At 53.0% G+C, this 56,054-nt stretch carries 58 protein-coding genes (2 of these 58 only partly in view); 24 read left to right on the forward strand and 34 right to left on the reverse strand.

The annotated features are described in order from the left end of the window. The 4 genes from frr to rpsB all read right to left on the reverse strand — a co-directional run. A protein-coding gene (frr, locus tag ACFQ1Z_RS05675; RefSeq protein WP_379056275.1) for a ribosome recycling factor crosses the window boundary here: on the reverse strand, positions 1 to 239 show its start. Its footprint begins 319 nt before the window's first position; only the first 239 of its 558 coding nucleotides appear in the window; the start codon lies at positions 237 to 239; the stop codon falls past the left edge of the window. Between the two features lie 42 nt (positions 240 to 281). Beyond that, on the reverse strand, positions 282 to 998 hold the full coding sequence (gene pyrH / locus ACFQ1Z_RS05680; protein WP_379056276.1) for a UMP kinase: 717 nt from the start codon (positions 996 to 998) through the stop codon (positions 282 to 284). Between the two features lie 133 nt (positions 999 to 1,131). Next, positions 1,132 to 2,007 carry a translation elongation factor Ts gene (gene tsf, locus ACFQ1Z_RS05685; RefSeq protein ID WP_379056278.1) on the reverse strand — a complete coding sequence of 292 codons (876 nt, stop codon included), beginning with the start codon at positions 2,005 to 2,007 and terminating at the stop codon, positions 1,132 to 1,134. A gap of 141 nt (positions 2,008 to 2,148) precedes the next feature. Continuing rightward, entirely contained in the window at positions 2,149 to 2,904 is a 756-nt protein-coding gene (gene rpsB / locus ACFQ1Z_RS05690) for a 30S ribosomal protein S2 (RefSeq protein WP_379056279.1), read from the reverse strand. Between the two features lie 387 nt (positions 2,905 to 3,291). Between rpsB and dhaL the strand changes: the two genes are divergently transcribed. Then, a complete protein-coding gene (dhaL, locus tag ACFQ1Z_RS05695; RefSeq protein WP_379057181.1) occupies positions 3,292 to 3,927 on the forward strand; it encodes a dihydroxyacetone kinase subunit DhaL in 636 nt (211 codons plus the stop codon). Between the two features lie 51 nt (positions 3,928 to 3,978). After that, a complete protein-coding gene (gene dhaK / locus ACFQ1Z_RS05700) occupies positions 3,979 to 4,977 on the forward strand; it encodes a dihydroxyacetone kinase subunit DhaK (protein WP_379056281.1) in 999 nt (332 codons plus the stop codon). 10 nt (positions 4,978 to 4,987) lie between these two features. Here dhaK and glnE read toward each other — a convergent pair whose 3' ends face one another. Then, the gene (gene glnE, locus ACFQ1Z_RS05705; RefSeq protein ID WP_379056282.1) at positions 4,988 to 7,708 is read right to left on the reverse strand and encodes a bifunctional [glutamate--ammonia ligase]-adenylyl-L-tyrosine phosphorylase/[glutamate--ammonia-ligase] adenylyltransferase; all 2,721 of its coding nucleotides are present in this window, start codon (positions 7,706 to 7,708) and stop codon (positions 4,988 to 4,990) included. A gap of 134 nt (positions 7,709 to 7,842) precedes the next feature. Between glnE and acs the strand changes: the two genes are divergently transcribed. The 3 genes from acs to ACFQ1Z_RS05720 all read left to right on the forward strand — a co-directional run bounded on the left by acs (position 7,843) and on the right by ACFQ1Z_RS05720 (position 12,079). Next, positions 7,843 to 9,819 (forward strand): acetate--CoA ligase, encoded by a 1,977-nt coding sequence (acs, locus tag ACFQ1Z_RS05710; protein ID WP_379056284.1) that lies wholly within the window; start codon positions 7,843 to 7,845, stop codon positions 9,817 to 9,819. A 193-nt stretch (positions 9,820 to 10,012) separates the two neighbouring features. Further along, the gene (locus tag ACFQ1Z_RS05715; protein ID WP_379056285.1) at positions 10,013 to 11,587 is read left to right on the forward strand and encodes a peptide chain release factor 3; all 1,575 of its coding nucleotides are present in this window, start codon (positions 10,013 to 10,015) and stop codon (positions 11,585 to 11,587) included. Between the two features lie 27 nt (positions 11,588 to 11,614). Then, positions 11,615 to 12,079 (forward strand): hypothetical protein, encoded by a 465-nt coding sequence (locus tag ACFQ1Z_RS05720; protein WP_379056287.1) that lies wholly within the window; start codon positions 11,615 to 11,617, stop codon positions 12,077 to 12,079. A gap of 111 nt (positions 12,080 to 12,190) precedes the next feature. Here the strand turns inward: ACFQ1Z_RS05720 and ACFQ1Z_RS05725 are convergent, their stop codons facing one another. Further along, entirely contained in the window at positions 12,191 to 12,433 is a 243-nt protein-coding gene (locus ACFQ1Z_RS05725; protein ID WP_379056288.1) for a type II toxin-antitoxin system Phd/YefM family antitoxin, read from the reverse strand. A 147-nt stretch (positions 12,434 to 12,580) separates the two neighbouring features. On the opposite strand from ACFQ1Z_RS05725, the gene ACFQ1Z_RS05730 reads away from it, so the two are divergent. Then, the gene (locus ACFQ1Z_RS05730; protein WP_379056289.1) at positions 12,581 to 12,961 is read left to right on the forward strand and encodes a YchJ family protein; all 381 of its coding nucleotides are present in this window, start codon (positions 12,581 to 12,583) and stop codon (positions 12,959 to 12,961) included. Positions 12,962 to 13,035: 74 nt separating this feature from the next. Here ACFQ1Z_RS05730 and prfB read toward each other — a convergent pair. Then, a protein-coding gene (gene prfB, locus ACFQ1Z_RS05735; protein ID WP_379056290.1) for a peptide chain release factor 2 occupies positions 13,036 to 14,140 on the reverse strand; the annotation gives its coding sequence in 2 pieces (ribosomal slippage) (positions 13,036 to 14,058 and positions 14,060 to 14,140; 1,104 coding nt in all). A gap of 169 nt (positions 14,141 to 14,309) precedes the next feature. On the opposite strand from prfB, the gene ACFQ1Z_RS05740 reads away from it, so the two are divergent. The 7 genes from ACFQ1Z_RS05740 (at position 14,310) to ACFQ1Z_RS05770 (ending at position 21,454) form a co-directional block, all read left to right on the forward strand. Continuing rightward, positions 14,310 to 14,966: a DUF47 domain-containing protein gene (locus tag ACFQ1Z_RS05740; RefSeq protein WP_379056292.1), complete on the forward strand. Its 657-nt coding sequence runs from the start codon at positions 14,310 to 14,312 to the stop codon at positions 14,964 to 14,966. Between the two features lie 9 nt (positions 14,967 to 14,975). Then, positions 14,976 to 15,977 carry an inorganic phosphate transporter gene (locus ACFQ1Z_RS05745; protein ID WP_379056294.1) on the forward strand — a complete coding sequence of 334 codons (1,002 nt, stop codon included), beginning with the start codon at positions 14,976 to 14,978 and terminating at the stop codon, positions 15,975 to 15,977. 142 nt (positions 15,978 to 16,119) lie between these two features. Beyond that, complete coding sequence (locus ACFQ1Z_RS05750) at positions 16,120 to 17,115, forward strand: PstS family phosphate ABC transporter substrate-binding protein (protein ID WP_379056295.1); 996 nt, start codon at positions 16,120 to 16,122, stop codon at positions 17,113 to 17,115. A gap of 136 nt (positions 17,116 to 17,251) precedes the next feature. Beyond that, complete coding sequence (pstC, locus tag ACFQ1Z_RS05755) at positions 17,252 to 18,178, forward strand: phosphate ABC transporter permease subunit PstC (RefSeq protein WP_379056296.1); 927 nt, start codon at positions 17,252 to 17,254, stop codon at positions 18,176 to 18,178. A 90-nt stretch (positions 18,179 to 18,268) separates the two neighbouring features. Then, on the forward strand, positions 18,269 to 19,207 hold the full coding sequence (gene pstA / locus ACFQ1Z_RS05760; RefSeq protein WP_379056297.1) for a phosphate ABC transporter permease PstA: 939 nt from the start codon (positions 18,269 to 18,271) through the stop codon (positions 19,205 to 19,207). A 25-nt stretch (positions 19,208 to 19,232) separates the two neighbouring features. After that, on the forward strand, positions 19,233 to 20,012 hold the full coding sequence (gene pstB / locus ACFQ1Z_RS05765; protein ID WP_055825903.1) for a phosphate ABC transporter ATP-binding protein PstB: 780 nt from the start codon (positions 19,233 to 19,235) through the stop codon (positions 20,010 to 20,012). Between the two features lie 344 nt (positions 20,013 to 20,356). After that, positions 20,357 to 21,454: a porin gene (locus tag ACFQ1Z_RS05770; protein ID WP_379056298.1), complete on the forward strand. Its 1,098-nt coding sequence runs from the start codon at positions 20,357 to 20,359 to the stop codon at positions 21,452 to 21,454. Positions 21,455 to 21,540: 86 nt separating this feature from the next. On the opposite strand, the gene ACFQ1Z_RS05775 is transcribed toward ACFQ1Z_RS05770, so the two are convergent. From ACFQ1Z_RS05775 to msuE, 8 genes are all read right to left on the reverse strand, one after another. Continuing rightward, the gene (locus ACFQ1Z_RS05775) at positions 21,541 to 22,329 is read right to left on the reverse strand and encodes an ABC transporter ATP-binding protein (protein ID WP_379056299.1); all 789 of its coding nucleotides are present in this window, start codon (positions 22,327 to 22,329) and stop codon (positions 21,541 to 21,543) included. Positions 22,330 to 22,442: 113 nt separating this feature from the next. After that, a complete protein-coding gene (locus ACFQ1Z_RS05780) occupies positions 22,443 to 23,789 on the reverse strand; it encodes an ABC transporter substrate-binding protein (RefSeq protein WP_379056300.1) in 1,347 nt (448 codons plus the stop codon). A 113-nt stretch (positions 23,790 to 23,902) separates the two neighbouring features. Beyond that, the gene (locus ACFQ1Z_RS05785; RefSeq protein WP_379056301.1) at positions 23,903 to 24,970 is read right to left on the reverse strand and encodes a branched-chain amino acid ABC transporter permease; all 1,068 of its coding nucleotides are present in this window, start codon (positions 24,968 to 24,970) and stop codon (positions 23,903 to 23,905) included. Between the two features lie 10 nt (positions 24,971 to 24,980). Then, the gene (locus tag ACFQ1Z_RS05790) at positions 24,981 to 25,862 is read right to left on the reverse strand and encodes a branched-chain amino acid ABC transporter permease (protein WP_379056302.1); all 882 of its coding nucleotides are present in this window, start codon (positions 25,860 to 25,862) and stop codon (positions 24,981 to 24,983) included. Next, a complete protein-coding gene (locus tag ACFQ1Z_RS05795; RefSeq protein WP_379056303.1) occupies positions 25,859 to 26,680 on the reverse strand; it encodes an ABC transporter ATP-binding protein in 822 nt (273 codons plus the stop codon). The genes ACFQ1Z_RS05790 and ACFQ1Z_RS05795 overlap by 4 nt, the downstream gene beginning before the upstream one ends. Beyond that, positions 26,677 to 27,843 (reverse strand): AMP-binding protein, encoded by a 1,167-nt coding sequence (locus ACFQ1Z_RS05800; protein WP_379056304.1) that lies wholly within the window; start codon positions 27,841 to 27,843, stop codon positions 26,677 to 26,679. The genes ACFQ1Z_RS05795 and ACFQ1Z_RS05800 overlap by 4 nt, the downstream gene beginning before the upstream one ends. 23 nt (positions 27,844 to 27,866) lie before the next feature. Further along, complete coding sequence (sfnG, locus tag ACFQ1Z_RS05805) at positions 27,867 to 28,955, reverse strand: dimethylsulfone monooxygenase SfnG (RefSeq protein WP_379056306.1); 1,089 nt, start codon at positions 28,953 to 28,955, stop codon at positions 27,867 to 27,869. A gap of 26 nt (positions 28,956 to 28,981) precedes the next feature. Then, complete coding sequence (msuE, locus tag ACFQ1Z_RS05810) at positions 28,982 to 29,554, reverse strand: FMN reductase (RefSeq protein WP_379056308.1); 573 nt, start codon at positions 29,552 to 29,554, stop codon at positions 28,982 to 28,984. 452 nt (positions 29,555 to 30,006) lie between these two features. Between msuE and ACFQ1Z_RS05815 the strand changes: the two genes are divergently transcribed. Further along, the gene (locus ACFQ1Z_RS05815; protein ID WP_379056309.1) at positions 30,007 to 31,239 is read left to right on the forward strand and encodes an SfnB family sulfur acquisition oxidoreductase; all 1,233 of its coding nucleotides are present in this window, start codon (positions 30,007 to 30,009) and stop codon (positions 31,237 to 31,239) included. A gap of 122 nt (positions 31,240 to 31,361) precedes the next feature. On the opposite strand, the gene ribB is transcribed toward ACFQ1Z_RS05815, so the two are convergent. Genes ribB through ssuD form a run of 4 tightly spaced genes read right to left on the reverse strand, consistent with a single transcriptional unit; the run spans position 31,362 to position 35,321 of the window. Further along, positions 31,362 to 32,063, reverse strand: a complete 702-nt coding sequence (ribB, locus tag ACFQ1Z_RS05820; protein WP_379056310.1) for a 3,4-dihydroxy-2-butanone-4-phosphate synthase — start codon at positions 32,061 to 32,063, stop codon at positions 31,362 to 31,364. A gap of 22 nt (positions 32,064 to 32,085) precedes the next feature. Then, entirely contained in the window at positions 32,086 to 32,940 is an 855-nt protein-coding gene (locus ACFQ1Z_RS05825; protein WP_379056311.1) for an amidohydrolase family protein, read from the reverse strand. Positions 32,941 to 32,961: 21 nt separating this feature from the next. Continuing rightward, positions 32,962 to 34,179: an acyl-CoA dehydrogenase family protein gene (locus ACFQ1Z_RS05830; RefSeq protein ID WP_379056312.1), complete on the reverse strand. Its 1,218-nt coding sequence runs from the start codon at positions 34,177 to 34,179 to the stop codon at positions 32,962 to 32,964. An 8-nt stretch (positions 34,180 to 34,187) separates the two neighbouring features. Further along, a complete protein-coding gene (ssuD, locus tag ACFQ1Z_RS05835; RefSeq protein WP_379056313.1) occupies positions 34,188 to 35,321 on the reverse strand; it encodes an FMNH2-dependent alkanesulfonate monooxygenase in 1,134 nt (377 codons plus the stop codon). Positions 35,322 to 35,692: 371 nt separating this feature from the next. Between ssuD and ACFQ1Z_RS05840 the strand changes: the two genes are divergently transcribed. The 3 genes from ACFQ1Z_RS05840 to ribA are packed head-to-tail and all read left to right on the forward strand — an operon-like array spanning position 35,693 to position 38,638. After that, positions 35,693 to 36,901, forward strand: coding sequence for an acyl-CoA dehydrogenase family protein (locus tag ACFQ1Z_RS05840; protein ID WP_379056315.1), 1,209 nt, complete (start codon positions 35,693 to 35,695; stop codon positions 36,899 to 36,901). Between the two features lie 5 nt (positions 36,902 to 36,906). Further along, positions 36,907 to 38,019, forward strand: a complete 1,113-nt coding sequence (locus ACFQ1Z_RS05845) for a sigma-54 interaction domain-containing protein (RefSeq protein WP_379056317.1) — start codon at positions 36,907 to 36,909, stop codon at positions 38,017 to 38,019. Next, positions 38,006 to 38,638 carry a GTP cyclohydrolase II gene (gene ribA, locus ACFQ1Z_RS05850; protein ID WP_379056318.1) on the forward strand — a complete coding sequence of 211 codons (633 nt, stop codon included), beginning with the start codon at positions 38,006 to 38,008 and terminating at the stop codon, positions 38,636 to 38,638. Before ACFQ1Z_RS05845 ends, ribA begins: the two co-directional genes overlap by 14 nt. A 103-nt stretch (positions 38,639 to 38,741) precedes the next feature. Here ribA and ACFQ1Z_RS05855 read toward each other — a convergent pair whose 3' ends face one another. After that, positions 38,742 to 39,065, reverse strand: a complete 324-nt coding sequence (locus tag ACFQ1Z_RS05855; RefSeq protein WP_379056320.1) for a DUF1330 domain-containing protein — start codon at positions 39,063 to 39,065, stop codon at positions 38,742 to 38,744. 267 nt (positions 39,066 to 39,332) lie between these two features. After that, the gene (locus ACFQ1Z_RS05860; RefSeq protein WP_379056321.1) at positions 39,333 to 40,553 is read right to left on the reverse strand and encodes a glycosyltransferase; all 1,221 of its coding nucleotides are present in this window, start codon (positions 40,551 to 40,553) and stop codon (positions 39,333 to 39,335) included. A gap of 157 nt (positions 40,554 to 40,710) precedes the next feature. Here ACFQ1Z_RS05860 and ACFQ1Z_RS05865 point away from each other — a divergent pair, with 157 nt between their 5' ends. Beyond that, positions 40,711 to 41,574 carry a zinc dependent phospholipase C family protein gene (locus tag ACFQ1Z_RS05865; protein ID WP_379056323.1) on the forward strand — a complete coding sequence of 288 codons (864 nt, stop codon included), beginning with the start codon at positions 40,711 to 40,713 and terminating at the stop codon, positions 41,572 to 41,574. Positions 41,575 to 41,682: 108 nt separating this feature from the next. Then, complete coding sequence (locus tag ACFQ1Z_RS05870; protein WP_379056324.1) at positions 41,683 to 42,924, forward strand: metallophosphoesterase; 1,242 nt, start codon at positions 41,683 to 41,685, stop codon at positions 42,922 to 42,924. A 49-nt stretch (positions 42,925 to 42,973) separates the two neighbouring features. Here ACFQ1Z_RS05870 and ACFQ1Z_RS05875 read toward each other — a convergent pair whose 3' ends face one another. The 6 genes from ACFQ1Z_RS05875 to ACFQ1Z_RS05900 are packed head-to-tail and all read right to left on the reverse strand — an operon-like array spanning position 42,974 to position 48,262. Then, positions 42,974 to 43,927 (reverse strand): vWA domain-containing protein, encoded by a 954-nt coding sequence (locus tag ACFQ1Z_RS05875; protein WP_379056325.1) that lies wholly within the window; start codon positions 43,925 to 43,927, stop codon positions 42,974 to 42,976. Further along, positions 43,927 to 44,463: a hypothetical protein gene (locus ACFQ1Z_RS05880; protein WP_379056326.1), complete on the reverse strand. Its 537-nt coding sequence runs from the start codon at positions 44,461 to 44,463 to the stop codon at positions 43,927 to 43,929. Before ACFQ1Z_RS05880 ends, ACFQ1Z_RS05875 begins: the two co-directional genes overlap by 1 nt. Next, positions 44,464 to 45,429 (reverse strand): vWA domain-containing protein, encoded by a 966-nt coding sequence (locus ACFQ1Z_RS05885; RefSeq protein WP_379056328.1) that lies wholly within the window; start codon positions 45,427 to 45,429, stop codon positions 44,464 to 44,466. Next, on the reverse strand, positions 45,429 to 46,349 hold the full coding sequence (locus ACFQ1Z_RS05890) for a hypothetical protein (RefSeq protein WP_379056329.1): 921 nt from the start codon (positions 46,347 to 46,349) through the stop codon (positions 45,429 to 45,431). The genes ACFQ1Z_RS05885 and ACFQ1Z_RS05890 overlap by 1 nt, the downstream gene beginning before the upstream one ends. 9 nt (positions 46,350 to 46,358) lie before the next feature. After that, on the reverse strand, positions 46,359 to 47,219 hold the full coding sequence (locus ACFQ1Z_RS05895) for a DUF58 domain-containing protein (protein ID WP_379056330.1): 861 nt from the start codon (positions 47,217 to 47,219) through the stop codon (positions 46,359 to 46,361). Continuing rightward, positions 47,216 to 48,262, reverse strand: a complete 1,047-nt coding sequence (locus ACFQ1Z_RS05900) for an AAA family ATPase (protein WP_379056331.1) — start codon at positions 48,260 to 48,262, stop codon at positions 47,216 to 47,218. The genes ACFQ1Z_RS05895 and ACFQ1Z_RS05900 overlap by 4 nt, the downstream gene beginning before the upstream one ends. A gap of 225 nt (positions 48,263 to 48,487) precedes the next feature. On the opposite strand from ACFQ1Z_RS05900, the gene ACFQ1Z_RS05905 reads away from it, so the two are divergent. Together ACFQ1Z_RS05905 and ACFQ1Z_RS05910 are read left to right on the forward strand one after the other, a co-directional pair. Further along, positions 48,488 to 49,219, forward strand: coding sequence for a hypothetical protein (locus ACFQ1Z_RS05905; protein ID WP_379056332.1), 732 nt, complete (start codon positions 48,488 to 48,490; stop codon positions 49,217 to 49,219). A 66-nt stretch (positions 49,220 to 49,285) separates the two neighbouring features. Further along, the gene (locus ACFQ1Z_RS05910; protein ID WP_379056333.1) at positions 49,286 to 49,840 is read left to right on the forward strand and encodes a TetR/AcrR family transcriptional regulator; all 555 of its coding nucleotides are present in this window, start codon (positions 49,286 to 49,288) and stop codon (positions 49,838 to 49,840) included. A 59-nt stretch (positions 49,841 to 49,899) separates the two neighbouring features. Here ACFQ1Z_RS05910 and ACFQ1Z_RS05915 read toward each other — a convergent pair whose 3' ends face one another. Further along, a complete protein-coding gene (locus tag ACFQ1Z_RS05915; RefSeq protein WP_379056334.1) occupies positions 49,900 to 50,538 on the reverse strand; it encodes a TetR/AcrR family transcriptional regulator in 639 nt (212 codons plus the stop codon). Positions 50,539 to 50,677: 139 nt separating this feature from the next. On the opposite strand from ACFQ1Z_RS05915, the gene ACFQ1Z_RS05920 reads away from it, so the two are divergent. Both ACFQ1Z_RS05920 and ACFQ1Z_RS05925 read left to right on the forward strand, forming a co-directional pair. Continuing rightward, entirely contained in the window at positions 50,678 to 51,421 is a 744-nt protein-coding gene (locus tag ACFQ1Z_RS05920; RefSeq protein ID WP_379056335.1) for an SDR family oxidoreductase, read from the forward strand. Next, a complete protein-coding gene (locus tag ACFQ1Z_RS05925) occupies positions 51,415 to 51,669 on the forward strand; it encodes a DUF2798 domain-containing protein (protein ID WP_379056336.1) in 255 nt (84 codons plus the stop codon). Before ACFQ1Z_RS05920 ends, ACFQ1Z_RS05925 begins: the two co-directional genes overlap by 7 nt. Positions 51,670 to 51,740: 71 nt before the next feature. On the opposite strand, the gene infA is transcribed toward ACFQ1Z_RS05925, so the two are convergent. From infA to ACFQ1Z_RS05940, 3 genes are all read right to left on the reverse strand, one after another. Beyond that, positions 51,741 to 51,977, reverse strand: a complete 237-nt coding sequence (infA, locus tag ACFQ1Z_RS05930) for a translation initiation factor IF-1 (protein WP_018985695.1) — start codon at positions 51,975 to 51,977, stop codon at positions 51,741 to 51,743. Positions 51,978 to 52,064: 87 nt separating this feature from the next. Next, positions 52,065 to 52,271 (reverse strand): cold-shock protein, encoded by a 207-nt coding sequence (locus ACFQ1Z_RS05935; RefSeq protein ID WP_018985697.1) that lies wholly within the window; start codon positions 52,269 to 52,271, stop codon positions 52,065 to 52,067. A 285-nt stretch (positions 52,272 to 52,556) separates the two neighbouring features. Continuing rightward, positions 52,557 to 53,966 carry an aminotransferase-like domain-containing protein gene (locus tag ACFQ1Z_RS05940; protein ID WP_379056338.1) on the reverse strand — a complete coding sequence of 470 codons (1,410 nt, stop codon included), beginning with the start codon at positions 53,964 to 53,966 and terminating at the stop codon, positions 52,557 to 52,559. Positions 53,967 to 54,306: 340 nt separating this feature from the next. On the opposite strand from ACFQ1Z_RS05940, the gene ACFQ1Z_RS05945 reads away from it, so the two are divergent. Continuing rightward, entirely contained in the window at positions 54,307 to 54,945 is a 639-nt protein-coding gene (locus ACFQ1Z_RS05945; protein ID WP_379056340.1) for an FMN-binding negative transcriptional regulator, read from the forward strand. A 93-nt stretch (positions 54,946 to 55,038) separates the two neighbouring features. Here ACFQ1Z_RS05945 and ACFQ1Z_RS05950 read toward each other — a convergent pair whose 3' ends face one another. The 3 genes from ACFQ1Z_RS05950 to nuoN form a co-directional block, all read right to left on the reverse strand. After that, complete coding sequence (locus ACFQ1Z_RS05950) at positions 55,039 to 55,572, reverse strand: phosphatase PAP2 family protein (protein WP_379056342.1); 534 nt, start codon at positions 55,570 to 55,572, stop codon at positions 55,039 to 55,041. A 141-nt stretch (positions 55,573 to 55,713) separates the two neighbouring features. Then, complete coding sequence (locus ACFQ1Z_RS05955; protein ID WP_379056344.1) at positions 55,714 to 55,995, reverse strand: DUF2818 family protein; 282 nt, start codon at positions 55,993 to 55,995, stop codon at positions 55,714 to 55,716. Between the two features lie 5 nt (positions 55,996 to 56,000). Further along, positions 56,001 to 56,054 carry the final stretch of an NADH-quinone oxidoreductase subunit NuoN gene (nuoN, locus tag ACFQ1Z_RS05960; protein WP_379056345.1) on the reverse strand. 1,392 nt of this gene lie beyond the right edge of the window, so only the last 54 of its 1,446 coding nucleotides appear in the window; the start codon falls outside the window, past its right edge; its stop codon occupies positions 56,001 to 56,003.

Raw genomic sequence — 56,054 nt, forward strand, 5'->3', positions numbered from 1 at the left:
TTTTCAACCTTGGCGATCATGTTTTTCTCGTAAGGCTGCACGTTGATGGTACGTGCATCGCCCAGGTTGACGTTGGCCACCTGGTTGACTGCCACATAGGAGCCATAGTATTCCACCATCACATGGTCTAACAGGCCGGCATGCGCACGTCCGGTACGCACTTTCGCCAGGTCAGTCCTTAACGATTCCAGTGACTTTTGCATTTTCTGCTCAGCAGATTTTTTAATTTCTTCAACCATGCTCGTTCTCCAATCTCGCTCTACTTGCACATGCCTCGAGCTTTAAGCCCTGACGCGTGTGCCTTCATTCTCGCCCAGAATCACGCTTTTCAGGGCGCCTTCCTTGAAAATACTGAATACCGCAATCGGCATCTTCTGGTCCCTGCATAAGGTGAATGCCGTGGCATCCATCACTTTCAGGTTTTTATTGATCGCTTCATCGTATGACACTGTGTCATAACGTGTCGCGCTAGGGTCTTTTTTCGGGTCGGCGGTATAAATACCATCCACCTTGGTGGCTTTTAATACGATCTCGGCATCGATCTCCACACCACGCAAAGCGGCAGCCGTATCTGTAGTGAAGAACGGGTTGCCGGTGCCGGCGCCAAAAATCACCACCTTACCTTCTTCCAGGTAACGGATGGCCTTGCCACGGATATACGGTTCAGCCACGGCTTCAATGTTCAAAGCACTTTGCACACGCGCAGCCACGCCGGCATGTTTCATGGCGTCCTGCAAGGCCATGGCATTCATGACTGTGGCCAGCATGCCCATGTAATCAGCGGTAGCGCGGTCCATGCCTTCGGCTGCGGGTGCGATACCACGGAAAATATTGCCGCCACCGATCACGATACCGACTTGCACACCCATATCGACGATTTCTTTGACTTGCTGGACAATCGCATTCACCGTCTCACGATTGATGCCGTAAGCATCATCGCCCATCAGCGCTTCACCGGATAACTTGAGGAGAACACGCTTAAAAACTGGTTGTGCCATTGCTATTTTTCCCAAACTCAAAATGTGCCTATTTAATCACAAAACACGGTTTCTTGGGCCGTAAACCTGCCCCTTAAACATAAAAAAAGTGGAATCCGCAGATTCCACTTTTTTAGCCAGCGCTGAAAAACGCTTAAACTTTAGCGGCTGCAGCCACTTCAGCTGCGTAATCCACTACGGCTTTTTCAATGCCTTCACCCACGGTATACATAGTGAATGAAGCTACTGAAGCACCTTTGGATTTCAACAATTGCTCGATAGACAGTTTGTCATCTTTCACAAAAGTCTGGCTCAGCAAAGTGACTTCTTTCAGGAACTTCTGCACTGTACCTTCAGCGATCTTTTCCAGCATCGCTTCTGGCTTGCCGGCTTCTTTGGCTTTTTCGATCGCTACACGACGCTCAGCATCGATCAGGGCTGCATCCACACCACTGGCATCCAGTGATTTGGGTTTTGCAGCAGCAATGTGCATGGCGATATCTTTACCCAGAGTCTCGTCACCACCCACCAGGTCTACCAGCACACCGATCTTGCTACCGTGTACATAGCTGAACAACTGGCCTTGGGCTTGTGTACGCACAAAACGGCGTGGCGTGATGTTTTCGCCGATTTTACCGACCAGTTGCGCACGTACCGCTTCAACGGTTTCGCCACGCAAAGGCACTGTGCCTACAGCTTCGATATTAGCCGGGTTGTTCTCGTTTACCACTTGTGCCAGGTCGGCCACGAATTTCAGGAACTCTTCGTTTTTAGCACAGAAGTCTGTTTCAGAGTTCACTTCGATCAGCGTACCCAGTTTGCCATCGGCAGCGATACTGATACCAACCGTACCTTCAGCAGCCACACGGCCAGCAGCCTTGCTGGCTTTGTTACCAAAACGCACACGCAGAATCTCTTCTGCACGTGTCATATCGCCTTCAGCTTCAGTCAATGCTTTTTTACAGTCCATCATTGGGGCATCGGTGCGCTCACGTAACTCTTTCACCATGCCTGCGGTAATTTCAGCCATTTACTACTCCTTTTGTTAGGATTCCTGCTTGAGGATTTACTTAATATTCTTTTATCAACAATACACTGACTGTGTGTCAGTCATATTGCATGCGATGCAATAGAAAAAGGGGCGCATAGCCCCTTTTTTAGCTGCGAGTGATTACTCGGCAACCGCCTCTGTAGGCGCAGCTGCCGGCGCAGTTTCTTCTTGCGCTGCTTTTACGATTTCAGAGATCGCGTTAGCACGACCTTCAAGCACTGCATCAGCCATACCACGTGCGTACAAACGGATCGCGCGGGATGAGTCATCGTTACCTGGGATCACATAAGTGATGCCATCTGGTGAGTTATTGGTATCCACGATACCGATCACAGGGATGCCCAGTTTGCGTGCTTCAGTGATCGCACCGCTTTCGTGACCGACGTCGATGACGAAGATCGCATCTGGCAAGCCACCCATCTCTTTAATACCACCGATGGAACGCTCGAGTTTTTCGATCTCGCGCTTGATGCCCAAAGCTTCTTTTTTACCGAATTTTTCTATGCTGCCATCTTGCAACATGTTTTCAAAGTCGGTTAAACGCTTGATAGATTGTTTAACAGTTTTGAAGTTAGTCAACATACCACCCAACCAGCGGTGATTCACGTAGGCGCAGCTGGCACGTTGTGCTTCTTCTTTAACGATATCGCGGGCTTGACGCTTAGTGCCCACGAACAGGATACGGCCCTTGTTTGCTGCCAGGTTACGCACGTATTTTTGTGCATCTTCAAACAGTGGCAGTGTTTTTTCAAGGTTAACGATATGGATCTTGTTACGATCACCAAAAATGAACTCGGCCATTTTTGGGTTCCAGTAACGGGTTTGGTGGCCGAAGTGCACACCGGCCTCCAGCATTTGACGCATAGTCACGGACATAATAAGTCTTTCTATTTCAAAGGGTTATTCATACACATGCATTCAATAACACCCTTACGGGCACCCTATGTGAACACATGCCAAGTTAATTGACCAAAAAGTCAATCCGCGATTATATGGCAGAAAACGCTTGTTTTCAAGCACTTAACTGCAATATTCATGCGGAATGGGTGTCCCCGTCAGGACTCGAACCTGAAACTAGCCCTTAGGAGGGGCTGGTGATATCCTGTTTCACCACGAGGACAGCGGCGGTATTTTAAACGCTAGCGGGCAAAACGCCTAGCACGGCAGACGAAAAAACCGGCTTTTGCGGCATGATGGCGTATGCATGATTATTTGAACGCCAGCCGCCTGCCTGGCAATCTGGAGGATGACAGCACATTTATGATGAATAGCGACACGATCAATCACATGGCCGCAGCCATACGCGCGGCCATTCTGGCACATGAAGCCGATATTGAAAGCCTGGACCGGGAAATCGGCGACGGTGACCACTACATTAATATGAAGCGCGGCTGTGAGGCGATCAGCAATATCGCCGCAGAGCTGACGCCGCTACCCGCTGCCGATGCGCTGAATAAGATAGGCATGAAATTGCTGAGCACTATAGGCGGTGCCTCCGGCCCTTTGTTTGCCAGTTTTTTTATCAGCATGGGCAAAACGCTGCAAACGGTAGCGACACCCGCCAGCAATGATATCGCCCTGGCGTTTGCGGCAGGGGTAGAAGCGATTATGCAGCGCGGCAAGGCGCAGGCAGGCGAGAAAACCATGCTCGATGTACTGATCCCGGTAGCGCATACCTTTAAACAGCTGGCCGAACAAGGTCAGACAGCCGCGCAGATCGCAACCGCCCTGAAACCGGTGGCCAGCGATGGCCTGGAATCCACCCGCAATCTGCTAGCGACTAAAGGCCGGGCGGCCGGTCTGGGCGAACGCGCCATAGGCCACCTGGATGCAGGCGCCAAAAGCTGCCAGGTGATGATACATGCAGTATGCGACCAGGTGCTGGCGCAATCTCACTAAACAACCAGCAGTAGCCTACGCCAATATCAAGCAAGCACACGGAGGATCAAAGTGAAAAAATTTATCAACAATGTAGACCATATGCTGGCCGAAAGCCTGCGCGGCTTTGCCACTGCACATGCTGACCTGGTAGAGGTGCAGTTTGAGCCCACATTTGTCACGCGCAAGCAAAAAGCGCAAAACAAGGTGGCCGTGATTTCCGGTGGCGGTTCTGGCCACGAACCACTGCATGCAGGCTACGTGGGTAAAGGCATGCTGGATGCAGCCTGCCCCGGCCAGGTATTCACCTCGCCTACGCCAGACCAGATGCTGGCGGCGGCAGAGGCAGTGCATGCCGGCAACGGCGTGCTGTTTATTGTGAAAAACTATGCCGGCGATGTGATGAATTTTGAGATGGCAACCGAGATGCTGCCATTTGAACATGCAACGGTCTATACCTCGGATGACTGTGCGGTGGTCAACAGCACTTACACCACCGGCCGCCGTGGTGTTGCCGGCACCGTGATCGTGGAAAAATGTGTAGGCAGCCTGGCGGAAACTGGCGCAGACCTGGCGGCTTGTAAAGCACTGGGCGATAAAATCAACCTGCGCACTTCCAGCATAGGCGTGGCACTGACCAGTTGCACCGTGCCTGCTGCCGGCCGTCCTACTTTTGATATTTCTGAAGCCGAGATTGAAATGGGGGTAGGCATACACGGTGAACCTGGCCGCCGCCGCGAAGCCATGCGCCCTGCGGATGCTATCGTCAGCGATATGGTCGCTGCCATTTTGCACGACATTGCCGCCAAGCAGCTGCCTGCAGAAGGTGAGATCTTATTACTGGTGAATGGCCTGGGTGCCACGCCGCTGATGGAGTTGTACCTGATCTACCAGCAGGCGGCCAGCCTGCTCGCTGAAAAAGGTTATCGCGTCGCACGCAGCCTGGTCGGCAACTACATCACCGCCATCGATATGGCAGGCGCATCTATCAGCGTGTGTCTGCTTGATGCAGAGATCAAACAGCACTGGGATAGCGCTGTGCACACTGCCGGCTTGCGCTGGGGCATATAAAGCCAAGTATTTACGCTTGCCCGAATACCGTTTGCCACAACTGTATCACCGGTTGCTGCAGCGGTTCTGCCAGCGCTTTATCCACTTTAGCCGGCTCACCCTGTAATTTGCTGGCATGTATCCATGCGCGGTACTGGCGATACGACTGTTGCACCTGCTCGGCCAGGCAGGCGTCTATCAATCCGTTTTCTGCCAGCACGCCCAGCAATGCGATATTGCCGATATTGTCAGTCAGCACCGGATAAGCTGCGGCATGCAACAGCACCAAGTACTGCACCATGAACTCCACATCTATGATGCCGCCCGCCTCATGCTTTAAATCAAATTTGGCCGCATCAAAGCGATGTGCGGCGCGCATCTTCTGCCGCATCTCTATGATCTGCGGCTGAATATCTGCTTGCTGGCGCGCTGTTTTCAACACCGCCAGCCGGATACGCTCAAACTGCTTGCCCACCGCCGGCTCGCCCGCCACAAACCGTGCCCGCGTGATCGCCTGATGCTCCCACACCCAGGCCTTGTTCTCCTGATAATCGTTAAACGCAGCCACACTGCTCACCAGCAGGCCGCTATTGCCATCCGGCCGCAGCTGCAGATCGGTCTCGTAGAGCAAGCCTGCGTTAGTAATGGTGTTGAACCAGGTATTCAGCCGCTGTGCATACCTGGCATAGACCTCCTGCGCATTGTCGGCGTCATCGTCATATAAAAAGATGATATCCAGGTCAGACAGGTAGCCCAGTTCTTTACCACCCAGCTTGCCATAGCCGATCACGGCAAACTGCGGCGTGTCTCTATGCTTGAAACTGATGTTCTGCCACACCGTCTGCAGGCTGACCTGCAATACCACCTCGGCCAGCGCACTCAGGTCATCTGAAATCGCTTCCAGCGGCAAGGCGGTCATCAGGTCCTGGGCGGCGATCTTCAGCACATTGGCATGTTTGAAATGGCGCATGGCATCCATTTGTGCTTCGACATCGCCAGCCAGGTGCGCCATATGCTGGGTCAACTCGGCTTTCAACTGCGCGGCGTCCAGGCGCTTGAACAGGGTCTGCTTGTTGAGCAGCTCGTCCAGCAACACCGGGTGGGCCGCCACATATTGCGCGATCCACGGGCTAGCAGCACACAATTTCACTATCAGCGACAAGGCATCCGGAAACTCAGCCAGCAAAGCCAGGTAACTGGCGCGGCGGCAGATACTTTCCAGCAGATCCAGGGTGCGTATCAGCGCGGTATCCGGCACTGTGCTTTGCTGTTGCACTGCTTCACGCAACAGCAAGGGCATCAGCTGATCGAGGCGGCGCCGGCTTTGTTCAGGCAATTGCTGTATCTTCTGGCTGGTGCGGGTATTTTTCAGCATCTGCACCAGGTCAGCTGTGCGTGTGTAACCTTGTGCCTCTAGCCATTGTTCAGCCTCACCCGCCGCGATGGTGCCTTGCCAGATGGCGGTTTCCTGCTGCAGATCGTTGTTTTGCTGGTCTTTAAAGGTATCGTCAAAAAAGCGCTGCACGCGGTCACGGTGCAGGTTGAGTTCGGCAATAAAGCTTGGCCAGTCTGCATGCCCGACCATGTGCAGCAGGTATTGCCGGTAGGTGTCTGAATCGGGCAGGTCCTGGGTTTGCTGATCATCGATATACATCAGCCTGTGCTCAAGGTTGCGCAGGTAGATATAACTTTCCTGCAGCGCTGCCACGTCCTCTTGCGGCAACATGCCACGTTCGGCCAGGCGCGCCAGCACCGCCAGGGTGGGTTTGATCTGCAGGTCGGGCAGTTGCCCGCCACGGATCAGCTGGAACACCTGGGCGATGAACTCGACCTCGCGGATACCGCCGCGGCCTAGCTTGATATTGTTGGATAAGCGGCGCTGTACCACATCGCGCTGGATCTGCGTTTTGAGGTCGCGCATGGAAGCATAGGCGTTAAAGTCCAGGTATTTGCGGAACACGAATGGCCGGATCAACTTGGTCAGTGCTTCTGCCGGCCCATACACCACGCGGCCCTTGATCCAGGCATAGCGCTCCCATTCACGGCCATAGTTCTGGTAATAATCTTCCAGCGCATCCAGATTGCAGACCAGTGCCCCTTCAGACCCGAACGGGCGCAAGCGCATATCCATGCGGAACACAAAGCCATCGGCGGTGACATCATCCAGCGCCGTGATCAGTTTTTTGCCGAGCCGGGTAAAGAAATCCTGATTACTGATCACCTTTTGACCGTCGGTCTCGCCCTCCTGCTCATAGGCAAAGATCAGGTCTATATCTGAGGACACATTCAGTTCACGCCCGCCCAGTTTGCCCATGCCAACCACGATCAGTTGCTGCGCCTGGCCTTGTGCATCGCGTGGTGTGCCGTAAGACTTGCTCAGCTCGGCATGATAAAAATCCGCCGCCGCCGTGATCGCTGCTTCAGCCAGTGCACTGGTGATCTCTACCACCTCGGCAAAGTCTGCCAGGCCATTCAGGTCGCGCAATATCATATGCGCCATCAGGCGCTGGCGGGTCTGCCGTATATGTTGCAAAAAAACAGTTTCTGCTAAATATTTTTCGCCGGAAAACAAGGCATAAACATCGTCAGTCTTATAGGTCTTATATAAGTTATCTAACAAATCAGTCAGATTATCTGTATTTTTTGTAACGAATCTGGCAAAAAACGGGCTGCATTCCGCGGCATGTTGCAAATAGGCCGCCTCTGTAGACGGGACCTGCTTTTCTGTTAGAATTTGGTCAAGCTGTTGCATGGGATATCGCTCTTATGTGGTGTCTTGTGTGCTCGGAGAGTTTGTCAATCAGAACCAGAATAATAATACCTGAGGTTCACCTAACCTGCCTTTTTGGCGCTTTCATTTTTTGACATTGATTTTTGGGGGACGCTATGTCTATCGAATCTGTACTTCATGAACACCGCGTATTTGCACCGGGCACAGCTTTTTCAAGCCAGGCCGCAGTGGGCAGCATGGAGGAATACCAACGCCTGTGCCAGGAAGTAGCACAGGATTACGAAGGATTCTGGGCCAATCTGGCACGCGAACTTTTGATCTGGCACAAACCATTCACCAAAACCCTGAACGAAACCCAGGCCCCGTTCTACAAGTGGTTTGAGGATGGTGAATTGAACGTCTCTGCCAACTGCCTGGACAAACACCTGCACACCATCCCCAACAAGACCGCCATCATCTTTGAAGCTGATAATGGCGAAGTTAAAAACATCACCTACAAAGCGCTTTACCACCAGGTGTGCCAGTTTGCCAATGGCCTCAAATCCTTAAACCTGGCCAAGGGTGACCGCGTCATCATCTACCTGCCCATGGGCATAGAAGCGATAGTCGCCATGCAGGCCTGTGCGCGTCTGGGCATCATACACTCGGTGGTGTTTGGCGGTTTTTCGGCCAAGAGCCTGAATGAACGCATCATTGATGCCGGTGCAGTGGCGGTGATCACCTCCGACGGCCAGTTTCGCGGTGGCAAGACCTTGCCACTGAAACAGGCAGTCGATGAAGGCATCGCTATGGGTGGCTGTGACAGCATACGCAATATCGTGGTGTTCAAAAAAACCGGCCAGGAGATCGCCTGGGCTGACAACTGTATCTGGTGGCATGAGCTGATCGCCGGCCAGGCAGATGAATGTGCACCGGTGATGGTCGATGCCGAACATCCTTTGTTCCTGCTGTATACCTCCGGTTCTACCGGCAAACCCAAAGGCGTGCAGCACAGCTCTGCAGGCTATCTGCTGCATGCCATGAACACCATGCGCTGGACCTTTGATATCAAGCCTGAGGATATTTACTGGTGTACCGCCGATGTGGGCTGGATCACCGGCCATAGTTATGTGACTTATGGCCCGCTGGCGATGGGCGCGACACAGATCGTGTTTGAAGGCATCCCGACTTTCCCTAACGCTGGCCGTTTCTGGGAAATGATACAGCGCCACAAGGTCAGTGTGTTTTACACGGCGCCCACTGCGATCCGTTCATTGATCAAAGCCGGTGAATCTGACCCGGCGACACACCCTAAACAATACGATTTATCCAGCCTGCGCCTGCTGGGCACGGTGGGTGAACCTATCAACCCGGAAGCGTGGATGTGGTATTACGAGCAAGTCGGTGGCAGCCGTTGCCCTATCGTGGATACCTTCTGGCAGACCGAAACCGGCGGCCATGTGATCACCCCGCTACCGGGCGCGACCAAACTGGTGCCTGGCTCCTGTACCCTGCCCTTCCCCGGCATTGATATTGATGTGGTGGATGAAACCGGCAAGGATATCCCCTGGGGGACCGGCGGCCTGCTGGTGATCAAGAAGCCGTGGCCTTCGATGATACGTACCATTTATAACGACCCAGAACGCTTTATCGCCAGTTATTACCCGGCAGAACTGGGCGGCAATATCTACCTGGCCGGTGATGGTGCCGTGCGCGATGCGACCACCGGCAATTTCACCATCATGGGCCGTATCGATGATGTGCTCAATGTTTCCGGCCATCGCCTGGGCACCATGGAGATCGAATCGGCACTGGTTGCCAACCATCTGGTGGCAGAGTCGGCAGTCGTCGGTAAACCGCACCCTATCAAAGGCGAATCGGTGGTGGCATATGTGGTGCTCAAGGGCAAACGGCCAGAAGGTGAAGAAGCCAAAAAAATCGTTGCCGAGTTGCGTGAATGGGTAGGCAAGGAGATAGGCCCTATCGCCAAGCCGGACGAGATCCGTTTTGGCGATAATCTGCCCAAGACACGCTCTGGCAAGATCATGCGCCGCCTGCTGCGCAGCCTGGCCAAAGGCGAAGAGATCACCTCTGATATCTCCACCCTGGATAATCCGGCAATTTTGGAACAGCTGAAACAGGCGGTGAATTAAGCACGGGTTGGAATAGCTTTGGAAGGCCTGATCATTTTATGTGTGTTTGTCGCCATTGCGATCTTCCTGATGCGTAAATAAGGCCATCGCCAGCGCAACAGGCATCACTGCGCATAGAACGCCCCGGCGCTCAATAGGTTAAACAAGTTGGATAGGTTAAAATAGCGGCTTTTAAATCAGCCGCTATTTTTTCATGTCCAGTTTGCAGCAAGAAGTCCAACGCCGTCGCACCTTTGCCATTATTTCTCACCCGGATGCCGGTAAAACCACACTGACAGAAAAACTGCTGTGGTTCGGTGGCGCGATCCAGGTCGCCGGTGAAGTGCGTGGCCGCAAGGCTGCCCGGCACGCCACATCTGACTGGATGGAGCTGGAAAAGCAACGTGGCATTTCCGTGACCTCCTCGGTGATGCAGTTTCCATACCGCGAGCATATGGTCAACCTGCTTGATACCCCAGGCCATGATGACTTCTCTGAAGATACCTACAGAACCCTGACCGCGGTAGACTCGGCGGTGATGGTGATAGACTCGGTCAACGGGGTAGAAGCGCAAACCATCAAGCTGCTCAATGTCTGTCGTATGCGCGACACGCCTATCATCACCTTTATCAACAAGCTGGACCGCGAGAGCCGCGCCCCTATAGAACTGCTGGACGAGATAGAAACCACCCTGGGCATGGAATGTGCGCCCATGACCTGGCCCATAGGCATGGGCAAGACCTTCAGGGGCGTTTATAACCTGGTCACAGACAGCATATTGTTCTTTGACCCGCGTGCAGAAAAAGGCACTTCAGAAACCATACAGGGCATAGATAACCCACGCCTGGACGAACTGATAGGCTACCAGGCGCAAGAGCTGCGCGTAGACATAGAACTGGTGCGCGGTGCCTCTAACGAATTCAACAAAGAACGTTATTTAAGCGGCAAGCAAACGCCGGTATTCTTTGGCTCGGCGGTGAATAACTTTGGCGTGCAATCGCTGCTGGATGCAGTGGTCGACTTGTCGCCACCGCCACAGGCACGCAATACGGCTACCCGCTCCGTCGCAGCCAATGAAGAAAAATTCGCCGGCTTTGTTTTCAAGATCCAGGCTAATATGGACCCAAAGCACAGGGACCGTATCGCTTTCCTGCGCGTGTGTTCTGGCCGGTTTGAGCGTGGCATGAAGATCAAGCAGGTGGCTTCCGGCAAAATGCTCAACGTCAACAACGCCATCACCTTTATGGCGCAAGACCGCACCATTATGGATGAGGCTTATTCCGGCGATATCATCGGCATCCCCAACCACGGCACCATCAAACTGGGCGATACCTTCACCGAGAACGAAGCGCTTAAATTCACCGGTATCCCTTCGTTCGCACCGGAATTCTTCCGCCGCGCACGTATCAAAAACCCGATGAAAATGAAACAGTTGCAGATAGGTCTCAAGCAATTGTCCGAAGAAGGTGCAGCGCAGCTGTTCCGCCCGCTGCTTTCCAACGACCTGATCCTGGGTGCGGTCGGCATGTTGCAGTTTGACGTGGTAGCGCACCGCCTGGAGCATGAGTACGGCGTCGATATGATCTTTGAACCATACGACTGCTATACCGCGCGCTGGCTGAAAGGCTCAGACGCTGACCTGAAAGCGATCGCCGACAAATACGGTTTTAACGTCGGCCTGGATAGTGCGGATGATTACGTTTACCTGGCACCCAATCGCGTCAACCTGCAAATGGCGCAAGAAAGGTACCCGGATATCCAGTTTATGGAAACGCGCGAGATCGCCTAAGCAGGCGGCCAGACCAGCAGCCAGATCATGTCCACTTTAGTACCCTCAGGCGTGCTCAAAGCCTTGTCTCTCAAGCAGCCGTTCGCCTGGCTGATCGCGAACGGCTACCTGCTGGTAGATGACCGCAGCTGGGGCACGCAATACCGCGGCCCTATCCTGATCCATGCCAGCAAAGGCCTGTACGAAGCCTATTACCAGCACATCAAATCCAATACCGATGTGCCCATCCCCGACCGCGACAAACTGGAATACGGCGGCGTGGTCGGCATCGCCAACCTGGTGTTGTGCAGCAAGCCTGGCCAGCTACCAGCCGGCATCAGCCGCGAACAACGCGCGCATTTTGGTGGCGTGCACCAGGAGTATTACGGCTTTTTATTTACACAGGCCAGGCCATTGCCGCTGATGCCCTGCGCCGGCAAACTCGGCATATTCGAGATAGATACAGACCAACTACTGACGGCGCCACCTGCTGCACAAAAAGCGCTGTTTTGATATGTAAACAACCGCGGGAAAGCTATCGTCGGTTAGACTGGCCCATCGACAGTGACAGAGCCTGCAGCAGCCCAAAGTTAAAGTGTCTATCCAGCAATTACTTGATGCGCTTTATTCCACGCCGAACAGCTTGGCGATCTCCGCTTTTCCCATTTCATCAAAATCAGCGGGCACCTCGATCTGGCCTGCCATAAAGCCTATGCGCTTAAAGGCAGCAGGCTCAGTCGTATCTAGTTTGCTGACCTTGACCAAAGGTTTGCCTGCTTTGGCGATAATAAAAGATTCGCCATTGGCAGCCTGGTCTACCAGCTTGGAAAGCTGTGTCTGGGCTTGATCTATATTCACGGTTTGCATATAAAAATCCAACTTGGCTCTGTTCAGTTAGTTTAGTCTAATAACTTGCTGGGTCGGAGCAAATATCTTTTCAAGAAATCTCAGTTTCTATACCGGCCATGCCTGCTAGTAATAGTATGATGTGCGCTTCTGCGATCAGGTACCACTATGAAAAACCCTTGCCCATGCTTTAGTGGCAAAGCTTATAACGATTGCTGCCAGCCTTTACATGCAGGACAGCCTGCGCCAGATGCCGAACGGCTGATGCGCTCGCGTTACAGTGCTTATGCACTCAAGCTGCCTGCCTATATCCTGCAGACCTGGCATGCCGATACCCGCCCGCAAAGCCTGACCCTGGCAGACCTAGCTGGCATCAAATGGTTAAAACTGCAGGTGTTGTCGCATGAGCAAACTGCTGAAAACACGGCTTTCGTCAGGTTTGTTGCCACTTTCCAGAGCGGCAAACACAAGAAAGAACAACTGAGCGAATATAGCCGTTTCACCTATGAGCACGGGCACTGGCTGTATGTGGATGGCCAGCCTGACTGAATGACCTGCCTGACTGAATGGCCAGGCAATAAAAAAGCAGCGTGAGCGCTGCTTTTTTATTTTTAACCTTAAGATCACAGCCCCTGTTTCAGGCTTTCCATAATAAACGGATCGAGGTCACCATCGAGCACGCCCTGGGTATTGCCTATCTCGACATTGGTACGCAGGTCTTTGATACGGCCCTGGTCCAGCACGTAGCTGCGGATCTGGTGGCCCCAGCCGATGTCGGTTTTGGCATCTTCCAGCGCCTGCTTTTCTTCGTTACGTTTACTGAGCTCCAGGTTATACAACGCGCCTTTCAGCATGTTCATCGCTTCTTCGCGGTTGCGGTGCTGTGAGCGGTCATTCTGGCATTGCACGACGACATTGGTCGGCAAGTGGGTGATACGCACGGCTGAATCGGTTTTGTTGATGTGCTGGCCACCGGCACCACTGGCGCGGTAGGTATCTATACGCAAATCAGCCGGGTTGATGTCGATCTCGATCGAATCATCGACCTCAGGGAATATCTGCACGCTGGCAAAACTGGTATGCCGTTTGGAGTTGGCGTCAAATGGCGATTTGCGTACCAGTCTATGCACACCGCTTTCGGTACGCAGGGTGCCAAAGGCATAATCACCACTGACCTTGATCGATGCGCCCTTGATGCCGGCGATATCGCCTTCGGACTCTTCCAGCACTTCGACTTTAAAGCCTTTGCGTTCTACGTAGCGCAGATACATGCGCAGCAACATGCCGGCCCAGTCTTGCGCCTCGGTGCCGCCACTGCCGGACTGGAATTCGATAAAGCAGTTATTGGCATCCATAGGCTGCGAGAACATGCGCTTGAATTCCATGGCCGCTATGATCTCTTCTATCTTTTGCGTATCCGCTTCTACACTTAACAGGGTATCGTCATCATTCTCTTCGCGCGCCATCTCGAACAGTTCGCGGCTATCGGAAAGTGACTGCTGTACATCGTCCAGCGTCATGACCACGGTTTCCAGCATGCGCTTTTCTTTGCCCAGGTTTTGTGCCTTTTCTGCGTTATCCCAGACTTTGGGGTCTTCGAGCAGGCCATTGACCTCGGCTAAACGTTGCTCTTTGGTCTCGTAGTCAAAGATACCCCCGAAGGGCCTGGTGACGTTGCGTCAAATCGCTGAGTGCGTTGGCGATACTATTAAGGTGTTCAGCTTCCATTTTTTTAGTGGTCAGTGAGTAAAAAACAGCATTATACCGCAGCCGGGCGCGTGATTCAGGGCCATCAGTGGCGATCTATTTCGTAAAGAATTCATATTTTTGTCACATACAGTGTCACAAAATAGTAAAATCACGGTCACAAAACCTTGTAACCGTCCGGGAGTCCTCAATGGCGCATGCCACCTTTGGCCGCATTATGGCTGCAATCAGCCCTAGAAACGATAACTACTTTGTGCTGTTTAACCGTTTGGCCGACTGTGCTGTGCGTGGTTCAAAAGTACTGGCTTTAATGGCCGCCGTGGTAGACCAGGCTGATTTTCACACCCATTTTGCCGAGATCCGCAAAATCGAATCCGAAGCCGACGAGTACACCAAAGAGATACTGCTCTCACTACACAAGACCTTTATCACCCCGTTTGACCGCCGCGAGATCCGCGAGCTGGCCATGGCGCTGGACGATATCATTGATTATATGGAAGCGATCCCGCAGAGCGCCGAGATCTACGGCCATAGCAAGTTCACTCCGGAAATGGTCGCGCTGGCACAGATACTGTTGCGCGCCTCAGAAAAAGTACGTGATGCCGTACATATGCTTTCCGACATGAAAAATGCAGAGCGCATCCTGCGCACCTGTGAAGAGATCAGCACTATAGAAGGCGAAGCCGACCATATCATGCGCTCAGGCATGCACAGGCTGTTTGCCGAAGACCATGATGCACGCACCCTGATCCGTTCCAAGCAATTGTATGATCTGTTTGAAGAGGCCGTGGATAGCTGTGAGGATGTCGCGGATGTGATACACGGCGTCGTGTTGGAACGAATCTAAGGAAGCATCATGGATCACGTGATTATCGTCATGGCGGTGCTTGTGTTCGTCGCCCTGATCTTTGATTTTATGAATGGCTTTCACGATGCCGCCAATTCAATCGCTTTAATGGTCTCTACCCGCCTGCTGACACCGCAGGCCGCGGTGATCTGGGCCGCTTTTTTCAACTTTGTCGCTTTCCTGTTTTTTGGCCTGCATGTGGCAGACACGGTAGGTAAAGGCATCATAGACCCGCATATCGTCAACAACACCATCATCTTTGGTGCGTTGTTCGGCGCGATCGCCTGGAACGTCATCACCTGGTGGTTCGGTATCCCCTCCTCGTCTTCGCACGCACTGATCGGTGGCCTGATAGGTGCCGGCATGGCGCACTCAGGCACCAAGGGCGTGATCATAGGCAGCAAGCTGATCAGCACCGGTGTCGCCATCATCCTGTCACCGCTGTTCGGCATGTTGCTGGCACTGCTGTTATCAATTGGCATCATGTGGTTGTTCCAGCGCTCTTCGCCCTACAAGATCGAAAGCCGCTTCAACAAGATGCAATTCATTTCATCTTCGTTGTTCAGCCTGGGCCACGGCGCCAATGACGCGCAAAAAACCATGGGTATCATCACGGTATTGCTGTTTGCCAATGGCTACCTGCAAGGCGACTTTCATGTGCCGTTCTGGGTGGTGATCGCCTGCCAGCTGGCTATGGGCCTGGGCACGCTGTTCGGCGGCTGGCGCATCGTGCGTACCATGGGCATGGGCATCACCAAGATACGCCCTACCGGTGGCTTTGCCGCGCAAACATCCGGCTCTATCGCTTTGTTCCTGGCGACCAGCCTGGGCATCCCGGTCTCCACTACCCACACCATCACTGGTGCCATCGTCGGCGTCGGACTATCCCGCCGTATGACCGCGGTGCGCTGGGGGCTGGCTTCGCGTATCGTCTGGGCCTGGGTGCTCACTATCCCCTGTGCAGCGATCATGGCGGCGATCGCCTACCATATAGGCGAAAGTGTGCTGTAAAAAAATTGTCATAAAAACAGGCGCCCAGTGCGCCTTTCTTGTTTTCTGGAGCGCATTTTTTATCTTTTGTCACATTTCTGTCATATAAAGTTTCTAAGATTCACGCATTGCAAGACAACACCACACACACAGGAGTGTATAAATGAATACCCAGCTGTTCCGCACTACTTTTATCGCCACACTGATAGTACAAGCCTTCAGTTTCTCAAACACAGCCGCTGCTGCAGACAAGATCATCAAAATCGATGGTTCCAGCACTGTGTACCCTATCACCGAAGCCGTGGCTGAAGAGTTTCAGCGTAGCAAAGGCATTAAAGTCACTGTGGGCGAGTCAGGTACTGGCGGTGGTTTTAAAAAGTTCTGCCGTGGTGAAACCGACATTTCTGATGCTTCACGCCCTATCACACAAAAAGAGATCGATCTGTGTAAAGAAGGTGGCGTACAGTTTATCGAGTTGCCAGTGGCTTTCGATGCGCTGACCGTGGTTGTAAACGGCAAAAATGACTGGGTAAAACAACTTTCTGTGGCTGAGCTGAAAAAGATCTGGGAGCCTAACTCTTCAGTCAAGAACTGGAAGCAAGTGAACGCGACTTTCCCGGATAAAGCCATGAACCTGTACGGTCCAGGTACTTCCTCCGGTACATTCGATTACTTTACTGAAGCAGTCAACGGCAAATCTAAAGCCAGCCGTAAAGACTACACTCCTTCAGAAGATGACAACGTGCTGGTACAAGGTGTTTCAGGTAACGTAGGCGGTCTGGCTTACTTCGGCCTGGCTTACTACCTGGAAAACACCGACAAGCTGAGAGCGGTGCCTATTGTTGCTAAAGAAGGCGGCAAAGCGGTATTGCCTTCAGAAGCAACTGTGATGGACGGTACCTACCAGCCATTGGCGCGCCCACTGTTTATTTACGTGAACGCGACTTCAGCGGCTTTCAAACCGGAAGTGAAAGCGTTTATCAACTTCTACCTGGAAAACGCGCCTGAACTGGTGAAAGAAGTGAAGTACGTGCCTTTGCCTAAAGAAGATTACGAAGCGGTAAAAACGCATTTCAAAGCCATGAAACCAGGCACCGGTTTCAACGGCACTTCAGAAGTCGGCATCAAGATCACTGACCTGTTATCCCGTATCAAGTAATGATAAAAGGGGCTGAGAAAGCCCCTTTTTTCGTGATTGATCGGCCTGTAGCGCGGATTATCCGCTAAAATTCTTACCCCGACTGATCATTTGTTTTTGATCTTTTCTAAAGTTCAACATTATGGCGACTCAAGCAATGCAAGCACCCGTGGAACTGCCCATCAGCCCCAGACTGGCTAAAAACATCCGTAGAAACGTCAAAGAACGTATTATTGAACTGATACTGATGATGGCGGCACTGGTGGCCGTAGCGACGACTTTTGCCATCGTGGGCGTGTTGCTTTACGAATCACTGAGTTTCTTTAAAACGGTGTCTGTGGTGGAGTTTTTCACCGACACTGAATGGACACCGCTGTTTGAAGATGCGCACTACGGCATCATGCCGCTGGTTTCCGGCACCCTGACCACCTCGGCCATCGCCCTGGCGGTAGCCGTGCCTATAGGCACTGTTTCAGCGATCTTTCTCTCTGAATTCGCCAACCACAAGACACGCGAGATCGTAAAGCCTATCCTGGAACTGCTGGTAGGTGTACCTACCGTGGTGTTTGGCTATTTCGCCCTGTTTTTTGTCACACCGTTACTGCAATCCATCTACCCGGACCTGCCTAGCTTCAACATGCTGGGCGCGGGTATCGTCATGGGTATCATGATCATCCCATACATCGCATCGCTTTCAGAAGATGCCATGCGCGCCGTGCCCATGAGCATGCGTGAAGGTTCTTATGCCATGGGTGCCACGCGTTTCCAGACTGCGGTCAAGGTGGTGACACCGGCTGCCATCTCCGGCATCGTTGCGGCTTACATCCTAGCCATCTCGCGCGCAGTGGGTGAAACCATGGTAGTGGCGATCGCAGCAGGCCAGCAGCCTAACCTGACCTTTAACCCGCTGGAAAGTGCAGCCACCATCACTGCCTATATCGTGCAGGTGGCGATGGGTGACTTGCCACACGGCAGCATAGGCTACCAGAGTATTTTTGCCGCCGGCCTGGTGCTGATGGCCATGACCTTGACCTTTAACATCATTGGTCACTGGGTACGCAAGCGCTACCGCGAAAACTACTGATGCTGGCGCAGAACGCTGACGCAATACTGACATATAACAACGCTACACTGCCGCTGGATGATCTGGCGGGACAGGCAGGAAAGACACCACATGGAACATAAAGCTTCTGTACTTGAAAATCTGGGCGAAGTACGCGCCATGATCAAACGCCACAAGCGTAACGACACACTGTTTGCCGCACTGGGCCTGATCTGCCTGATGCTGGGCCTGATGACACTGATGTTGCTGTTCTGGCAGTTGATCGCCGATGGCTACCCAAAATTCAACCTTGAGTTCCTGACTGAGTTCCCGTCACGTCGTGCGGCCCGCGCCGGCCTGCTTTCGGCCTGGGTGGGTTCACTGCTGGTGATGAGCGTGACCTTTCTGTCGGCAGTGCCAGTCGGTGTGGCCGCCGGTTTGTACCTGGAAGAATATGCGCCAAAAAACTGGTTTACCGACCTGATAGAGATCAACGTTTCTAACCTGGCTGGTGTGCCTTCCATTATTTATGGTCTGCTGGCACTGGGCCTGTTCGTTTATATCCTCGGTTTCGGCCAGAGCATACTGACTGCCGGCCTGACCCTGGGCTTGCTGATACTGCCTATCGTGATCGTCTCTACCCGTGAAGCGATACGCGCCATCCCGGTTTCCATACGCGAAGCCGCCTATGGCGTCGGTGCCACCAAGTGGCAAGTGGTTTACGACCATGTCTTCAAGTACTCTTACGGCGGTATCCTGACCGGTGTGATCATCGGTATGTCGCGTGCACTCGGTGAAACTGCCCCTATCATCACCATAGGCGCGCTGACGTTCATTGCTTTCCTGCCGCCCTCACCTGTCACCACTGAACCGCCGTTTCTTAACTTTGAATGGCTTTCTTCCGGTTTCACCGTGATGCCGATTCAGATGTTTAACTGGCTGTCGCGCCCTGACCATGCATTTCATGTCAATGCGGCCGCTACTGGTGCGCTGATCATCGTCGTCACTTTGTTGATGAACGGTGGCGCGATCTGGTTACGCTACAAAATTCGTAAAAATATTAAATGGTAATGCCACACAGGATTTAGAAAATATCATGGCCACAATAACGACCCCGATTAAAGCCGAAGCTCGCGACCTGAACTTCTTTTACAGCAACGGCGCCCGCGCACTCAAAGGCATTTCCATGCCCTTGTACGAGAACAAGATCACTGCGTTGATCGGCCCCTCAGGCTGCGGAAAATCAACCTTCCTGCGCTGTTTCAACCGTATGCATGACCTGTATCCAGGTAATAAATACCAGGGTCAGATCGTCATGCACCCGGATAACACCAATGTGCTCGATAGCGGTGTAGACCCGATAGAAGTACGCATGCGCATCAGCATGGTGTTCCAGAAACCTAACCCTTTCCCTAAATCCATCTACGAGAACGTGGCTTATGGCCTGCGCGTGCGTGGTGAGAACAACAAACGCATCATGGATGACAAGGTGGAAGAAGCGCTCAAAGGCGCCGCCTTGTGGAACGAAGTGAAAGACCGCTTGCATGACCTGGCATTCAACCTGTCAGGCGGCCAGCAACAACGTCTGTGTATCGCACGCGCGCTGGCGACTGACCCGGAGATCATGCTGTTCGATGAACCGACTTCAGCGCTGGACCCGATCGCGACCGCCAACATCGAAGAGTTGATGGTAGAGCTGCGCAGCAAGCTGACTATCCTGGTGGTGACCCACAACATGCAACAGGCCGCGCGTGTGTCTGACTACACTGCTTATATGTATCTGGGTGAGCTGATCGAATATGATGATACCGACAAGATCTTCACCAACCCTGGCCGTAAAGAGACCGAAGACTATATCACCGGCAAGTTTGGTTGATCCCTGCCCTGTCTGATAAAAACGCCGCTTTAGCGGCGTTTTTTGTTGTCTGCGCTGCTGATATCGCTATTGCCTTTGTAAATGCTGCATCTGCAGCAGCAGCTTTAATCGGCACTCACCTCATCCGCAGGTTTGACCGGGCTATGCTGTCTCAACGGCATACAAACAGCAACCATGCCGATAGCTCAGCATGCCTTTTACAGTAATTTTAATATAAGCCATTGATTTTATTATATTTTAATGGTGGCACGCTTTCTGCAATAACTAAGTTGGTATCCAATCGCCGTGCGTGAATTTAACGCTGGCAGGTATTCATCCCATCTTACAAAAAGCAGAGAGTCCAAATGAAAATAAAATCTAAATTTCATCGTAAACATTTAGCCGTGCTGACTGGCTTGATCATCAGCCAGCAGGCATTTGCCGAAGCAACCATACAACGGGACGAGAATCTTTTCCTGAATATCGGTATCGCTTCGCGCGTCAGCTTCAGCTCTATCAGCGATGCCGCACCCAATGGCTCCAGCCGCTCCAAAGACTTTGAAGTCGAAGAGGCACGTTTATATACCAATGGTAAATTACATAAAAACGTGACCTATGAATTTAACTTTGCCCGCAATACTGCAGATGACAAGATAGAGTTGCTGGATGGCCATCTGGGCATAGAGGTCAATAATTACGTCAATGTCTGGGCAGGTCGTTTCTTGCCGGCAGCCAGCCGTGCCTCGGCATCCGCGCCCATGTATTCGACTACGTTTGATTTCCCCATCGCCGAGCAAGGCTCTTATGAGTTTGCCGGCCGTGATAACGGGGCAGTGCTGTTCGGCTGGGACAACAGTGCCGCGTTCAAATACTATGTCTCTGCCACCAATGGCAGGCAAGGCGGCTCGAATCAGGCCGATAACCTTTCGTATGCGACGCGTCTGCAATACAACTTTTGGGATACCGAAGCAGGCTTTTACAACCTGGCCAGCTACGACGGTAAAAAATCCATTCTTTCGATAGGCGCTTCTTACCGCTATCAGAAAGATGGTACCGGCACTATCCTCAACAAAGGGGATTCCAAGTACTGGAACCTGGATACGCGTCTGGAAAAACCGTTAAGCAATGGCGCTGTGCTGGGCGCAGAGGCGTCTTATTACAACTATGACAATGACAACACCGGCGATACAGTTCTGCCAGAAGCCAAAGGCTTTTTTGTCAATGGCAGCTATACCTTTGCCGATACCGTCTGGATAGGTAAATTCCAACCCAAAGTCATCTATCAGGAATTCAACAATGACACCACCGGCCTGGATAGGAAACGCGTAGATGTAGGTGTCGGTTATCTGATCGATGGTGACAGCAACAAGCGTATAGACCTATTCTACTTTAGAGAGAACCGCAACAACCTGCCGGATATCGATGGTATCAAGGCCATCTTCCACGTCGCGCATTTCTTTTAAGACCGCTATCAGCAAAAAACGGCCGCCGGGCCGTTTTTTTTCGTTGTGAAACCAGTGCGAGCCAGTGGTTGGCTGCTGGCTATGCGTCAGCGACTGGCGCCCAGATATGAATCACTCAAGGCCGCACTGTCAGCGATGGTTTGCGCATCCCCCTGCTGCGTCACATGACCGCTTTCTATGACATAGGCATAATCTGCATAACGCAATGCGACCGTCGCATTCTGCTCAGCCAGCAAAAAACTCAGGCCTTGTGTCTGTTGCAGCTGGTGCACGATGTCAAAGATCTCTTCCACGACCTGTGGGGCCAGGCCCATGGAAGGCTCATCCAGCAGTATCAATTTTGGGTCTGCCATCAGCGCTCTGCCTATGGCGACCATTTGCTGTTCGCCACCGGAGGTGTAACCGGCATGGTTTTTACGCAATAATTTCAGCCGCGGAAAAAAGCTATACACTGTTTCCAGCTCCTGCGCTAACACCCTGGCGGATGGCCTGCGCACAAAAGCACCTGTCAGCAGGTTTTCTTCCACCGTCAGATGGCCAAAGCAATGCCGGCCTTCCAGCACCTGAACCAGGCCCCGCGACACCAGGTCGCCAGGCGTTGCCTGGGTGACGTCAACACCCTGATAGTAGATCTTTCCCTGCACGATCTCGCCGCGCTGGGCCGGAACCAGACCGGAAATAGCTTTTAGTATAGTACTTTTACCGGCACCATTGGCTCCCAGCAAGGCCACGATGGATCGCGGGCTGACTTGCAGCGAGATATGTTTAATGGCAAAGATTACCTGCTCGTAAATGACTTCAATATCATCCAGTTGCAGTATGGCATCTGCAACCGCATCCACATGCGGATTTGGTTTTGCTATGGCCTGTGTCATCAGACTCTCCTCAATTTGATCACGTGGGCAATGGTGAAGCCTTTGCCCACGGCATCAAACTGAAAATGCATACCGCTGTCACGGTATGCATCCCAGTCAAAATAAGCCTTGGATTATTTAGCTGCCAGGTCTTCCTTGCTGCAATCACGCGGGGTGATGCCTTTTTCTCTGGCGTATTCATGCGATGATTTTTCAATGATAGGCCGCAACAACTGGCGATCAGCCTGCACCCACTCAGTGATCACTTTCCATTGCGTACCATCCCATTGCTGGAAGCGTACTGCACCACCGCCTTCATGGTCGGCGCAACTTAACTTCAGTGGCTGCACCAGGCCCAGGGCACCCAGTTCTGTCAGACGTTTGTCATCCAGCCTGATGTTCTCAAAGCCCCAGCGCACCTCTTCACCGCTTAATGGACGTTTGCCGAACCTGGCCTGAGCGACACGCACCGCTTCAACGTTGAGGATGCCGTTTACAACACCAAGGTTGTAATAAACATTACCGAAACGCTTGGGGTCCTGCAGGTTGCCCTTGCCGGCTTTCACCACGTATTGATTGATCCCCTGCAGTACCGGGAAGCTGGTCCCTGAAGGATGGGTAGTGATCGAAATGTAACCTTTGGCTGCGTTACCGGCTGGCGCGGCATCATCTTCCGAATTGCTCCAGATGTTGCCTATGATATGGTCAGCAGCGAAACCGGTCTTTTGCGCAGTTTTCAGCGCCACCGGGTTCATCACGCCCCAACCACGCAATATCACCCAATCCGGTTTGATACGACGTATGGATAACCACTGTGACTGTTGCTCATTGCCTGGATGAGGCACTTCCAGCAATGTCAGCTCAAAGCCATATTTTTTAGCCAGCAGTTCCAGGATAGGGCTGGTTTCTTTACCGTAAGGTGACCCGTGATAAAGGGTGACGATCTTCTTGCCCTTGAGCTTGTCCAGGCCGCCGGATTTTTGTGCGATGTAGTTGACGATGCCCGAGACTTCACTGTACGGATTCAACTGCAGCGGGAAAGCATACGGGAATACACTGCCATCTGTGGAATCAGTGCGGCCATGGTTAATGGTGATCAACGGCAGTTTGTCAGCGGTAGAACGCTCTAATGTGGCATAGGCGATACCCACTGACAAAGGATTGGTTGCCGCGGCCGGAGCGCCATTCAAACCTTTTTTCAGCCGCTCGTAGCATTCGACCCCTTTTTCAACCACATATTCAGTTTCGCACTCACTCCAGGTGAACTTGACCCCATTCACCCCACCCTCTTTAGCATTCACATACTGCAGGTAATCGATGAATCCGCCGAAGAAACCCGAGCCACCGGCAGCATATGGCCCGATCCGGTAACTCTGCAACGGGAAATACTGTTCATTCGCCGCCTGCGATTGCGTACTGACACTGGCGACACCCAGACCCAGTGCCAGCAATAGCCAGCTATGTTTACCCAAAAATTTCACTTTAAAACTCCTTTTTTAAAATATAAAAGTTATTGTTAATAATTTTCTGTTATATAAATGCGTCTACAGCGCAAGTTCAACATCTGTAATGACTCCTTTAGTGTATGAACTGGCTAGAAACGCAGCGGCCAGACGCGCAGCCGTTGTTTGATGGTTTGCCAGACCTTGGCTAACCCGCTGGGCTCTTTGATCAGGAAAAATATGATCAAAGCGCCGAAAATCATCTTCTGAAAATTTTCCAGCTGCCCGGGGTCTATCGTGCCGGCAAACAGGCCCGATGACAGGTTCGAAAGCAGTATGGGGAAAAGCACGATAAACGCAGCCCCCAGAAAGTTGCCTAAAATACTGCCCATGCCACCAATGATAATGATGAACAATATCTGGAATGATCGGCTAAGGTCGAATCCGTGCGGTTCAACCGTACCCAGATAGGTAAATGCCCACAGTGCACCGGCAATACCCAAATAAAAGGAGCTGATGGCGAATGCCAGTAATTTGGTTCTGGGCACCGAGATGCCGATGACAGCCGCGGCCGTATCCATATCCCGCACCGCCATCCATTTTCTGCCTATTTCACCACTGACTATGGTTTTGGCTAACAGGCCTAGCGCGACCACTATGGTCAATGTCAGCAGATAACGGCCTGCGGGTGCACTGAAATCAGCCCCTGCTACATGTAGCGGCGGCGCTGTGATCACGCCTGAAGACGAGTTATTTGAGAACCACGCAAAATTGGTGAACACCCATAGCACAAAGAACTGCGCAGCCAGGGTAGTAACGATCAGATAAAAGCCCTTGATGCGTAAACTGGGCAAGCCGAACACCAGGCCTACACCGCCGGCAGTCAGCCCGCCGAGGATAAGGCTGGCAATCAATGGCAGGCCTTCAATACGCAGGTTGAAGTTGTAGGTGGCGAATGCGCCTACCGCCATAAACGCCGCTGAACCTAACGACAATTGCCCGGCGTAACCGGTCAGCAGGTTCAGGCCCATGCCTGCCAGAGACAGCACCAGAAAAGGGATCAGAATGGCACTGAACCAATAGTCGTTACCGATCAGGGGGACGACCAGGAAAGCAAACGCCAGCAAGCCGGCAAACGCCCATCTTTCCTGCCGGAGGCGCAGGAATCGTCTATCAAAACGATAAGCGGTGACAAACTGACCTGATTCTTTATAAAGCATGCTGACCCTGTTAAACGCGTTCTATGGCTTTGTCGCCAAAAAGACCATAAGGCCTGACCAGTAAAAACAACACTGCCAGCACATATGGAAACCAGTTTTCTATGCCGCCGCCTATCAAGGGGCCGATAAATACCTCTGCCAGTTTTTCGGACGACCCTACGATCAGCCCGCCAACGATCGCACCTTCGATAGAGGTGAAACCACCTATGATCAATACCGGCAGTGCTTTGAGTACGATCAGCGATAAAGAGAACTGAACACCGACCCGCGCGCCCCACAGTATGCCGGCCACCAGGCCGACAAAGCCGGCCACTGCCCACACAATCAGCCACAGCCGTTGCAATCTTATGCCTACCGCCAACGCCGCCAGTTGATCATCAGCCACGGCTCTGAGCGAAATGCCGACCCGGGTCCGGTTAAACAGAAAACCAAGCAACACCACCAAGCCACCAGCGATGGCGGCGGCAAATAGGTCGAACTGCGACAGCAAAATACCGAACACTTCATATGGCTCATCATTGATGCCTATGTCTAAAGCATGTACTTGCGCGCCCCACATGGCCTGAGCCAGGCCTTCAACGATATAGCTCAAACCCAGCGTCGCCATAAAGAGGGTGATAGGCGAGCGATTGACCAGCTTTCTTAATACCAGGCGCTCTATCAGCCAGGCCAGTAGCACCATGATGATCAGGGTGACCACGAATGCACCCCAGAACGGTACGCCCCGCTCTACCAGGCTGACCAGGGTCAGGGCGGCAAATAACACCATCGCCCCCTGGGCAAAGTTAAAAACCCCTGAGGCTTTATAAATCAGCACGAAACCGATGGCCACCAGTGAATACATCACGCCGGCCAGCAAACCACCGCTTAACACTTCCAGAAAAAAATTCATTGTTTAGCTATTTCCTTATTCTGGTCTGTGCCAGCCTTAGCCTGCTGTCTGCTGCCTAAATAAGCTGCAATCACTTGCGGATCTACCCTGACTTCGGCAGGTGTGCCATCGCCTATCTTTTTGCCGTAGTCCAGCACCACTACATGGTCCGACAAGGACATCACCACGCTGATATCGTGCTCAATCAGCACGATGGTGGTGCCATACTCTTTTTGCGTTTCCACGATGAAGCGGCCCATTTCTGCTTTTTCATCCGCATTCATGCCTGCCATAGGCTCATCCAGCAATAACAGCTCAGGCTCGGCAGCCAGGGCGCGTGCCAGTTCTACCCGTTTTTGCAGACCATAAGGCAGGTTGCCCACGATGCTGTTACGCCATGATTGCAATTTTAAAAATGCGATCACCTGCTCGGCTTTCTGTCGCTGCCGCAATGCATCCGCAGGCGCACGGCCTATATTGAATGCCTGCTCTATCCAGCTGCTTTTAAGCTTGAGGTTGGTGCCAGTGATCACGTTATCCAGTACCGACATGCCCTTGAACAAGGCGATGTTCTGGAAGGTCCTTGCGACACCACGCCTGGCCGCCCACTGCGGATGCATGCTTTTCCTGGATACCCCCTGATAAGTGATCAAACCTTCATCTGCCTGGTAAACACCATTGATGACGTTGAGCAGTGAGCTTTTGCCGGCGCCATTAGGCCCGATCAGGGAAAATATCTCGCCTTTGTTCACCGAAAAACTGATATTGGTGATCGCCCGTACCCCCTTGAAAGACAAAGAAATACCTTGCAGGCTTAATAGTGCTTGGCTCGCGGTCATGATGCTGCCCTTAAGCCTTTGAGGGCGAAGTAAGTTTCAGCGCTGCTATCAGGTGGCGGGATCACCAGCAGCTGGCTGGTGTGCCAGGTGGTTTCTTCCGGCCAGCCCCGCACCTGAATGCCGATGGCAGAAAAAAATTGTTCAGCCTCGGCGGACAATGGCTCTCCCACCAGTAACGGCACCCGGGTATGGCTCAGGCCGAGTACATCTTTTAACGGCGCTATCACCAGCCATAGTGCAATGACACTGAGTAAAGGCACGCGCTTGCGGTAAACCTTTAACGCCCACTGCAGCAGCACGAATTGCCAGCTGTTTTGCAACGGCCAACGAGATTGGGTCAATAAATACAAGCGTTGATAGGTAGCTGCAGTACCGGCCACCAGGCTTGGGCCCAGTTCGCGTCTATCCGTATCCCTGGTCGCCAGATTCTCCGGGAAATTGAGTTTGAAACCGGCTAACAACCACGGAGAAAGCAGATATCGCGCATGGCCGCTGGCGGCAAAAGCGCGCGCTGCCAAGGCTTCTTCCCTATCAGTCAGCGCCTCATGCAGCACCAGCGTCTGGCCGTTCTTCAATAACTCGGCATGCGTGATCTCACGGTACTCGAGCTGGTAATGCTGGCTCAGCCGGTAAAAGCGGAAAGCAATGTCATAGTCTGCGGCTTTGATCGCCAGCTCAGGCAATGTCTGTTGCTCAAAAGCTGCAGCGATCTGGCTGTAGGCGAACATGGATGGATGATGGTAGTCAGCCAGGCCCCTGGCATCGGCAAAGATCAGCAGCTGCACATCTGGCTTTGCTGCAAACACCTGATCGACCTGTGCTTGCGTCTCCGCAAAAACAAACCTGGGGCGTAAGGTGTGCAGCAGATCCAACAACTCGGATTGCTTGTGAGCAGGGTCTAGCGGCGCCGACACGCCACCTAGCCAGTGAGCAGCCAGCGACAGCAGCAGTGCCTCTGGTCTGGGCTCACTCAGTAAAAACAAGGTGTCTCCGCTAGTAAAGCCTTTTTGCTTGAGCAACTGCGCAGCCAGCACCACCGCTTGATGCGCTGCCTGCCAGGTCTGTTCATGCCATATGCCCAGTTGTTTGTGCCGGATGGCGACACGCTGTGCTCTATGCTCGGTTTGAAACCTGAGCCAGTCCGGTAAAGTGTCTGTTGTCATCAGGCTGTTCCCCAGGCTGGCACTCAGGCGGCTTTAGCCAGTTTCTTTGCTTCCAGCGCTCTCACCAATGGCAACACCTTGTCACCAAAGTAAGCGACCTCTTCCTGAAAGTGCAAAAAGCCGGACAGAATCAGATCCACACCCACCGCTTTTAACGCGACGATGCGCTCGGCGATTTGCTCGGGGGTACCGATCAGATTGGTTTTAAAGCCGTCGTTATATTGCACCAGATCTTCAAAGGTGGACTTGGCCCAGTTACCTTCTCTTTCCGGGCTGGCAGCACCAGCATTCTTCACTTCATGACCGAAAGCATGCACTGCTTCCGGGTTTGCCTTGGCGATGATCTCTGCCAATACCGCTTTGGCTTCTTCTTCAGTATCACGCGCGATCACAAAGGCATTGACGCCTATTTTGACCTGGTGCTTATTGGCTGCCGCTTTTTCACGGATGTCATCGATTTGCGCCTTGATGCCTTCTACCGTGTTGCCATTGGTGAAATACCAGTCAGAAACGCTGGCGGCATTGTCACGCGCCGCACGCGAGCTACCACCCTGAAAGATCTCGGGATGCGGTTGTTGCAATGGTTTGGGTTTCAGCGTGTAGTTGCTGAAACGGTAGAAGTCACCACGGTAGGTGAAGTTATCCTGTGTCCAGATGCCTTTCAAGGCTTCGATGAACTCTTTAGAACGGCGATAGCGCTCATCATGGTCCAGCCAATGCTCACCAATCGCAGTGAACTCACCACGGAACCAGCCAGAAACCACATTGATCGCTACGCGGCCCTCGGTCAACAGATCTATGGTGGCCAGCTGCTTGGCAGCCAGCACCGGGTTCCATGGGCCAGGCAGGATGGCTGCGATCACTTTGAGCTTGGTCGTGGCAGCCAGAAGCGCATGCGAGAAAGCAACGGATTCGTGCTGAAACTCGGCACCATAACCCGCTGTAAAACGGATCTGGCTCAATGCATATTCAAACCCTGCTTTTTCGGCGATTTGTGCCAGTTTGCGGTTGTAATCGATATCCCAGCTAGTGCGTTGCTCAATATTACTCACCACCAGGCCGCCACTGACGTTTGGTACCCAGTAAGCAAATTTGATGTTTTGTGTACTCATACAAGTTCTCCAAAGATTCGTTGGTGTCATATGGCCTGAAGGCTGGCTTCAGTGACGGTGACGCGATGTTTAAGCAGCGGCAGTGCCCGTGCTATCGCCAGCTCGATACGCGCTTTCAAGGCCTCACTTTTCACCTGGTAGTTTTCAAAGTCGGCTTCAGTGGCATACACGCCTACTGGCAGGGTCAAGGCCTGAAAAAAGCTGAATAGCGGCCTTAACTCGTGATCGATGATCAAGGCATGCCGGTCGCTGCCACCGGTCGCACCGAGCAGCACAGGCACATCGATCAAAGCTTCGTAATTGACCAGATCGAACAGATGTTTGAACAGCCCACTATAAGAAGCGCGATAGACCGGTGTGGCTACGATCAGCAGGTCCGCTGTTTCAATCGCTGTAATATCTTTTTGCACCCTGGCAGGCAGATCCCTGGGGTCAAATGACGCGGTGAAACTGCCACCGATTTCACTCAAGTCTATCTGGTGCAGATCGATCGCGATCTGCTGCCCCAGTTTTTCGGTCAGGGCCGCAACCAGTGCTGCAGTTCTGGAAGGTAATTTGTAGCTGCCTGCAACAGCTGTGACTTTCAAGGGACGACTCATTCATGGCTCCTAAACATGTGTTGCCGGCGCCAACTTAATTTGTTCAATGCTGGAATACCGGCTTACATGAGTAATAGCAGCAACCATGCCAAGATTATTTACCTATATAAATCAATAACATGCAGAGTTTTTTATATTTTTCAGGGTGTTGGTTTAATCAGTATTTTGCTGATGCGCTGCTGCTTTATCAGCAACTATTCATGAAATGCAGCATCCCCAGGCTGGCTGTGGCCGCGTACACGCCTGGCAGTGTGCTGATTAATCAGCATGCATTCAGCAGCTTATGGTCGATTTACACGCTTTGCAAAGCGCAGCCTACGGCGAATACTTATTAAATTCAATCACTTAACAGTTGGCATATTTAATGCAATAAAGCAGGTAGACGCGCAGCACACATGATTCGGCGAGGACTGCGTTGTTTTAGCCCAACATCAATTTAATAAGGATTAACTATGACTGCACAAGCAAGCAATGTTGCGCATTTGCCTGAGACCCACTCCAGGGAGCTCGCGCATATCATTAAAACTGACGCTGAAGCCATTGAGGTCGCAAAACAGGTCGCCAGTGAGATCGCAAAAGAAGCTTCGCTTCGCGATAAGGAGAGACGGCTGCCGCGTAAAGAACTGGATCTTTTCTCCAGCAGCGGCCTGTGGGGCATCACAGTGCCTAAAGAATATGGCGGTGCATTCGTCTCCAACAAAACGCTGGCCGAAGTCATCGCCACGGTTTCTGAAGCGGACCCCAGCATAGGCCAGATCCCGCAGAATCATCTGTATATGGTGGAAGGTTTACGCCTGGATGGCAGCGAATTTCAGAAACGCTACTTTTTTGAACTGGTGTTGCAAGGGGTACGCTTCGGCAATGCATTTTCCGAGATCGGCACCAAGAGCGTCAATGATGTAAAAACGAGATTAACGGCTGCCAACAGCGGCTTTTTCCTCAATGGCAAGAAATTCTACTCATCAGGTGCCCTGCTGGCTGACTGGGTGCCGGTGATCACCAAGGATGTGAATGATAATACAGCGGTAGCCTTTGTACCCGCCGGCGCCCAAGGCCTGACCATTATTGATGACTGGTCTAGTTTTGGCCAACGTACCACGGCCAGCGGCACTACCATACTGGACAATATTTTTGTCCCTAGCGAACATGTGCTGCCTCACCAGCAGGCCTTTGACCGCCCGACTGCCATGGGCCCGTTAGCCCAGATCATTCAAGCCGCGGTGGATACCGGCATTGCGCGTGCCGCATTCAAGGATACGCTGCATTTTGTACGCAATCACACCCGGCCGTGGATAGATACCGATCTGGAGCATGGCTACGAAGACCCGCATACCATTAAAGATATAGGCGACCTGCAGATCCGTATCCATGCCACGGAAGCCTTGCTGGCGCGAGCCGGAGAATACCTGGATGAAGCACAACGTAACCCGAATGAGGATACGGTAGCCGAAGCCTCGATCGCAGTGGCAGAAGCCAAAGTGTTAAGCACTGAAACCGCTTTACTGGCAGGCAGCAAGCTGTTTGAGTTAGCCGGCACCCGTTCTACCCTGGGTGAATTCAACCTGGACAGGCACTGGCGTAACGCCCGTACCCACACCCTGCATGACCCGGTGCGCTGGAAATATCATGCGGTGGGCAATTACAGCCTGAACAAGATCAAGCCACCGCGTCACCCCTGGATCTGACGCTGGACCATACTAGTCCGCCAGACAATAAAAAGCCCTCGTTTGAGGGCTTTTTATTCATCTGGATTTTGTTCAACTGGATCTTGTTCATTGCCACACACTGGCAGCGGCCAAATGTGCACTTAGATATAGCTTAGCGCAGAATCCAGCAATCTATTCTGCCGGCTGGTTGCTGCCGGTTTTTCTGTTAGGGCTATTGGCAGATGCTGTTCACGGTAAGCGATCATTGCAGCAATCGTGATGATTTTCAGCCCATGCTTTCTGGCGAATAACAGCAGCTCTGGCCTTCTGGCCATGCTGCCATCTTCATTGACTATTTCGCACAGTACGCCCACCGGGCTTAACCCGGCCAGTCTGGCCAGGTCAAAAGCGGCTTCAGTATGCCCGGGCCGTGCGAGCACACCGCCGGCACGCGCTCGCAGCGGAAAGATATGGCCAGGCCGGTGAAACTCTCGCGCCTGGCTATGCGGGTCAGCCAGTGCTCTTAATGTTAAGGCTCTGTCAGCCGCAGAGATACCACTGCTGGTGCCATATTTATAATCAACGCTCACGGTAAAAGCAGTTCTGTATGGGTCTGCGTTGTGAGCCACCATCTGCGGCAGTTGCAACGCTTGCAGCCGCTGTTCACCCATGGCGACGCAGACTAAGCCGCTGCTGTGTTTCACCAGAAAAGCCATTTGCTCGGTGCTGATCTTTTCAGCGGCGATGATCAGATCGCCTTCGTTCTCTCTATCGGTATCGTCAACAACGATCACGAATTCGCCATTGGCGATCGCAGCAATGGCGTCACTGACCGCATCAAAACCCTCGTTATTATCTTGCATACCCTGTCCTATTTCTCACAACTTAATTGCCTAGCTTTAACAAGCTGGCGGCATTCTGATAAAACACTTTCTCCAGCACTGCATCTTTGAAACCCAGCTGCATGAAATCAGCGATGGTCTGCTGCATGGGCCTGAACGGGTAAGAAGTACCGAACAACAGCTGGTCACCTAAAAACTTGTTTGCAGCCTGCACGTAGAGCTCGGCACCAGGCTGGAAGATATACATGTCTGGCACCAGATATAAGTTGGGATAACGGAATGCCGCACCAACGATCTCGTTCACATAAGGATAGTAGCCATGAAAGCAAATGATGTTCAGGTCCGGATACTTTCTGGCCAGGCGTGCGACCGCATTAGGGTGTGCATAATCCAGGTCCGGTGTGGTTGGCCCCGACATCACGCATACGGGCACCTGGTGCTGCTGGCAGGCCTGATACACCGGGTCAAAGATGGGGTCATCGACGTAGCGGGCCGGCTTGGCAAAGCCCGGCTCAATATTGATCGCCCTGAAGCCATGCTGATGTATGGCATGCTCTATCGCAGCCAGCGCACTTTCAACACCGCGCGCCACTATATCCACCGAGCCTAGCCCGATCAGCTTAGGGCTTTGCTGCACCAGTTGAGCGACCTCAGCATCGGCGATGGTCAGATCAGGCGTCTCCCTGCCCACCACCACGGCGTAATCTATGCCGGCCTGGTCTATCTCCTGCAGGTAACCTTGCAGCGTATAAGAGCGTTTGAAATGTTCCGGCTCCAGTGAGCCCACCCTTTGATTCAGCCATTTGGCAGTATCGTAGGCAGCGGTAGCCGGTGTGGCGCCAAAAAAGTCATGCAAGAAGGCAGGACGGTTGCGCATATCAATGATTTTTTGTTTCATAAGACCGATTCTATTCAGGGGTTAAGCGTAAAAGCTGGGTGTGGGGTATTTGCCGTTCAATGCCCAGTCACCCAGGTCTCTGAGTTTGTAATCCACGGGGTCATGCAGGGTGTAAACCCGCAGATTGCGCCAATATCTATCCATGCGTAACTTGGCTGTGGTCGCCCTGGCCCCGGCTACCTCAAAGATTCTGGAGGTCACATCCAGGCCTGATCTGGTCGCCTGCACTTTGGCAGAAAACACCGCTAGCGCCAGTTCGCCTCGGGCTTTCTCGTCTAATGCCAGGTCTTGCAGCCACGCTTTATCCAGCAGACCAGCTGCGTGGTCGGCGAGTATGGCTGAGGCATGCAGGCCAGACCAGAACTCGCCGTAGTGCAGCAGGGTGAAAGGGTCCTCGTGTATGGTCTGCGCGAGTGAGCCGGACCAGACACGACTGTTGCTAGTGCTATATTTGACACCATCCTGCAGCGCCCCTTCAGCCAGGCCGATATAGATGTTAGTGAATATCAGCTGGGCCACCAGCGAACGCAGACTGGCGAATAAAGAGCTGAGTGGACCGGGGTCTAGCAATAGCTCGTTATCATTGACCAGCAATCTGTCAAACTCGGCGCTACCGCTGTCAGTCTGGCGCTGGCCCATATTGTCCCAGTCGCCATTCAGGCGTATGCCGCTCCTGTCAGTCGGCACCGCAGCGACCAGGAACTTGCCTGTACTTTCTTCAATGGCGGAGACGATCATATAGTCCGAATCCATAGAGCCGGAGCAAAAACTTTTCTGGCCGGTGAACTGGTAGCCACCGGCTACTTTGCGGGCGATGGTGCGGTTATCCAGCGGATTCAGTGCATTACCCCACCAGAGATTGTGGCTGGCGGTCAAGCGGTAGTAATGCTGCCATTGCGCTTCAGATGCGTACAATCTGATAGAGGTGAGCATCAGGAACTGGAATGCGAACACTTGTGCGATCGAGCTATCGACACGCGCGATCTGCCGGATGATGGCGTAGATCTCGGGCCAGCTGCCGCCCAAGCCGCCATAGGCCTCGGGGATCAATAATTTTAATAATCCGCTATCGCGCACTGCCTGCCGCTGCTCGTAGGGAGTGCCACCGGCAATGTCGCGCTCTACCGCTGACTTGGCCAGGTAGGCGGATAACTGATCAGCCAATTGTTGCGGAGTGCCACTGAAATCAACGCCGTGTATATGAGCATGTTTGGATTGTGAATCAACTGCGAGTTTCATACGCTCCCCTAAGCGGCATGTTTGACAGGTTTGGCTGCACCAAATGGGCCTGTCATATTGGTGTTGATACTGACTTCATCATCATTTTTTCTGGCCAGCGGCAGCAGCGGAAACAACAATTCAGCAACGCGATAAGATTCCTCCAGATGCGGGTAGCCCGAGAAGATAAAATAATCTATGCCCAGCGCCTGGTACTCCTTGATCCGGTCAGCGACTTGCTGCGGGTCGCCCACCAGCGCAGTGCCTGCCCCGCCACGTACCAGGCCGACGCCGGCCCAAAGGTTGGGGGCGACTTCCAGCTTATCGCGCCTGCCGTGGTGCAATTCTGTCATGCGTTTTTGTGCCACCGAATCAAAATTGGCGACCGCAGCCTGCGCCGCGGCGATGGTTTCATCGGTGACATGCGAGATCAGTTCTTCAGCAGCCTGCCAGGCCTGCTCGCTTGTTTCACGCACGATGACATGCAGCCGGATGCCGAAGCGTATGCTGCGCCCTTGTTTTGCTGCAGCCTCTCTGATCACTCTGACCTTTTCAGCGACGGCAGCCGGTGGCTCACCCCAGGTCAGATGCACATCAATATGTTTGCTGCTAAGCGCGATGGCAGCGTCTGAAGCACCGCCTATAAACAGGGGCGGATAAGGTTTTTGCAGGCTACCGGTAGGCAGGCTGGCGCCTTTCACCTGCAGATGCTCACCTTCAAAGTCCACCACAGCTTCAGATAACACCGAACGCCAGATGGATAAAAATTCCTCGGCTTCGGCATAACGGTCATCATGGGTTAAAAAACTGCCTTCAGCCTGCTGCTCGGCAGGGTCGCCGCCAGCCACGACGTTGATCAGCAAACGGCCACCAGAGATGCGGTCCAGCGTGGATGCCATTCTGGCTGACACCACCGGCGAGATAAAGCCAGGGCGGGTAGCCACCAGGAACTTGAGCTGCCTGGTTTCGTTGATCAATGCCGATGAAATGACCCAGGCGTCTTCGCACGATCTGCCAGAAGGTACAAGTACGCCGCCATAACCCAGGCGGTCTGCGGCCTGGGCGATCTGTTTGAGATAAGAGAGTGTTGCCGGCCTGGCACCTTGCGTGGTGCCCAGGTAGCGCTGGTCACCGTGGGTAGGCAAAAACCAGAATATTTCCATGATATGAGTTTCCTTTTATTCATGCTGCATACATAAGTAGCCCTAGTGCAAAGACCATGCCATAAATAAAATTAAACAAATTCATAGACTTACAACTGCTCTAAGCAGAGTTGCTGTTTAATCAGCATAATCACACCCCCTGCTGCTGTATCAGCAGCATTGTTGCTGATAAACCAGCATGGCCATGCAGCTTGCCTAAGCCTGGCAATCTGAAAACATACGCAAGCATTAGGCAAACACTTACTCAAGCCACTGATTTTATTCAACTAAACATGAATTACTGCGTGTGCGCCAGGTAACTGATAGGCATTTTCAGAGTTGGCACAAAACATGCTGAATCATCAGCATATGTAACAAGCTGGATATAACTTTTGAATATAAATCATTTTTCATTCATTCCGCCGGTGCACCTTAATGAAGGCCTAGGTGCGCTAGAGGTGGCCAGACAACTGGCTGATTCTTTTGCCCTGACCGCGGTAGAGAGGGATCATCGCGGCGGCACACCTAAAGTGGAGCGTGATGCCATACGCAACAGCGGTTTACTGTCACTGATCATCCCCAGCGAGTATGGCGGCCATGGCTCCAGCTGGCAGGAAACCCTGGCCGTGGTGCGTGAGTTCGCAAAAGTGGATAGCTCTATCGCACACGTGTATGGTTTCCAGCATTTGATGCTGGCGACTGTGCGTTTATTCTCCAGGCCGGACCAATGGCAGCGCTGGTATGAGCAGACCGCGCAACTCAACTGGTTCTGGGGCAATGCCCTGAACCCGTTAGACGAGCGCACCATTTCTAAAAGCTATGCTCACTGGCACGAGTTTTCCGGGAAAAAAAGTTTTTGCTCGGGCGCACTCGATTCAGAGATGCTAATCGCATCAGCGAATCGCAAGACTGATGGCGAGCTGGTGATCGCGGCTATCCCTACGCTACGTACCGGCATCAGCATCATGGATGACTGGGACAATATCGGTCAGCGTCAAACTGACAGCGGTACAGTCAATTTTGAAAAAGTGCGGGTAGAAGACAATGAGCTGCTCACTGAGCCAGGCCCATTGAGTAATCCCTTTGCATGCCTGCGGCCATTGATCGCCCAGCTGATACTGACCAATATCTATCTAGGCATAGCGGAAGGTGCCTTTAACGATGCACAAAACTACACCCTGCATGAAGCCAGGCCTTGGAAGAATTCAAATGTGGCCCTGACCAGCCAGGACCCTTACATCCTCGGCCATTATGGCGAGTTCTGGGTGGGCCTGGAGGCAACGCGCGCATTGAGCGACCTGGCAGCAGAAAAGCTGGATACCGCCTGGGCAAAAGGTCTGGCTCTGACCGAAGAAGAACGGGGCCTGCTGGCCACCAGTATCAGCACGGCAAAAGTGCTGGCCACACGCACCGGGCTGGACATCACCAGCCGCATGTTTGAAGTGGCAGGCTCTAGAGCCACCCATGCCGGCCTGCGCCTGGATAGACATTGGCGTAACCTGAGAACGCACACCCTGCATGATCCATTAGATTACAAAATCAAGGAGCTGGGAGAATGGGCGCTGAATGGCAGCTTCCCTAAACCTACTTTTTACTCATGAATATTATGGAAAAATTTATTGATAATCTGGAACAGTCTCATGATGTGCAATACCGCGAGAGTGACAAAAAGCTGCTGACGCTGCCGAATTCGCGTGCCTTGACCACATCGATACGGGCAACGGCGCAGGTGTTCGAAGACCCCAAGTCTATCGCCCTGCTCAGCCGTATCAATCAGATTGCACCCAGCGATGCTAACGTGCTGATCATAGGCGAAACCGGTACCGGCAAAGAACTGATCGCGCGCCATGTGCATGAGTTAAGCAACCGCAAGGGCAAGCCATTCGTGGCGGTCAACTGCGGGGCTTTCTCAGACACCCTGGTGGAGAGCGAATTATTCGGGCATGAAAAAGGGGCTTTTACTGGCGCTTTTGTCGCCAAAGCCGGCTGGTTTGAAGCAGCGAATGGCGGCACGCTGTTTTTAGACGAGATCGGCGATCTGCCGCTCAGCATACAAGTCAAACTGCTGCGTGTGTTGCAGGAGCGTGAAGTCGTCAGGCTGGGTTCACGCAAGGCGACCCCTATCGATGTGCGCCTAGTCGCAGCGACCAACGTCAGGCTGGAAGAGGCGGTACAGGCAGGTAACTTCCGCGAAGACCTGTTCTACAGGCTCAGGGTCGCGCACCTGGAATTACCGACGCTGAGAAATCGCCCTGGCGATATCCTGCCGCTGGCCGAGTACTTTGTCGGTGAGTATACGCGCCGCCTGGGCTATGCAGAGATCAGGCTGGATGACTCGGCAAAGCAGAAGTTATTGCAGCACACCTGGCCAGGCAATATCCGTGAACTGGAAAATGTGATCCATCATTCGCTACTGATCTGCAGAAACAATCTGGTGCGTAGTGATGACCTGCATTTGTCATCCATACAACTGCACAGGCAAAAATCGGAACAGCAGTTGCAACACCATGCCGAGACTGATGTACTCAAAGAAGCATTTGACCAGTTGTTTGAATCTGGCAAAGACGACCTCTATACCTATTTTGAAGATGCTTTCGTCAAAGCGGCCTATGACCATTGCCATCAGAATCAGGTACAGACTGCAAAACTACTGGGGGTCAGCAGAAATGTAGTGCGGGCAAAACTGATCAAGATGGGAGCGATCAATGCGCTTAGATGACCTGAAACCAGCCAGCGCCCCGGCCAGTATCAGCTTAACCGCCACTTCAAGATTACCCACCCGCTATGGTGAATATGTATTGCACGTTTTTCAGGATCATCAGGCCGGGGTCGAACATATCGCGTTAGTGCTGGGAGAGATAACAAACAGCAGCAACGTATTGACCAGAGTGCACTCGGAGTGCCTGACTGGTGACATCTTCTCTTCGCAGCGCTGCGATTGTGGGGAGCAGCTTGCAGCTGCACAATCGCTTATTCATGCAGCGCAACAAGGCGTGATCATCTACTTGCGCGGCCATGAAGGCAGAGGCATAGGGATCACCAGCAAAATACTGGCCTATGGCTTGCAAGACCAAGGTCTGGACACGGTCGAAGCAAATATAGCATTGAATCTGCCAGTCGATAGCAGGCAATACCATGCCGCCGCGGAGATATTAAAACAACTCAAAGTAGTGTCTATCCGGCTATTAACCAACAACCCGGATAAGGTATCTGCGCTGTTAAGCAGCAAGGTCGTGATAGATAGCATACTGCCTATACAAACATCGCCTAATGCGTTCAATCAGGCCTATCTGCAAACCAAGAAGTTGAAATTAGGGCATGCACTCTCACTCTGCTAGCAAAGCCTATCTACCGGCAAAGGCCAGCGCAGCACAATAAAAAACGCCGCAAATTGCGGCGTTTTTTTGCGAACTATATAAGCGCTCAGATCAAACTGATACCTTATTTAGCCAGATAAGGGATGGTGCCGGCAACATCAGTATCATCTATGAGCTGGAAACGGCTTTCGGTGCCATCTTGCCTGGCTTTGGAGTAAGGCGCATATTCCGGATCATTGGCAAACGCTAATGCTGCTTCTTTGTTAGGAAACTGAATCAAAGCGATCAAGGTGTTTTGCAGTGGTTTACCCTCCAGCACATCAATATTGGCACTGCGACTCAAATATTTTCCACCATGCTTTTCAGCAATGATGTGCACATGCTTGGCATATTCAGGCACCCATTCATCATTTTTAATTAATACATCTGCGATTAGAAATGCTGCCATGTTTAACTCCTTTTATAGAAAAACGTTACGCTTTATTGGCTAAGAACAAGACTGGTTTTTTGACGAATGTAGCAAGTGTTGTGGTAAACCTTCAACTTCCGCTGACTATCTGTGTACTTGCAGCGGGATAAGATGCACAAGTCAGGCCATATCTTGGCCTGCATGGCTGTTGGCGTCAAGTGGGCCAGGAAAAACACCCTGGAAGTAACAGTCTGGCAAACCTGTGGCAGCAGATGCAGTCATGCATACCACAGGTCGCCAGTTCTATTAGGCTGCGGCAGACACCGGCAGCGGATAATTGACCAGCATCAGGCGTTCGTAGCATTCAAGCAGTTTTTTCGCCTGCGCCTCGCTGGACCATACCTGCTCCACATAGCGCTTGCCTTGCTTGCCTACGCGTTCACGCAGTTGGTGATCTATCAGCAGGGTTTGAACCTGCTCGGCAAAATGCAGCTCGTCATCCTGTGCGATCAATGCGCCCTGCTCCTGACGCAGTATGGAGGCAGTGCCCAGTTCGGCAATGGCGACCACCGGTGTTTCCTGTGCCATGGCTTCCAGCAATACCAGGCCTTGCGTCTCGCTCTTGGAGGCGAACACAAAGATATCCGCGGCGCGGTAAGCGGCATTCAGGCCGACCGCACGATCGAGATAGCCGAGGAACATCACATTCTGCTGCAGGCCGTTATCACGCGTCATTTTCTTCAGCATGGCTTCGGCCGGGCCTTCGCCGGTGATCACCAGCAACACTTCAGGATGATCCTGTATCACCAGTGACAGCATTTCCAGCAGAAACTGGATATTTTTTTCATGCGCGACCCGGCCGACAAACATCAACAATGGCCGCTGTTCAGCAATCGCGTATTTCTGTCTGAAAGCCAGCCCGTCACCGGGCACAAAGCGTGAAGCATCCAGCCCGGTAGGGATCACCGCCACCGGCGTGGTCACGCCGTATTGCTGCAGCACATCGCGCATCTGGGCAGAAGGTGACACCACGGTATCTACCTGCTGGCATTGCTTGCGCGACACCCATTGCGCGATACTGACTGCCAGTTTGCGTGGCACCCATGGCAGGTAGTGATGCATATAATCTTCAAAAAAGGTGTGGTAGGTTTCTACCACCGGCACCTGCAGTTTTTTGGCGATCTTGAGCCCGGCATAATGCGCCACAAATGGCGTGTGTATATGCACCAGGTCATAATCACCAGGGTGCAGGCTATCGATATAAGCCACCAGCGCTGACCATTTCATCAGGTAATCTTCTGGGTCGAACACGATCTTGCGGGCGGCGATACGCGTGATCCATCTTTCATCTGCACTCAGCCTGGCCTCATCCGCACTCGGCTTGCTCTCTATGGCCTGGGCATATTGCGGCGCGATCAGGTGCACGCTATGGCCTTCGCTGCGCAGGCTTTCGGCAAACGTGCGTATGCTGGTAGAAACGCCGTTCACACGCGGGAAATACACATCTGAAATCATTAATATTTTCATGCTGATTCTGTCCAAAGCTATGCTTAAGCTGGCTCCCAGTTAACAAATCTCACATAGTTTAACAATGGCAAATGATGCTTTTATGACAAAAACTGCTTTCATATCAACGTCATACAACCGTCATTGATCTGTCATCTGGCGGGCGCAGAGTGCGCACATGCAAAAGCGACATTTTCGATATCTACTGCTCCTGCTGTTACTGATCGCCATGCCCGGCGAAGCACACGCCTGGGGCCTGTACTCACATGTCGCTTATACCCATAGCTGGATGCAGACCTTGCCACTGCTACCTTTGCCGTGGCTGGGCGTGGTGCGCCGCTACCCTACCCTGGTGCTGGCGGGTGCTTGCCTGCCCGACCTGGCGGTGGTGTCGCGCACCTTCAATCACAGCCATGGCTGGGGCATAGGTCAGCAACTGCTGCAGACGCGCAATGACAGGCAGTTGGCTCTGGGCATAGGCTATAACCTGCATTTACTCACCGATGTGGTCGCCCACCAGCATTTTGTACCCACGTTTGAGGCCAAGTGGCAGCATGACAGCCTGCTCACGCATGCCGCAGCCGAGTGGGCCATGGATGCTTACCTGCAAAGCACAGACTTTCCCTCGCCGTCTAAACTGTTGCGCATACACCGCAAAACCATAGTGGAGACCCTGACGCAAACCATGCAGTGTGAGGCAGACATTGTGGAAAAAGCGGTGTCCAGGCTGGCCACTGCCGACCAGGCCTTGCGCCTGTCGCGTATCCCGCAATATCTGTTGCGCCGCTACGGCAGGCTGGATAGCGAGTTTGAACACAAACTGGGCTATTACCGCGACCAGGTCAGCCTGGCATTACAGGATCTGCCGCAACTGCTGAACGGGGCTTTCCCCTCCTTGCATGCAGAGCATGTCAATCTGGGCATGGAACAACTGGATGACTGGCGCCGTAAATGCCTGCAAGATGCCAGGCTGCGCCCTACCCGCGCCATCAGCGCGTTTGAGCATTACCAGCACCAGTGGTTCAACCAGCCTGACAGCTAGCCGCATCTACCGCAAGCTGGCAGGCAGAGACGCAGTTGCCTGAACAGGCTTTAGCCGCAAATAACTTAGACTGACTTGAATATATGGCTGGGCTATCTATAGCTGGATTTGAATCCAAGCCTGGACTTGAATATAGGCCTGCTGGCACCATCTAATGAATATCGATCCCGCCACCCCACCGCCACACGCCCCATGCCACCTTTACGATTTCTGCTCACTGTCACCACGCTGGTCAGTGTTTTACACTATTACATAGGCGCACGTTTGCTCAACAGCCTGGCCTGGCCAGACTGGGTGTTATGGGCTGGATGGGGTTTCCTGATACTGTCTACGCTGCTACAACCGATCGCTTTTCTGGCCCGCCGCTTTCGCGACCAGACGCTACGCGATATCAGCAGCTGGATCTCCATGACGCTGATGGGCGTGTTTTCTTCGCTACTGGTATTGACGCTGTTGCGTGATGTGTTGCTGCTGGCGGTGGCAGGTCTGGATGCCGCGCATGTGCTGCAAGCGGATTTCACCGCTATCGAAAAGAATACGGCTTTACTGGCTGTCGTGGGCGCGCTGGCCATTAGTGTGATCGGTTTTTTCAATGCGCGCAGATTAGCCACGGTGGTGAAGATCAAGGTGCCAATGCGCAACCTGCCCGCCGTGCTGCATGGCTTCCGCATCGTGCAGATTAGCGATATCCACGTCGGCCCTACTATCAAGCAAGGCTATCTGTCGCGTATCGTTGATCGCGTCAATACGCTTGAAGCCGACCTGATCGCCATTACCGGTGACCTGGTGGATGGCAGGGTCAGCGAACTTGCCAGCCACACCCAGCCGCTGGCTGCTTTGAGTGCGCGCCATGGCAGTTTTTTTGTCACCGGCAACCACGAATATTATTCCGGCGCACTGGACTGGATAGCGGAAATTGAGCGCCTGGGCGTGCAGGTGTTGCTCAATGAGCATGTGCAGCTGTCACATGATGGGGCGACCCTGGTATTGGCGGGCGTCACCGATTACACCGCTGGCGGCTTCTACGCGCATCACCAGAGTGACCCGCATGCCGCCATCGCCGGTGCGCCGCAGCATGCGCCCAAGATACTGCTCGCCCACCAGCCGCTGAGTGCCACAGCCGCGCAGTCTGCCGGCTTTGACCTGCAGTTATCCGGGCACACCCATGGCGGGCAGTTCTGGCCATGGAAATATCTGGTGCCACTGCAACAGCCCTACGTCGCCGGGCTGCACCGTTTAAAGGACTTGTGGGTCTATGTGAACAGGGGCACCGGCTACTGGGGGCCACCCAACCGCTTTGGCTCCCCTTCGGAGATCACCTGTCTGACGCTAGTGCCTGCTCATGAATAGGCACCTGCTCATGATTAAGCGCCTTGCTCATGATCAGGCAGCGTGTGAATCAAGCCTCAACGCGCCGGCGGTAAAGCACATCGGGCAGATAACTGGCCAGTACCAGCAAGATCGCCAGCACCAGGTAAACCGCCCGTAACGGATAGTCGGTGACAAAACTGGCGGTGGCTTTTTTCGCCGCAATCGCTTTATAAAACGCTTCCTGGTCCTGCCCTTTCAGGTAACTGCCTTTAAACTCTGCTGAAAGCTCTTTCAGGTAGTCTTCTTCCAGTTGTGACAGCATGCGGTCGTACTCTGCATAAGCCACCGGCGGGTCGGGTTCATCACTGCTGGGGTCGGCATAAGTCACGCCTACGGCACCGGCATTGTTATTCTCGCTGACCGGCCAGTAGCCTACCGGCTTGTTGGCGGTGTTGTAGCGGACGATGGCGACTTTTTCAGGGCCGCCGACGCCGACAAAAGTAAAGAACTCGCCTATCTGCACCCCGCTCAGATCCTGCTTGATGGTGACATTGACGCGTGGTGCTTCATCGCCATCAGTAAAAAACAGCATTTGTGCCGGCTGGTTCAGCGCATCGTAGATATGGGTGGCGGCATGCACGGAAAAGCTCAGGCGGCTATTGCCTTTCCAGGCCATGCGCCACTCCAGGTGGTCTATACCGTCGCTGATCACATCCAGGTTCTTGCACACTTCCAGCGGCGTTTGCAACATGGCCACGTTATCCGAGGCGAAAATGCCCAAGCTGAAATAAGTACCACATGGCGCTTTATGCACGATCTGCTTCATCAGATGCTGGGCATAGGCGATGCGGCTGACCTTTTTCTGGTTCAGCATCTCATCTTCGGCATTCATGCTTTGCGACACATCGGTGATTAGCAAATAATGCTGTACCTGCTGCCTGAGCTGTATGCTGGGCTTGAACAGCGCCATTAGCAGCAAGCTCAGGGCGAGTACATACAGCACCGGCTCATAATACTGTTTCAGCCATGCGATCACTCTCATTATGGCAACCCTATCGGCAGGTTACTGAGTTCCATATGCGACTGGTCTTTGGCACCCGCCTGCATGCCACGCGCCATCACCGAATGCAACAGGCTCAGGTTGAACTTAGCCGCTTTATCTGCCGGCTGCAGGCGCAATGACTGCTCATAGGCGATCTTGGCCTGCGTGTATGCGTAGCGTGCCTCATCCTGGAAAGAACCATCCTCATTCACCGTGCGCACCAGGCCAGACAAGAACAGGTTGTTAGCGATATTAAAATGGATATGCGGCAACTCGGCTTCCGGCGGCGAGGCTTCCAGCAGTTGCGCATAAGTCTGCACCGCATGTTTGTAATCAGCGTGTTTGCCCTGGTCATAGGCGGCAGTAAAGCGCTGCAGATAGGGGTAGTCTTTGTCCTTGATCAGGCTGCCGCTCTGTATCTTATGGTTAAGAGCCTGTAGCGACTGTAGCTGCCAGCCGAAATAAATTGCGCCTATCACCCCCGCCACGGTGATGCTACCCCATAGCCAGTTGGCTGTTTTTGCATGTGTTGCCATTTAGTACATCCTTATATGTTTAACCAGCACCAGGCCCAGGCCCAGCACCAGGGCCGCTATTATCAGGTCCCTGGCATAATCGTGGCCAGGAATGATGATGGCGTATTGAATGACATTCTTCTCCTTGGCGTCTATCTCGCGCAAGGCAGATTCCAGTGCCGTGGCGTTATCCGCCTCAAATGCCTTGTATTTGACTTTGAGTGAGCGGAAGAACCGGTCCAGCGAGATCGCTTCCGGTGTACGTTCTTCTTCATAGACGTTGTCAGTGAAAATACTGATGTCATCCGGTTCGCGCAGCACTATCCAGTACAAATTGATTTTTTTACCTGTCAGCTGTTTCTGGATCTGGTATTTCACGCGCGGGCTTAATTTACCGGCGCCGTCAGACAGCAACACGATGGCACGCGAGCCGGTGCTGGCGATATTCTCAAACAAGGTCACGGCGTTGGTGATACCGGCACCGATATTGGTCTGGTTCAGCGCCGGGCCGGTCGCAGCCTGGATCGCCGAGTGTATGCCATCACGGTTGGTGGTGATCTTCATGCCATACAAGGCCGAATTGGTGAAACCGACCACGCCCATCATGTCATCCGGCCTGGAATCGATAAAGGCGGTGATCAGACGCCTGGCGGCGGCGGATTTGATCTCTGCCGCATGCCCGCCCGTGCTTTGCCCGGCAAACGGGTGATCCATACTCACACTACGGTCTATCACAAACACGCTTTGCGCGCCTTTGCCTACCTTTTGCTCCTGGTGGCTATCGCCCTGCGGGCCGGCCAGCGCCAGCACCAGGCACAGTAAAAATAGCGAAGTGGCGGTTTTAACCAGGCGGTTAGCGGTATCCGAGAACGGATCGGCAGGGACCATCTGCAACCATGAATAAGATTGTGCATGCCGGCTTTTTAACAGGAAAGGCACGGCGACTACCGGTAACAGCAGCAAGAACCAGGGGTGTAACCAATGCATCAGACGCCCCGTTCACAATCGCGCAGCTGGCGCGTAAAGGTTTTACATTGCTGCAGATAAGCAGCGGCATCACTGGTTTGCCCGCTATACAGCACCGCATTGGCCTGGGCAAAGAAAGCATGCAGCTCTTGTTCCAGCGCTTTAAAGCCTGGCTGCTGGCTGAGGAACTCAGGCACATGCTTGGCCAGCATCTGCTGACCAAAACGCTGGTTCAATGCATCTTGCACTAGCAGGGCAGCCTGTTTCTGGCCTTCAGCAGTTGCCGGCAGTTTTTTCAGTTTGCGGTAAGCACGCGAGAAATGGCCCTGGCCCAAAGGCAGCAGGTTCCAGTCTGCATTGCGGTAAAGCAAGACCAGGCCGCCAACCACGGCCAGCAACAGGCTCAGGGCCAGCCCGCGTTGCGGCGTCTGCGTATCGAGCAAAGCCGGGGGGTATTGCGCGATCACGCTTTGTTTGGCTTTTTGCAACTGGTCTGGCAGCTGCGCCAGCAGCCAGAAACGCCAGGAAGGCAAGCTGACCGTGGCACCACTGTTAAACGTCAGTTGTTCGGCTGGCAGCTGCAATTGCAGCGGCTTGCCGCTGCTGGCAAACACCTGGTAATCAAACACCAGTGTGTAAACCTGTTGCCCGCCCTGTTTCTGGCTAGCTATCTGTAACTGCCTGAGCTCAACGCCATTGCGCAGCACGCCTTTAAGCGGCAGCTGGCTTTCATTGAGCTGGTCACCGGCGGCCACCGAGAGGCGGATAGTACGCTGTAACACATCGCCTATCTGTATGCCGGCATAAGAAGCCGGGTTTTGCACACTGAGCACCTGCACCTGCTGCTGTGCCAGCTCCTGTACTTGGGGCGCCGCGGTTTCGGCGTAGACCAGGCCGGGGCACATACAGGCGATCAGCCACCCTAAAAAAATCTGTTTCATCAGCACACTCTAATGGATAAGTTGTTCAAAATAGTCCGACAGCAAGGCCGCTTCAAAGCGCCCTGAGACATACAGTGGCCGGATCTCAAAGCGCGCAAACAGTTGATCCAGCGCCTGTTTACGTTGCTCGAACATCTGCACAAACTGCGCGCGTATGGCCTGACGGAAGAAAATGGTTTTTTGCTCGCCGGTTTCCGGGTCCTGCAGATTGCCAAAACCGAAACGTGGCAAACGCTGATATTCCAGCGGATCCCACAATACGATAGGGATGAGCTGGTGATTGGCCATCAGGTTCAGGCCATGCTCTATCAGCGACAATGGCATATGAAAATCCGAGATCCAGAACACCAGGCCTTTTTGCTGGCCTAGTAAGCCAGCGGCCTCGACCACACCGCTGCCATCGCGGCGGGCGCTGCGAAAATCACCCAGCTCAGCAATGGTGGCGAATGACTGGTGCGCATGGTGGCCTGGCGACAGGCTCAGATGCGGGATCACATGCTGGTCATAACTGATCATGCCAAACAGGTCGCTGTTGTCATGCGCAGAGCAGGCGATAGACGCCGCCACTGCCTGCACCGTATCCAGCTTGCGCAACTGGCCCTGAAACTGCATGGAGCTCGACAGGTCACACACGGCATACAGCGGTGAAGAGGCTTCCTGCTTGAACACGCGCACCTGTATCTGCTCGTAGGGGTCGCGTATGGTTTGCCGCAGATCTACCCGCCTGGCATCCGGGTAATCCACCAGTGAGACATGCCTGCTGAATTCATCACCCGGCCCGCGCTGTATACCCAGGTGTTCACCAGTGTGCACGCTGGCTGAACGCCAGGGCACCTGGTAGAAAAATGGCTGGGCGTAATCCGGGATCATGCTGCTTTAGCCCTGGCAGGCACACTGACAGAAGCCAGGATCTGGTTGGTCAGCTCGCGCGACAGCTCGGTGCGGCGACTCTCAAACATAGGGTTGAGCACCAGCCTGTGCGCAATGATCTCATGGAACACCGCGTGTATATCTTCCGGGAACAAGCTGTCACGGTTCATCAACCAGGCATGCACGCGCGCTGCCTTCAACAGCATGCCCATGCCGCGCGGGCTGGCGCCGGTATGTATCAGGCGATTGACATCCACGCTATCGAGCTGGATGCCGAAAGCAGCCGGTTTTTGGGTGGATTCCCACAGGTCCAGCGCATAGTCTTCGAGTATATCGCTGGAGCGGATATGGCTTTGCAACACGTCAGAGAATGCATTGAGCTGGTCGTAAGCCAGCACGCCCGCATCGACTTGCTGCGTCAGGCGCTCGGCATGCTGGAACTTCACATCGAACATCAAGGCTTTACGTAGCGCGCGGTCATCCGGGATCTCGATAGGGATCTCCATCATAAATCGGTCACGCGCCGCAGAAGGGATCTCGAAGGTTTCATTTTTTTCCACCTGGTTGCGGTCAGCAAACACCAGCATGTGCGGCAGCCTGTATTCCTTTTTGAAGGCGCTGATATGACGTTCAGCCATCACCCGCAGCATCAGTGCATGTACTTGCGGCCTGGCGCGGTTGATCTCGTTAAAGAAAAACACCGACAGTTGCTCACCGGCGCGCAGCAAAGGGCCCTCTTCCACTTTCGGCCTGCCATCCTCACCGAGGAAAGTATGGTAGATCAGGTCATTCGGCATCAGATCAACCGTGCCTTCAATACGCTCGTAAGCGCCGCCCAGACCACGGGCGATCGATTGCAGCAAAGTGGTTTTACCTACGCCCACACCGCCTTCAAGCAGCACATGGCCACGGGCAAAAATGGCGATATTGATCGCGCGTATCGCCTTGTCCTGGCCGACCACTACTTTCTTCACTTCGTTTTCGAGTGTCAGCGCATGATCGCGCCACTCGGTCAATTGTGTTTCGATTGATACGGATGTCATGGTTATCCCTTGTTTACAAATTCAGCCGGGGCTATGATGCCAAAGTAGCTTCTGGAAAGGTGTTTAAGAACTGGTTGCATTTTGTGGTTTGCCACGTTAATATGCAGACAGGTCTGTTCACTTACTTTCTAGTCTACTGCAGCCATCGAAAAAAAAGCAAGAAGATTTTTAGGGGTTATCAGCGTGAATGTACTAGCGATTGTGAATAAGACGGGACAGCGTTGCATGCGCACCGCCAGGGCTTATGCCTTGCATGGCCTTTGGCAACTGGGGCTGAAGCAGTGGAGCAGGCAGGCGCCGTTCTACCGGCTGCGTTACCAGCTGGTGAGCTGGAACACGCAACGCGTGGCAGCGTCCGGCATGCATGCAGCACTGAATGCGCAGGATATCTCGCATATCCGCCAGTTGATAGACCAGGCGCAGCAGCAGTCACTGGCACCGGTGTCGCCTACCCTGCTGGACCAGTGGTTTTTTCAGGCAGTGGGTGCGGTGCGGGTGCAGTCGCAAACCGGTGCAGCGACTGCCTGGCATCTGTTTGAACAGTCTGTGCATGAGCAGTTAGGCGCGCCAGCATGGCAACGCTCACTGTCTTTTGGCCTGCTGGTGTCTTTGTGCGTGGTGTGGATGACTCTGGTCGCCCCGGTGCAGCAACCGGCAACTATGGCTGAGTCGCCTTATGAAGTGGCGCAATTGAGCGATCACAGCGGCACCCCTGACCCGGTGACCATCAGCCTGCTCAACCTGGCCTACCAGAAGATGCAGAATGGCAGTTGCCAGCTGCCGCAGGCAGCCATGTTGCCCGACGCGCAGCGCGAGGCCTTTATCATGTTTGTGACCAAGGGCACGGTAGATGTAGCGCATGTAGAGCAATTACGGCAGGCGCTGGGCTACGTCAGCTGCCTGTATCCGCAAGAACTCATGCACCCGCAAGGACGTGATCGTGGTGAAAGACTATAAGCAAAAAATCGGGATATCCCAGCATTGGGAAAAATTGACCAGATGTTTGGTAAAAAAGGATAAGTGATGAACATGCGAGAGAAAATATTAACCATTGCCAGTAGCCTGTTTGATACCAGAGGTATACAGGCTTCAGGTGTTGATACCATCATCATGGAAGCTGGCGTTGCCAAAGCCACGCTGTACAAGCACTTCCCCAGCAAAAACCAGCTGATCACTGCCTATCTGCGTGACAAGTCTGATAAATTTTATGCCTGGCTGAATGTGCAACTGGCGAGCCAGAAAGCTGAATCGATAGAACTGCTGATCCAACTGTGCGAACTGCTGGAACAATGGATCACCAAGCCGGAATTCCATGGCCTGCCGTTTCATATTGCCGCAGTGGAGTTTCCCGACCCTGAACACCCTATCAACCAGTACTCGGCGGTGCTGTCGGTAGAGCTGCAGACCTACTTGTGCAAGATCGCCCGCAATGCAGGTGCCAAAGACCCCGAAGCACTGGGCCAGCAATTAACCATATTGTTTGAAGGTGCTGCCCTGGTAGAGCGTCTGGCACCGAATACCGGCGCCGCCAGCCGTGCCAAACAGGCTGCCATCACCCTGGTGCATAGCGCCACCTGATCGCTGGTGCGCAACGCCACCTTAAGCCTGGTGCACAGCACCATCTTAACTTAGACGGCTTATGTGTGCACCTGCTGCGTGGTGCCCACATAGGCTGCTATCAGCCCGCTAGCCATTTTCACCATCGTCAGCAATTCTGCCTGCGTGACCCCGCTGACTGCTTGTACTGTCATGCCCTGATGCAAAGTCATCACCAGCCTGGCCAGGGCAACCGCATCGGTGTCTGCGGATAAATCCCCTTCTGCTCTGGCACGCTCAAAACGCTGCGCCAGCTTTGCTTCAGTGCTGGTGCGGTAGCCACTGAGCAAGGTCTGCATATGCGCGCCTTCTGCGCTGCATGCCAGTGCACCTTTGGTGACCAGGCAGCCGGCAGCATGACTGCCATCCGTCAGCATAGTGGCCGCCTGCGTCAGCAAAGCATCTATCACTTTGGCGGCCGTTGGCTGCTGCAATGAGCTGGCGATAAAACTGGCAGGCCCTTGTACATAAGCGTCTAGCGCTTTCTGAAACAAGGCCTCTTTACTGCCATAAGCCGCATAAATGCTGGCTTTGTTCATATCCATAGCACTCATCAATGTCGCCATGGAAGTGCCTTCATAACCATGCTGCCAGAAAGCATACATGGCTTTTTCCAGCGCTGTATCGTAATCAAACGCCACTGGCCGACCGCGTTTTTTGGGCATCACTGATTCATTCATCACATATACACCTGATTGATTTTTTAATTATTATACCACTTGGTATAAAACATGTTGACACCTTATAAAATCGACAGTATTATTTATTTACCGATTGGTATTTAATTTTAAACAAAGTCACATAAAAAGGAAAATCAGCATGAGCACAACTCAACAACGTATCGCCTTTATCACTGGTGCCAACCGTGGCATAGGCCTGGAGACCGCCAAACATCTGGGCGCATTAGGCATTAAAGTCATTGTCGGCGCGCGCGATAATGCCAAAGGGGCCGAAGCGGTCGCTCAACTGCAAGCAGCAGGTGCAGATGCTGAATATCTGCACTATGACGCTGCACAGCCTAACTCACCGCAAGAAGTCGCAGCAACCTTGCTATACCGCTTCGGCAAGCTGGATATCCTGATCAACAATGCCGGCATATTGAAAGAAACGCTGATCGGGCAGAACAACACCCTGAGCGTAGACCAGGACACGCTGAAAACTACTTTTGAGGCTAACTTTTTTGCAGTGGTGTCATTGACGCAAGCCCTGCTGCCTTTATTGCAAAAATCTGACGCAGGCCGCATTGTTAACTTATCCAGCATCCTCGGCTCGCAAACCTTGCATAGCACACCAGATTCGCCTATAGATGTGGCCAAAGGCCTGGCTTACAACGCTTCAAAAACCGCATTGAATATGTTCACCATACACCTGGCGCATGCCCTGAAAGACAGCCGCATCAAAGTCAATTCTGCGCACCCTGGCTGGGTTAAAACCGAATTGGGTGGTGACAATGCGCCTATGGAGATCAGTGACAGCTGGAAAACTTCAGTGCGGTTGGCGACACTGGATGATAACGGCCCCACTGGCGGTTATTTTCATGAAGATCAGCCATTACCATGGTAAGTAGCAGCAAGTCGCGGCTGGCTTTGAAACGGCAGCTGCTATTCGCGCTGCTGATGTCACTGGTGACTGTGAATATCGTCAGCATTGCCATTCTGCTCATACATGGGGTGCCGCTGGCGCTATTGTTTGAGAAATGGCTGACCAGTATCGTGGTGGCCTGGCCTATCGTATTTATCAGTATCTTGCTGGTGGCGCCGTGGTTATTACGGCTGACGGAACGGCTGGTTAAAGACCACGATCAGCCATGATATTCAGGAGCTAGAGCGCGAGGCCGGACTGCCAAGCCTGGCAGACCTGCTCGCATGAGACTGAGGGCAGGTTAGAAAGGCTTACGTGGTTCCAGGTGACGGAAAATAATACGGCCTTTATCCATATCGTATGGAGACATCTCTATGGTGATCTTGTCGCCAGCCAGAATACGGATCTTGTGCTTGCGCATTTTACCGCCGGTGTAAGCGATCAATTCGTGACCGTTATCCAGCTTTACGCGGTAACGGGCATCCGGCAGTATCTCTGTGACTGCACCCTGCATTTCAATTAACTCTTCTTTTGCCATTCAGCATCCTTTAAAAATAAAAAAGCCCGGAATTTCCGGGCCCTTTTCCCGTAGGCCGGTTAACCAGCCTTGCGGACGTAAACTGAATTATTCAATGATTTGAATATTTGCAGCTTGTTTGCCTTTAGGGCCAGTAGCTACTTCAAAGCTCACGCGTTGGTTTTCTTTCAAAGTTTTGAAGCCTGCAGATTGGATCGCAGAGAAGTGTGCGAACAGATCTTCGCCGCCATTGTCAGGAGTGATAAAGCCAAAACCTTTTGAATCGTTAAACCATTTTACTGAACCTGTTACCATAATAAATCCTTGAATGAAAATTGATAATTCGGGCTAATGCCCATAACGAGGATCAAGATGGCGGGAAGTAACGATACACCAAAAGATAGAACCATAGAACAACGACACTACTTGAACTTCGTGAGGGCACACTATGCACGGAATATTCAAAGTTGGCAACAAGAATTTGCTAAACCTTTAAAAATTAAAAAAAATCATTAGATTTCAAGGCCTCCCGGCCATTAAGCAGGGATTCAGGGTGCCAGAAACACCCTGGTTTCACGCATATCCGGCAATTTTCAGCCCTTAATTCGCACGCAATAATGCAAAGATCCTGGGGTCGTCACAATGCGCCACATTAAAGCGCAACCAGGATGAAGGCTCCTGATACGGCCTGAACAGATTACCCGGTGCCAGCATGATGTTTTGCCGGGATGCCATGGTCGCCACCTCTGCCGCACTACGCCCATCTGCCAGCTGCGCCCACACGAACATGCCGCCCTCCGGTTCGCCATGTATATGCAAACCACAGGCTTCCAGTTCCCTGATCACCTGCCCACGCTTGACCTGCAACCGGGCGCGTATTTTGTCTATATGTTTGCGATAGCGCCCTTCGACCAGTATCTGGTGCATAAGGCGCTGATTGATCTCCGAAGTGGTGAGCCCGGTCAGTAGTTTGATATCCAGCAAGCGCATGGCCAGCTCGCGATGGCAGGCAATAAATCCGACCCGCATGCTGGCCGAAATGGTTTTGGAATAGCTGCTGACATAGATCACCCGGTTCAGCTGGTCCAGTGCTGCCAGGCGCGTCGCATGCTGCGCGTGAAAATCGCCATAGATATCATCCTCGACGATATATAAGCCGAATTTTTCTGCCAGTTGCAGTAGCTGGTGCGCGATCGCGGCACTGGTGCTGGTGCCGGTGGGGTTATGTAACACGCTATTGGTAAAGAACAGCTTCGGCCTGTGCGTCTCCAACTGCTGTTGCAATACGCTGATATCCGGGCCATTGCTCAGGCGCGGCACCCCCACCAGCCTGGCACCCAGCGATTTCAGGTAGCCAAACAATGTGTAATAGCCTGGATCATCCACCAGCACCACATCGCCGGGCTGGATAAACAGCCTGGCCACCAGATCCAGCCCGTGCGATGCACCATTGGTCATGATGATCTGCTGTGCATCTGCACTGATGCCTATATCGGCAAGGTTTTTTTGCGACAGTTGCTGCCGCAGCGGCAGGTAGCCGCTGATATCGCCATAAGCAGTTAAAAACGCGCCCGGCTTGCGCGATAGCTCATGCAGGCTTTTCTGCATGACTTTTTCATCCAGCCAGTCGCCAGGCAGCCAGCCGCAGCCTGGCCTCACCACATCAGGCACATCCCGGAAAGTATTGTGTAACAGCCACAGCACATCATCTGCGCGTTCAAGAAAAGTGGTCTGCGTTGGCGTCTCCTGCGTTTTTGCCTGTGGCGTGACATAAAACCCCGAGCCACGCCTGGACAGCAGATAACCCTGCGCGACCAGCCTGTCGTAAGCGTCAACCACGGTAAAGCGGCTGATGCCATGCTGCACGGCAAAATCACGGATGGATGGCAGCCGCGTCCCGGCCCGCAATGCACGTTGTTCAACCAGCTGCTTGATACCCGTGACCACCTGCTCAACCAGCGGGACGGACTCTAGCGGATTAAGTGTGAGCAGTGCTGGTGTAACTGGCATGGTGTGAGCTCCTGTACAGTGCATTTGATTGTTTAACAAATTGTATATGTAGTGTACATGGATTCATGCTTATGATGCGACTGACATTAACCTGGGAGTCAGAGTGAAATATTTCATCATCAGTGTGGCAGTGGCTGGTATTTATTTATCTATGCTACCTGACAAACAGGCTGCAGGCAGGCAAGTAGTTGCAGCGGACAATCAGGCTGCTGTATGCATGGCGAACCTGTCTGCAGGTGCCAGCTGTCAGCCTGCTGCGCCTGTTGAATTGTCACAACAAAAATATGTGCTGGTCAGAGGCCAGCTGCTGCCGCTATAGACAGCGGCAGCCAGTAAACGCATGTATAACCCAAAACACTTCAGCGAGACGGATCATGATGCCTTACAGGCCATCATGCGCAGCTATCCATTGGCAACCCTGGTGTTTGCCACAGCCGACAGCATGGATGCTAATCACCTGCCCCTGCACTTTAGCCAGCATGGTGATACTCCAGGCAGATTGAGCGGCCACGTAGCCCGCGCCAACCCGCTCTGTGCACAGAACATGGTTGGCAAAGAGGTACTGGTGATATTCCATGGTCCGCAGGCGTATATCTCGCCTGCCTGGTATGCTACAAAAGCACGCACCGGGATGGTGGTGCCGACCTGGAACTATGTGGTGGTGCATGCACACGGAACACTGAAACTGATAGATGACGCCGGCTGGTTGCGCGCGCACCTGGCCAGACTGACCACTGAACATGAAGCCGGTTTTGCAAGCCCGTGGCAACTGGCAGATGCACCGACAGCGTTTATAGATCAACTGCTACAGGCAGTGGTGGGCATAGAGATAGAGATCAAGCGCCTGACCGGTAAATGTAAAGCCAGCCAGAATCAGCCGCTGGAAAACCAGCTCGGCGTGATACAGGGGCTAGCTGAGCTTGATCAACAACAGGCGCATGCAATGGCGGCGACTATCGCGCGTTGCAATCAGTTGTGAGAGCAATCTAGTTGTGAGGACAAGTGAGCTGAATAGCTTGCTGGCTACAGAAAACGGCTGCTATTGCAGCCGTGATTTGCTTTGATCACCAGTTTAAAACAGTGGCGAATACAAGGCGACCAGCACATAGCCTATGCCGGCACCTGCCAGCACATCGCTAGGGTAATGCAGCCCTAATACCACGCGCGACATACCGACCAGCACCACAAACGGGTAAATGATGGGGAATAGCTGCGGATAATGTTGCACGGCCACCATACCGAAAGCCACGGCGTGCAAGGTATGGCCTGAGGGAAAGCTGAAGTAATCCAGTGGCGTACCACTTAACAATACATCCTGACGCACCTGGAAAGGTCGCGGTCGGCTGGTCCTGTGCTTGAGCCATTTATATACCAGCGTGCCGGTCAGACCTACCGTGAGCATTTGCAGGCAGACATACAAACCAGCCTGCCCCTGCGTCACTGCGATCACCAGCATCAGCAGATACCAGAACATGCCGTCGCCCATGCGCGAGATGGCACGAAACGAGTGGCGGATAAACCGATATTGCCCGGTGTGGCTGACTTTGACACACAAGCGGCTATCTACTGACTGCACCCATCCCAACGTTTGTTGTAGTTTTAGCATCACAGGTCCTTTCCGGGGTTTACCCCAGCTATGCTGGAGTAAACCGACTACTTAGGTGTAGCCAGTGTGACTGCAATGCTTGAAACTATCGTGAAGGATTAGTGAAACAAATATGACGAGGTGCTATTTGCACAGCACTCGCTATTTCCACAACATGCGATAGACAAAGCCCGGAAATGAAAACACCAGAAACAGGCACAGGGTGATAGTGTAAAACTCCCAGCCTTGCGGCCAGACCTGGCCCATGACCAGCTGCTCGACAAAATAAGCGATCACCAGCGTGATGAAGTAAGCCGGCAACAGCACAGCAAAGCGTTGCCATAACTGGCTGATATGGCCGGCGATGCCCAGCCATTTATCCGAGATCCAGCCCAGATTGGCCATAAACAGCATCAGTAGCAGATATAAAAATTTAGTTAACATAGGCTTTACTGCAAACTCATCAACAGGCTACGGCCACAGACGCTGAGCAAGATCTCAGG

The sequence above is a fragment of the Methylophilus luteus genome (assembly GCF_042676265.1).
Taxonomy (GTDB): domain Bacteria; phylum Pseudomonadota; class Gammaproteobacteria; order Burkholderiales; family Methylophilaceae; genus Methylophilus; species Methylophilus luteus.

Coding starts and splice junctions, on each gene's coding strand:
- pyrH (WP_379056276.1), bottom strand. CDS start 998: ATGGCACAACCAGTTTTTAAGCGTGTTCTCCTCAAGTTATCCGGTGAA.
- tsf (WP_379056278.1), bottom strand. CDS start 2,007: ATGGCTGAAATTACCGCAGGCATGGTGAAAGAGTTACGTGAGCGCACC.
- rpsB (WP_379056279.1), bottom strand. CDS start 2,904: ATGTCCGTGACTATGCGTCAAATGCTGGAGGCCGGTGTGCACTTCGGC.
- dhaL (WP_379057181.1), top strand. CDS start 3,292: ATGAATAGCGACACGATCAATCACATGGCCGCAGCCATACGCGCGGCC.
- glnE (WP_379056282.1), bottom strand. CDS start 7,708: ATGCAACAGCTTGACCAAATTCTAACAGAAAAGCAGGTCCCGTCTACA.
- acs (WP_379056284.1), top strand. CDS start 7,843: ATGTCTATCGAATCTGTACTTCATGAACACCGCGTATTTGCACCGGGC.
- ACFQ1Z_RS05715 (WP_379056285.1), top strand. CDS start 10,013: ATGTCCAGTTTGCAGCAAGAAGTCCAACGCCGTCGCACCTTTGCCATT.
- ACFQ1Z_RS05720 (WP_379056287.1), top strand. CDS start 11,615: ATGTCCACTTTAGTACCCTCAGGCGTGCTCAAAGCCTTGTCTCTCAAG.
- ACFQ1Z_RS05725 (WP_379056288.1), bottom strand. CDS start 12,433: ATGCAAACCGTGAATATAGATCAAGCCCAGACACAGCTTTCCAAGCTG.
- ACFQ1Z_RS05730 (WP_379056289.1), top strand. CDS start 12,581: ATGAAAAACCCTTGCCCATGCTTTAGTGGCAAAGCTTATAACGATTGC.
- ACFQ1Z_RS05740 (WP_379056292.1), top strand. CDS start 14,310: ATGGCGCATGCCACCTTTGGCCGCATTATGGCTGCAATCAGCCCTAGA.
- ACFQ1Z_RS05745 (WP_379056294.1), top strand. CDS start 14,976: ATGGATCACGTGATTATCGTCATGGCGGTGCTTGTGTTCGTCGCCCTG.
- ACFQ1Z_RS05750 (WP_379056295.1), top strand. CDS start 16,120: ATGAATACCCAGCTGTTCCGCACTACTTTTATCGCCACACTGATAGTA.
- pstC (WP_379056296.1), top strand. CDS start 17,252: ATGCAAGCACCCGTGGAACTGCCCATCAGCCCCAGACTGGCTAAAAAC.
- pstA (WP_379056297.1), top strand. CDS start 18,269: ATGGAACATAAAGCTTCTGTACTTGAAAATCTGGGCGAAGTACGCGCC.
- pstB (WP_055825903.1), top strand. CDS start 19,233: ATGGCCACAATAACGACCCCGATTAAAGCCGAAGCTCGCGACCTGAAC.
- ACFQ1Z_RS05770 (WP_379056298.1), top strand. CDS start 20,357: ATGAAAATAAAATCTAAATTTCATCGTAAACATTTAGCCGTGCTGACT.
- ACFQ1Z_RS05775 (WP_379056299.1), bottom strand. CDS start 22,329: ATGACACAGGCCATAGCAAAACCAAATCCGCATGTGGATGCGGTTGCA.
- ACFQ1Z_RS05785 (WP_379056301.1), bottom strand. CDS start 24,970: ATGCTTTATAAAGAATCAGGTCAGTTTGTCACCGCTTATCGTTTTGAT.
- ACFQ1Z_RS05790 (WP_379056302.1), bottom strand. CDS start 25,862: ATGAATTTTTTTCTGGAAGTGTTAAGCGGTGGTTTGCTGGCCGGCGTG.
- ACFQ1Z_RS05795 (WP_379056303.1), bottom strand. CDS start 26,680: ATGACCGCGAGCCAAGCACTATTAAGCCTGCAAGGTATTTCTTTGTCT.
- ACFQ1Z_RS05800 (WP_379056304.1), bottom strand. CDS start 27,843: ATGACAACAGACACTTTACCGGACTGGCTCAGGTTTCAAACCGAGCAT.
- sfnG (WP_379056306.1), bottom strand. CDS start 28,955: ATGAGTACACAAAACATCAAATTTGCTTACTGGGTACCAAACGTCAGT.
- msuE (WP_379056308.1), bottom strand. CDS start 29,554: ATGAGTCGTCCCTTGAAAGTCACAGCTGTTGCAGGCAGCTACAAATTA.
- ACFQ1Z_RS05815 (WP_379056309.1), top strand. CDS start 30,007: ATGACTGCACAAGCAAGCAATGTTGCGCATTTGCCTGAGACCCACTCC.
- ribB (WP_379056310.1), bottom strand. CDS start 32,063: ATGCAAGATAATAACGAGGGTTTTGATGCGGTCAGTGACGCCATTGCT.
- ACFQ1Z_RS05825 (WP_379056311.1), bottom strand. CDS start 32,940: ATGAAACAAAAAATCATTGATATGCGCAACCGTCCTGCCTTCTTGCAT.
- ACFQ1Z_RS05830 (WP_379056312.1), bottom strand. CDS start 34,179: ATGAAACTCGCAGTTGATTCACAATCCAAACATGCTCATATACACGGC.
- ssuD (WP_379056313.1), bottom strand. CDS start 35,321: ATGGAAATATTCTGGTTTTTGCCTACCCACGGTGACCAGCGCTACCTG.
- ACFQ1Z_RS05845 (WP_379056317.1), top strand. CDS start 36,907: ATGGAAAAATTTATTGATAATCTGGAACAGTCTCATGATGTGCAATAC.
- ribA (WP_379056318.1), top strand. CDS start 38,006: ATGCGCTTAGATGACCTGAAACCAGCCAGCGCCCCGGCCAGTATCAGC.
- ACFQ1Z_RS05855 (WP_379056320.1), bottom strand. CDS start 39,065: ATGGCAGCATTTCTAATCGCAGATGTATTAATTAAAAATGATGAATGG.
- ACFQ1Z_RS05860 (WP_379056321.1), bottom strand. CDS start 40,553: ATGAAAATATTAATGATTTCAGATGTGTATTTCCCGCGTGTGAACGGC.
- ACFQ1Z_RS05865 (WP_379056323.1), top strand. CDS start 40,711: ATGCAAAAGCGACATTTTCGATATCTACTGCTCCTGCTGTTACTGATC.
- ACFQ1Z_RS05875 (WP_379056325.1), bottom strand. CDS start 43,927: ATGAGAGTGATCGCATGGCTGAAACAGTATTATGAGCCGGTGCTGTAT.
- ACFQ1Z_RS05880 (WP_379056326.1), bottom strand. CDS start 44,463: ATGGCAACACATGCAAAAACAGCCAACTGGCTATGGGGTAGCATCACC.
- ACFQ1Z_RS05885 (WP_379056328.1), bottom strand. CDS start 45,429: ATGCATTGGTTACACCCCTGGTTCTTGCTGCTGTTACCGGTAGTCGCC.
- ACFQ1Z_RS05890 (WP_379056329.1), bottom strand. CDS start 46,349: ATGAAACAGATTTTTTTAGGGTGGCTGATCGCCTGTATGTGCCCCGGC.
- ACFQ1Z_RS05895 (WP_379056330.1), bottom strand. CDS start 47,219: ATGATCCCGGATTACGCCCAGCCATTTTTCTACCAGGTGCCCTGGCGT.
- ACFQ1Z_RS05900 (WP_379056331.1), bottom strand. CDS start 48,262: ATGACATCCGTATCAATCGAAACACAATTGACCGAGTGGCGCGATCAT.
- ACFQ1Z_RS05905 (WP_379056332.1), top strand. CDS start 48,488: ATGCGCACCGCCAGGGCTTATGCCTTGCATGGCCTTTGGCAACTGGGG.
- ACFQ1Z_RS05910 (WP_379056333.1), top strand. CDS start 49,286: ATGAACATGCGAGAGAAAATATTAACCATTGCCAGTAGCCTGTTTGAT.
- ACFQ1Z_RS05915 (WP_379056334.1), bottom strand. CDS start 50,538: ATGAATGAATCAGTGATGCCCAAAAAACGCGGTCGGCCAGTGGCGTTT.
- ACFQ1Z_RS05920 (WP_379056335.1), top strand. CDS start 50,678: ATGAGCACAACTCAACAACGTATCGCCTTTATCACTGGTGCCAACCGT.
- ACFQ1Z_RS05925 (WP_379056336.1), top strand. CDS start 51,415: ATGGTAAGTAGCAGCAAGTCGCGGCTGGCTTTGAAACGGCAGCTGCTA.
- infA (WP_018985695.1), bottom strand. CDS start 51,977: ATGGCAAAAGAAGAGTTAATTGAAATGCAGGGTGCAGTCACAGAGATA.
- ACFQ1Z_RS05935 (WP_018985697.1), bottom strand. CDS start 52,271: ATGGTAACAGGTTCAGTAAAATGGTTTAACGATTCAAAAGGTTTTGGC.
- ACFQ1Z_RS05940 (WP_379056338.1), bottom strand. CDS start 53,966: ATGCCAGTTACACCAGCACTGCTCACACTTAATCCGCTAGAGTCCGTC.
- ACFQ1Z_RS05945 (WP_379056340.1), top strand. CDS start 54,307: ATGTATAACCCAAAACACTTCAGCGAGACGGATCATGATGCCTTACAG.
- ACFQ1Z_RS05950 (WP_379056342.1), bottom strand. CDS start 55,572: ATGCTAAAACTACAACAAACGTTGGGATGGGTGCAGTCAGTAGATAGC.
- ACFQ1Z_RS05955 (WP_379056344.1), bottom strand. CDS start 55,995: ATGTTAACTAAATTTTTATATCTGCTACTGATGCTGTTTATGGCCAAT.